At 70.3% G+C, this 54,758-nt stretch carries 53 protein-coding genes and 2 riboswitches (1 of these 55 running past the window's edge); of the genes, 25 read left to right on the forward strand and 28 right to left on the reverse strand.

The annotated features are described in order from the left end of the window. The coding region (locus ACTOWL_RS12335; RefSeq protein WP_441321525.1) for a hypothetical protein at positions 1 to 1,275 on the forward strand (1,275 nt) is incomplete at its 5' end. 24 nt (positions 1,276 to 1,299) lie between these two features. On the opposite strand, the gene ACTOWL_RS12340 is transcribed toward ACTOWL_RS12335, so the two are convergent. Together ACTOWL_RS12340 and ACTOWL_RS12345 are read right to left on the reverse strand one after the other, a co-directional pair. Beyond that, positions 1,300 to 2,037 (reverse strand): class I SAM-dependent methyltransferase, encoded by a 738-nt coding sequence (locus ACTOWL_RS12340; protein WP_441321619.1) that lies wholly within the window; start codon positions 2,035 to 2,037, stop codon positions 1,300 to 1,302. Positions 2,038 to 2,154: 117 nt separating this feature from the next. Beyond that, positions 2,155 to 2,541 carry a DUF983 domain-containing protein gene (locus ACTOWL_RS12345; protein WP_441321526.1) on the reverse strand — a complete coding sequence of 129 codons (387 nt, stop codon included), beginning with the start codon at positions 2,539 to 2,541 and terminating at the stop codon, positions 2,155 to 2,157. A 97-nt stretch (positions 2,542 to 2,638) separates the two neighbouring features. Here ACTOWL_RS12345 and ACTOWL_RS12350 point away from each other — a divergent pair, with 97 nt between their 5' ends. After that, the gene (locus tag ACTOWL_RS12350; RefSeq protein ID WP_441321527.1) at positions 2,639 to 3,988 is read left to right on the forward strand and encodes an aminotransferase-like domain-containing protein; all 1,350 of its coding nucleotides are present in this window, start codon (positions 2,639 to 2,641) and stop codon (positions 3,986 to 3,988) included. A gap of 6 nt (positions 3,989 to 3,994) precedes the next feature. Here ACTOWL_RS12350 and ACTOWL_RS12355 read toward each other — a convergent pair whose 3' ends face one another. The 3 genes from ACTOWL_RS12355 to ACTOWL_RS12365 are packed head-to-tail and all read right to left on the reverse strand — an operon-like array spanning position 3,995 to position 6,188. After that, the gene (locus ACTOWL_RS12355; protein WP_441321528.1) at positions 3,995 to 4,822 is read right to left on the reverse strand and encodes a metallophosphoesterase family protein; all 828 of its coding nucleotides are present in this window, start codon (positions 4,820 to 4,822) and stop codon (positions 3,995 to 3,997) included. Further along, entirely contained in the window at positions 4,822 to 5,760 is a 939-nt protein-coding gene (locus ACTOWL_RS12360) for a diacylglycerol/lipid kinase family protein (protein WP_441321529.1), read from the reverse strand. The genes ACTOWL_RS12355 and ACTOWL_RS12360 overlap by 1 nt, the downstream gene beginning before the upstream one ends. 8 nt (positions 5,761 to 5,768) lie before the next feature. After that, entirely contained in the window at positions 5,769 to 6,188 is a 420-nt protein-coding gene (locus ACTOWL_RS12365) for a hypothetical protein (protein ID WP_441321530.1), read from the reverse strand. A gap of 239 nt (positions 6,189 to 6,427) precedes the next feature. Between ACTOWL_RS12365 and ACTOWL_RS12370 the strand changes: the two genes are divergently transcribed. The 3 genes from ACTOWL_RS12370 to ACTOWL_RS12380 all read left to right on the forward strand — a co-directional run bounded on the left by ACTOWL_RS12370 (position 6,428) and on the right by ACTOWL_RS12380 (position 9,510). Then, positions 6,428 to 6,880: a (2Fe-2S)-binding protein gene (locus tag ACTOWL_RS12370; protein WP_441321531.1), complete on the forward strand. Its 453-nt coding sequence runs from the start codon at positions 6,428 to 6,430 to the stop codon at positions 6,878 to 6,880. A gap of 14 nt (positions 6,881 to 6,894) precedes the next feature. Beyond that, positions 6,895 to 9,051: a molybdopterin cofactor-binding domain-containing protein gene (locus tag ACTOWL_RS12375; RefSeq protein WP_441321532.1), complete on the forward strand. Its 2,157-nt coding sequence runs from the start codon at positions 6,895 to 6,897 to the stop codon at positions 9,049 to 9,051. Between the two features lie 84 nt (positions 9,052 to 9,135). Further along, entirely contained in the window at positions 9,136 to 9,510 is a 375-nt protein-coding gene (locus tag ACTOWL_RS12380; protein ID WP_441321533.1) for a c-type cytochrome, read from the forward strand. Between the two features lie 131 nt (positions 9,511 to 9,641). On the opposite strand, the gene ACTOWL_RS12385 is transcribed toward ACTOWL_RS12380, so the two are convergent. From ACTOWL_RS12385 to ACTOWL_RS12400, 4 genes are read right to left on the reverse strand one after another with little or no spacing between them, the layout of a single operon-like run. Next, entirely contained in the window at positions 9,642 to 10,001 is a 360-nt protein-coding gene (locus ACTOWL_RS12385; RefSeq protein ID WP_441321534.1) for a VOC family protein, read from the reverse strand. Positions 10,002 to 10,026: 25 nt separating this feature from the next. Beyond that, complete coding sequence (locus ACTOWL_RS12390; protein WP_441321535.1) at positions 10,027 to 10,878, reverse strand: helix-turn-helix domain-containing protein; 852 nt, start codon at positions 10,876 to 10,878, stop codon at positions 10,027 to 10,029. Between the two features lie 56 nt (positions 10,879 to 10,934). After that, the gene (locus ACTOWL_RS12395; protein WP_441321536.1) at positions 10,935 to 11,480 is read right to left on the reverse strand and encodes a methylated-DNA--[protein]-cysteine S-methyltransferase; all 546 of its coding nucleotides are present in this window, start codon (positions 11,478 to 11,480) and stop codon (positions 10,935 to 10,937) included. A gap of 56 nt (positions 11,481 to 11,536) precedes the next feature. Beyond that, positions 11,537 to 13,054, reverse strand: coding sequence for an MDR family MFS transporter (locus ACTOWL_RS12400; RefSeq protein WP_441321537.1), 1,518 nt, complete (start codon positions 13,052 to 13,054; stop codon positions 11,537 to 11,539). Positions 13,055 to 13,253: 199 nt separating this feature from the next. Between ACTOWL_RS12400 and ACTOWL_RS12405 the strand changes: the two genes are divergently transcribed. Continuing rightward, positions 13,254 to 13,601: a GFA family protein gene (locus ACTOWL_RS12405; protein WP_441321538.1), complete on the forward strand. Its 348-nt coding sequence runs from the start codon at positions 13,254 to 13,256 to the stop codon at positions 13,599 to 13,601. Between the two features lie 4 nt (positions 13,602 to 13,605). Here the strand turns inward: ACTOWL_RS12405 and ACTOWL_RS12410 are convergent, their stop codons facing one another. Further along, the gene (locus ACTOWL_RS12410) at positions 13,606 to 14,511 is read right to left on the reverse strand and encodes a LysR family transcriptional regulator (RefSeq protein ID WP_441321539.1); all 906 of its coding nucleotides are present in this window, start codon (positions 14,509 to 14,511) and stop codon (positions 13,606 to 13,608) included. A gap of 121 nt (positions 14,512 to 14,632) precedes the next feature. Between ACTOWL_RS12410 and ACTOWL_RS12415 the strand changes: the two genes are divergently transcribed. Further along, positions 14,633 to 15,679 carry an SDR family oxidoreductase gene (locus ACTOWL_RS12415; protein WP_441321540.1) on the forward strand — a complete coding sequence of 349 codons (1,047 nt, stop codon included), beginning with the start codon at positions 14,633 to 14,635 and terminating at the stop codon, positions 15,677 to 15,679. A gap of 345 nt (positions 15,680 to 16,024) precedes the next feature. After that, complete coding sequence (locus ACTOWL_RS12420; RefSeq protein WP_441321541.1) at positions 16,025 to 18,250, forward strand: hypothetical protein; 2,226 nt, start codon at positions 16,025 to 16,027, stop codon at positions 18,248 to 18,250. Between the two features lie 180 nt (positions 18,251 to 18,430). Here the strand turns inward: ACTOWL_RS12420 and ACTOWL_RS12425 are convergent, their stop codons facing one another. Further along, on the reverse strand, positions 18,431 to 19,165 hold the full coding sequence (locus tag ACTOWL_RS12425) for a tRNA-uridine aminocarboxypropyltransferase (protein ID WP_441321542.1): 735 nt from the start codon (positions 19,163 to 19,165) through the stop codon (positions 18,431 to 18,433). Positions 19,166 to 19,449: 284 nt separating this feature from the next. Here ACTOWL_RS12425 and metG point away from each other — a divergent pair, with 284 nt between their 5' ends. The 3 genes from metG to ACTOWL_RS12440 all read left to right on the forward strand — a co-directional run bounded on the left by metG (position 19,450) and on the right by ACTOWL_RS12440 (position 22,280). Further along, on the forward strand, positions 19,450 to 21,162 hold the full coding sequence (metG, locus tag ACTOWL_RS12430) for a methionine--tRNA ligase (RefSeq protein WP_441321543.1): 1,713 nt from the start codon (positions 19,450 to 19,452) through the stop codon (positions 21,160 to 21,162). 153 nt (positions 21,163 to 21,315) lie between these two features. Beyond that, the gene (locus ACTOWL_RS12435; RefSeq protein ID WP_441321544.1) at positions 21,316 to 21,834 is read left to right on the forward strand and encodes an alpha/beta hydrolase; all 519 of its coding nucleotides are present in this window, start codon (positions 21,316 to 21,318) and stop codon (positions 21,832 to 21,834) included. Beyond that, entirely contained in the window at positions 21,831 to 22,280 is a 450-nt protein-coding gene (locus ACTOWL_RS12440) for a hypothetical protein (RefSeq protein ID WP_441321545.1), read from the forward strand. Before ACTOWL_RS12435 ends, ACTOWL_RS12440 begins: the two co-directional genes overlap by 4 nt. Before the next feature lie 15 nt (positions 22,281 to 22,295). Here the strand turns inward: ACTOWL_RS12440 and corA are convergent, their stop codons facing one another. After that, complete coding sequence (gene corA, locus ACTOWL_RS12445; protein WP_441321620.1) at positions 22,296 to 23,258, reverse strand: magnesium/cobalt transporter CorA; 963 nt, start codon at positions 23,256 to 23,258, stop codon at positions 22,296 to 22,298. 204 nt (positions 23,259 to 23,462) lie between these two features. On the opposite strand from corA, the gene ACTOWL_RS12450 reads away from it, so the two are divergent. Further along, a complete protein-coding gene (locus ACTOWL_RS12450) occupies positions 23,463 to 23,978 on the forward strand; it encodes a hypothetical protein (protein WP_441321546.1) in 516 nt (171 codons plus the stop codon). Continuing rightward, positions 23,975 to 24,493 carry a hypothetical protein gene (locus ACTOWL_RS12455; RefSeq protein ID WP_441321547.1) on the forward strand — a complete coding sequence of 173 codons (519 nt, stop codon included), beginning with the start codon at positions 23,975 to 23,977 and terminating at the stop codon, positions 24,491 to 24,493. Before ACTOWL_RS12450 ends, ACTOWL_RS12455 begins: the two co-directional genes overlap by 4 nt. A gap of 19 nt (positions 24,494 to 24,512) precedes the next feature. Here ACTOWL_RS12455 and ACTOWL_RS12460 read toward each other — a convergent pair whose 3' ends face one another. Continuing rightward, positions 24,513 to 24,902, reverse strand: coding sequence for a Rid family detoxifying hydrolase (locus tag ACTOWL_RS12460; protein WP_441321548.1), 390 nt, complete (start codon positions 24,900 to 24,902; stop codon positions 24,513 to 24,515). A 354-nt stretch (positions 24,903 to 25,256) separates the two neighbouring features. Here ACTOWL_RS12460 and ACTOWL_RS12465 point away from each other — a divergent pair, with 354 nt between their 5' ends. Beyond that, a complete protein-coding gene (locus ACTOWL_RS12465; RefSeq protein ID WP_441321549.1) occupies positions 25,257 to 26,432 on the forward strand; it encodes an alpha/beta hydrolase family protein in 1,176 nt (391 codons plus the stop codon). Positions 26,433 to 26,477: 45 nt separating this feature from the next. On the opposite strand, the gene gcvPB is transcribed toward ACTOWL_RS12465, so the two are convergent. From gcvPB to ACTOWL_RS12490, 5 genes are all read right to left on the reverse strand, one after another. Next, positions 26,478 to 28,004, reverse strand: coding sequence for an aminomethyl-transferring glycine dehydrogenase subunit GcvPB (gene gcvPB, locus ACTOWL_RS12470; protein WP_441321550.1), 1,527 nt, complete (start codon positions 28,002 to 28,004; stop codon positions 26,478 to 26,480). After that, positions 28,004 to 29,350 (reverse strand): aminomethyl-transferring glycine dehydrogenase subunit GcvPA, encoded by a 1,347-nt coding sequence (gene gcvPA / locus ACTOWL_RS12475; protein ID WP_441321551.1) that lies wholly within the window; start codon positions 29,348 to 29,350, stop codon positions 28,004 to 28,006. Before gcvPA ends, gcvPB begins: the two co-directional genes overlap by 1 nt. Continuing rightward, entirely contained in the window at positions 29,350 to 29,733 is a 384-nt protein-coding gene (gcvH, locus tag ACTOWL_RS12480) for a glycine cleavage system protein GcvH (protein ID WP_441321552.1), read from the reverse strand. Before gcvH ends, gcvPA begins: the two co-directional genes overlap by 1 nt. Before the next feature lie 20 nt (positions 29,734 to 29,753). Continuing rightward, on the reverse strand, positions 29,754 to 30,872 hold the full coding sequence (gcvT, locus tag ACTOWL_RS12485) for a glycine cleavage system aminomethyltransferase GcvT (protein WP_441321553.1): 1,119 nt from the start codon (positions 30,870 to 30,872) through the stop codon (positions 29,754 to 29,756). Positions 30,873 to 30,931: 59 nt separating this feature from the next. Beyond that, positions 30,932 to 31,027, reverse strand: a riboswitch (glycine riboswitch). 1 nt (position 31,028) lies between these two features. Next, positions 31,029 to 31,128, reverse strand: a riboswitch (glycine riboswitch). Positions 31,129 to 31,219: 91 nt separating this feature from the next. Next, on the reverse strand, positions 31,220 to 31,819 hold the full coding sequence (locus ACTOWL_RS12490) for a hypothetical protein (RefSeq protein WP_441321554.1): 600 nt from the start codon (positions 31,817 to 31,819) through the stop codon (positions 31,220 to 31,222). A 152-nt stretch (positions 31,820 to 31,971) separates the two neighbouring features. Here ACTOWL_RS12490 and ispH point away from each other — a divergent pair, with 152 nt between their 5' ends. After that, complete coding sequence (gene ispH, locus ACTOWL_RS12495; protein WP_441321555.1) at positions 31,972 to 32,958, forward strand: 4-hydroxy-3-methylbut-2-enyl diphosphate reductase; 987 nt, start codon at positions 31,972 to 31,974, stop codon at positions 32,956 to 32,958. Between the two features lie 2 nt (positions 32,959 to 32,960). Beyond that, positions 32,961 to 34,025 (forward strand): lysine-2,3-aminomutase-like protein, encoded by a 1,065-nt coding sequence (locus ACTOWL_RS12500; protein WP_441321556.1) that lies wholly within the window; start codon positions 32,961 to 32,963, stop codon positions 34,023 to 34,025. Here the strand turns inward: ACTOWL_RS12500 and ACTOWL_RS12505 are convergent. From ACTOWL_RS12505 to ACTOWL_RS12515, 3 genes are all read right to left on the reverse strand, one after another. Next, complete coding sequence (locus ACTOWL_RS12505; RefSeq protein WP_441321557.1) at positions 34,007 to 34,582, reverse strand: hypothetical protein; 576 nt, start codon at positions 34,580 to 34,582, stop codon at positions 34,007 to 34,009. The two genes, ACTOWL_RS12500 and ACTOWL_RS12505, sit on opposite strands and share 19 nt — an antisense overlap. Positions 34,583 to 34,651: 69 nt before the next feature. Then, positions 34,652 to 37,786, reverse strand: coding sequence for a multidrug efflux RND transporter permease subunit (locus tag ACTOWL_RS12510; RefSeq protein ID WP_441321558.1), 3,135 nt, complete (start codon positions 37,784 to 37,786; stop codon positions 34,652 to 34,654). Positions 37,787 to 37,788: 2 nt separating this feature from the next. Continuing rightward, positions 37,789 to 38,946: an efflux RND transporter periplasmic adaptor subunit gene (locus ACTOWL_RS12515; RefSeq protein WP_441321559.1), complete on the reverse strand. Its 1,158-nt coding sequence runs from the start codon at positions 38,944 to 38,946 to the stop codon at positions 37,789 to 37,791. A 551-nt stretch (positions 38,947 to 39,497) separates the two neighbouring features. Between ACTOWL_RS12515 and ACTOWL_RS12520 the strand changes: the two genes are divergently transcribed. The 4 genes from ACTOWL_RS12520 to rnhA all read left to right on the forward strand — a co-directional run bounded on the left by ACTOWL_RS12520 (position 39,498) and on the right by rnhA (position 41,937). Continuing rightward, entirely contained in the window at positions 39,498 to 39,764 is a 267-nt protein-coding gene (locus ACTOWL_RS12520; RefSeq protein ID WP_441321560.1) for a hypothetical protein, read from the forward strand. 357 nt (positions 39,765 to 40,121) lie between these two features. Continuing rightward, positions 40,122 to 40,286 carry a hypothetical protein gene (locus tag ACTOWL_RS12525; RefSeq protein ID WP_441321561.1) on the forward strand — a complete coding sequence of 55 codons (165 nt, stop codon included), beginning with the start codon at positions 40,122 to 40,124 and terminating at the stop codon, positions 40,284 to 40,286. A gap of 188 nt (positions 40,287 to 40,474) precedes the next feature. After that, positions 40,475 to 41,440, forward strand: a complete 966-nt coding sequence (locus ACTOWL_RS12530) for a homoserine kinase (RefSeq protein ID WP_441321562.1) — start codon at positions 40,475 to 40,477, stop codon at positions 41,438 to 41,440. A 29-nt stretch (positions 41,441 to 41,469) separates the two neighbouring features. Further along, positions 41,470 to 41,937, forward strand: a complete 468-nt coding sequence (rnhA, locus tag ACTOWL_RS12535; protein WP_441321621.1) for a ribonuclease HI — start codon at positions 41,470 to 41,472, stop codon at positions 41,935 to 41,937. Between the two features lie 151 nt (positions 41,938 to 42,088). Here the strand turns inward: rnhA and ACTOWL_RS12540 are convergent, their stop codons facing one another. Continuing rightward, a complete protein-coding gene (locus ACTOWL_RS12540) occupies positions 42,089 to 43,624 on the reverse strand; it encodes an AbiV family abortive infection protein (protein ID WP_441321563.1) in 1,536 nt (511 codons plus the stop codon). Positions 43,625 to 43,883: 259 nt separating this feature from the next. Between ACTOWL_RS12540 and ACTOWL_RS12545 the strand changes: the two genes are divergently transcribed. Continuing rightward, on the forward strand, positions 43,884 to 44,882 hold the full coding sequence (locus ACTOWL_RS12545) for a saccharopine dehydrogenase NADP-binding domain-containing protein (protein ID WP_441321564.1): 999 nt from the start codon (positions 43,884 to 43,886) through the stop codon (positions 44,880 to 44,882). 111 nt (positions 44,883 to 44,993) lie between these two features. Beyond that, the gene (locus ACTOWL_RS12550; protein WP_441321565.1) at positions 44,994 to 45,803 is read left to right on the forward strand and encodes a class I SAM-dependent methyltransferase; all 810 of its coding nucleotides are present in this window, start codon (positions 44,994 to 44,996) and stop codon (positions 45,801 to 45,803) included. 46 nt (positions 45,804 to 45,849) lie between these two features. Here the strand turns inward: ACTOWL_RS12550 and ACTOWL_RS12555 are convergent, their stop codons facing one another. Both ACTOWL_RS12555 and ACTOWL_RS12560 read right to left on the reverse strand, forming a co-directional pair. After that, positions 45,850 to 46,332, reverse strand: coding sequence for a peroxiredoxin (locus ACTOWL_RS12555; protein ID WP_441321566.1), 483 nt, complete (start codon positions 46,330 to 46,332; stop codon positions 45,850 to 45,852). Positions 46,333 to 46,382: 50 nt separating this feature from the next. Next, complete coding sequence (locus ACTOWL_RS12560) at positions 46,383 to 48,512, reverse strand: protein-disulfide reductase DsbD family protein (protein WP_441321567.1); 2,130 nt, start codon at positions 48,510 to 48,512, stop codon at positions 46,383 to 46,385. Positions 48,513 to 48,627: 115 nt separating this feature from the next. Here ACTOWL_RS12560 and ACTOWL_RS12565 point away from each other — a divergent pair, with 115 nt between their 5' ends. Then, the gene (locus ACTOWL_RS12565; protein ID WP_441321568.1) at positions 48,628 to 49,224 is read left to right on the forward strand and encodes a YqgE/AlgH family protein; all 597 of its coding nucleotides are present in this window, start codon (positions 48,628 to 48,630) and stop codon (positions 49,222 to 49,224) included. 80 nt (positions 49,225 to 49,304) lie between these two features. Here the strand turns inward: ACTOWL_RS12565 and ACTOWL_RS12570 are convergent, their stop codons facing one another. Both ACTOWL_RS12570 and leuC read right to left on the reverse strand, forming a co-directional pair. After that, positions 49,305 to 49,862, reverse strand: a complete 558-nt coding sequence (locus tag ACTOWL_RS12570) for an RNA 2'-phosphotransferase (protein WP_441321569.1) — start codon at positions 49,860 to 49,862, stop codon at positions 49,305 to 49,307. A gap of 106 nt (positions 49,863 to 49,968) precedes the next feature. Then, positions 49,969 to 51,375 (reverse strand): 3-isopropylmalate dehydratase large subunit, encoded by a 1,407-nt coding sequence (gene leuC, locus ACTOWL_RS12575; RefSeq protein WP_441321570.1) that lies wholly within the window; start codon positions 51,373 to 51,375, stop codon positions 49,969 to 49,971. 201 nt (positions 51,376 to 51,576) lie between these two features. Here leuC and ACTOWL_RS12580 point away from each other — a divergent pair, with 201 nt between their 5' ends. Next, on the forward strand, positions 51,577 to 52,029 hold the full coding sequence (locus ACTOWL_RS12580) for a DUF2147 domain-containing protein (protein ID WP_441321571.1): 453 nt from the start codon (positions 51,577 to 51,579) through the stop codon (positions 52,027 to 52,029). A gap of 9 nt (positions 52,030 to 52,038) precedes the next feature. On the opposite strand, the gene ACTOWL_RS12585 is transcribed toward ACTOWL_RS12580, so the two are convergent. Both ACTOWL_RS12585 and ACTOWL_RS12590 read right to left on the reverse strand, forming a co-directional pair. Next, on the reverse strand, positions 52,039 to 52,722 hold the full coding sequence (locus ACTOWL_RS12585; protein ID WP_441321572.1) for a pyrimidine 5'-nucleotidase: 684 nt from the start codon (positions 52,720 to 52,722) through the stop codon (positions 52,039 to 52,041). Between the two features lie 2 nt (positions 52,723 to 52,724). After that, positions 52,725 to 53,324: a septation protein A gene (locus tag ACTOWL_RS12590; RefSeq protein WP_441321573.1), complete on the reverse strand. Its 600-nt coding sequence runs from the start codon at positions 53,322 to 53,324 to the stop codon at positions 52,725 to 52,727. Between the two features lie 205 nt (positions 53,325 to 53,529). Here ACTOWL_RS12590 and ACTOWL_RS12595 point away from each other — a divergent pair, with 205 nt between their 5' ends. Next, on the forward strand, positions 53,530 to 54,758 hold the 5' portion of the coding sequence (locus ACTOWL_RS12595; protein WP_441321574.1) for an MDR family MFS transporter. It continues 262 nt past the right edge of the window; the window shows 1,229 of its 1,491 coding nt (coding positions 1–1,229); its start codon is at positions 53,530 to 53,532; its stop codon lies beyond the right edge, outside the window.

Below are 54,758 nucleotides of genomic sequence, written 5' to 3' on the forward strand. Positions count from 1 at the left end.
GATCGGGAGCTGGCGGCGGTGTCCGGCGATGCCAGGCCGGGCATCGCCGCCGCGGCCAGGGCGCTGGAGGCGGCCAACGCCGCGGCCCCGGGCCAGCAGCACGCCGCGGTCGCTGCGGCCAAGGCCGCCGCGGCGACGATGCGTAGCGCCGACGACGCGGTCCGGGCGGAGCGCGCCGCGGGCGCCGCCCATCTCGCCGCTCTGGCCGGGGCGGATGAGGACGCTGCCGAGGTCGCGGGGCGCCTGATGGCGGGCCATCACGATGCCGTCGGCGGCGCGCTCGACGACACGAGCGTCAAAGCGGTCCAGGCCGCCATCGTCCAGGTCGTGATCGATGGCGTGCCCGCCAACGTGGTCGCCCGGGATCGGCAGCTTCTGGCCGCTGCGGCCGCGACCACGGCGCTGGACCGGGCCACGCCGAGCCCCGCTGCGGCGGCGGCCATGGGTCCGGCCGTCGCCGCCGCCGCCGTGCCGCCGGCCGCCGGAATCCGCCCCCCGGCCGTGTTCTCCATGGCCGACCCGGACGCCGGTTCGGGCACGGCGGCGCCGGTGCTGCCGGCGATCCCGAAGCATTATGAGCCGGTCGAGACGCGCTTCGATCCCGCCAAGGCGGTCGCCGTCGACGAATGGAAGCACGCCAAGATCCGGCAGGTCACCGATCTCGGCCTGGTCGGCGATGCGGGGCCCAGCACCACCACCTACATCATCGAGGTGATGGGGCCGAAGGGACGGTACTGGGCGGATTTCGACTGGTCGCCGAACGCCAACCAGCTGTATGGCGAGATCCCGATCAAGCCGACCGGCCCCGCCGCGGACGGGCTGGCGGCGCAGGCCAAGACCGTGATCGCCTATAGCGGCATCACCAGCGACTGGGGGTCGTTCGAGCAGCGGGCCAAGGACCTGAAGGCGAGGACCGACGCCGCCTTCGCCGAGGTCGCCAGGCTGCTGACCTCGCGCGACCACGACGGCGACCTGACCCAGCTGCGCTACCACGGCGAGAAGAGCGGCCATCTGGCCAACCTGCTGCCCTACGTCAAGACCAGGATGGAGGAGGAGATCCGCCTGTTCGTGCAGGGCCGGCACAGCCAGCCGGCGTTCAAGGAGAACCTGTCCAGGATGTTCGTGGACCTGGTCGAGAAGATCGAGGGCGACCGGTCGCGCAAGAAGGCGATCGTCCGGCATCAGGTCGACACGCTGATCCGCGTCGTGCTCACCATCGTGATCGGCGGCGGCATCGGCGGCGCCCGCGTCGCGGCGGGCTTCATGGGCGGATGAGGGGCGGGCGGCGGTGCCCGGATCCTACCCTTTGGGCACCGCGCGGATGAAGGCTGCGCCCAAACTGTCCTGAAGCGCGGCCTGCAACAGCCCGCGATAGAGCGACAGCACATGGTCGTAGCCCGCCGCGCCCGCCAAGGCGAGGATTTCGGATCGCTTCGCCTCGATCTTCGACACCAGGGCGGAGTACCACCTGACGTAGGAGTCGTGCGCCTCCTCCACGTCAGTGACCCGCCATCCGGCGGAGTCCAGCACATCGGGAATCCGGGACAGCAGCGGAGGGCTCGGAAGAAACGGTCTTCCCGCATCCATCAAGGCAAGCGGGTCGTAGGTGCCGCGATTGACGTGGTCGAACATCACCATCCGGGTGCGGCTCGTCGACATCCGTCTCAGGGTCCGGAGCGCCCGGACCTGGTCCGGAAAGCAGTAATAGGCGTTGAACATGCACAGGATGTCGGCCTTGACGCCGACGGTCCGGTCGCAATCGCCGACATCGCAGACATGGAATTCCACGCCGGGATAAGTCTTCCGGGCGGCGGCGATCGAGGCGGGCTCGATGTCGAAGCCGACCACCTTCCCCCAGCCCCTCGCCTGCAGGTAGTGCGCCGTCCCGCCCCGTCCGCATCCGGCGTCGACGATGATCCGGTCGGCCTGCTTCTCGAACGGCCGCATGGCGAGCTCGATGGCCTCCTCCTCGCCGGCATGGGCGTAGTCGCCGTCCCGCACCAGCGACAGCACCCGCATTCCCTCGAACGAGTTCATCGAAAACACGTCGCGTCTCCTCCGGCCAAGCGGCGCTTCCGCCCTCAGTCAGGAGACAGCCTGGCATGCACGAACACCGGCGGCCAAGCCGCGCGGTCTGCCGCCGCGGACGGCAGGTCAGTCCTCGTCCCTGCGGGCCAGCCGGGCCTCGCGGGCGTCGTTGATGTACTGGGCGGCGACCAGCCAGCCCTTCAGCGGCCGCAGCAGCGCCAGGCAGCCGCCGATCAGCAGCGGCACCGAGGTCAGGAGATGCACCCACATCGGCGGCTCATAGGTCAGCTCCAGCCAGGCGGCGAAGGCGATCACCGGGAAGCTGACGATCGAGATGACGAAGAAGGCCGGGCCGTCGGCCGGGTCGGCGAAGCCGTAATCCAGGCCGCAGACGTCGCAGCGCGGCGCCAGGGTCAGGAAGCCGCGGAACAGATGGCCCTTGCCGCAGCGCGGGCAGCGCGCCCGGATGCCGACCGCGAAGGGCTTCAGCGTCGGATATTTGGGCTCGGCCATGGTGATCCCCTGTGGCAGGCCGCAGGGTGGCTGCGGTCGATTGTATGGATTGTAGCGTAGTATTGCCATACACTTTGGTCAAGCGTATGGTCATGCGATGGACCGTCGCATCACCGACACGACACCGAAATACCTGGCCATCGCCGCCGGCTTCGCCGATCTGATCCGGTCCGGCGACATGCCGGCCGGCACCCGCCTGCCGCCGCAGCGGCAACTGGCGCTGGAGCGTGGGGTCGACCTGACCACCGTGACGCGCGCATACACCGAGCTGAAGCGTATGGGTCTGGTCGAGGGGCGTCCGGGCAGCGGCAGCTTCGTCCGCGCCGCGGTGGCCGTCGCCGGCGGATCGGCCGGCTTCGACCTCAGCATGAACGTGCCGCCGCAGCCCGCCGGGCTGGGGGACCGGATCGCGAAGGGGATCGCCGAGCTGCTGGCGACGGGCGGCGTCGCCCACCTCACCTATCAGCCGGCCGGCGGCGTGCCGCGGGATCGCGAGGCCGCCGCCCGGTGGCTGAAGCAACGTCTGGGCGAGCCGTCGCCGGACCGCGTGATCGTCGCCGCCGGGGTGCAGAGCGCCCTGTTCGCCCTGGTCGACCTGCTGCTCCGCCCCGGCGACAGCCTGGCCTGCGCGGCGCTGACCTATCCCGGCATGAAGACGATCGCCGCTCAGCGCGGCCTGCGCCTGGTCGGGCTGGCGCAGGATGCCGAAGGGCTCGATCCGGCGGCGTTCGAGGATCTGTGCCGGACCGCCCCGCCGAAGGCGCTGTACCTGGTGCCGACGATCGGCAACCCGACCACCGCCACCCTGCCGCTGGGGCGGCGCCAGGCGATCGTGGCCACGGCCCGGCGGCACGGCGTGGTGCTGGTCGAGGACGACGCCTATGGCGCGCTGGTGGAGGACTCGGCGCCGCTGGCGGTGCTGGCGCCGGAGATCACCTGGCACCTCGCCACCCTGTCGAAATGCGCCACGCCGGCGCTGCGCATCGCCTATGTCGCGGCGCCGGACCCGCATTCAGCGCTGCGGCTGGCCGCCGGGCTGCGCGCCGTCAGCCTGATGGCGTCGCCCCTGACGGCCGCGCTGGCGACGCACTGGATCCACGACGGCACGCTCGGCACGCTGACGGCGGCGATCCGGGCGGAGAACCGGGCGCGCCAGGATCTCGCGCGTGAGATCCTGAGGGATGCGGCGATCGCCGCGCATCCGGACGGCAACCATCTCTGGCTCACCTTGCCGGCCGGTCTCGATCGCACCGGCTTTGTCGCCGCCGCCCGCGAAGCCGGGCTGCTGGTGGTCGCGAGCGACGCCTTCGACGTTACCGGCGCGGCGCCGGAGGCGGTCCGCCTGTCGCTCGGCGGGGTGCCGGACCGGGTGGCGCTCCGCCGGGCCCTGACGCTGGTCGCCGGGCTGCTGAGCCGCCCCGCCGTCGCGGCGCCCGCCATCGTCTGAGCGCGCTCACCCCTCCGCCGCCACCGCCGCCCAGCGGCCCTTCACCTTCTCGAAGCTGTGCACCGGCATCGGCACGAAGCCGGTGCCGTCCCAGCGCCGCGGCTCCAGCGTCAGCCGGTCGCCGTCCAGCAGGATGCGGTTGTAGGCGTTCGGCTCGTTGCGCCGCCGGCTCGAGGTCGCGGTCGCGGCCTGGGCCACCAGGATCGGCCGCCGCACCCTTCCGTGATGGGTGGTGACCTCGCCGTAGAAGCCCCGGTGCAGGTGCCCGGTCAGGATCAGGTCGACCCCGGCGGTGGCGAAGAAGCGCAGCGCCGTCTCGGCCCGCCCGATCAGCTTGGTCTCCGGCGCGTCGGGCGGCGGCAGGAAGGGGTGGTGCGCCACCACGATTTTCAGCATGCCGCGCGGCAGGGCCCGCAGCGTCTCCCGCACCCGCTCGATCTGCTCCAGGCTGATCGAGCCGTGCGACCAGTTCCAATGCGCCACCAGCCGCCGCGCGGTGTTGACGCCGATCAGCACGATCCCGTCCTGGACCAGCAGCGGCGCGGTGTCCGGGGTGATGTAGCGGCGATAGCGCGAGAACGGCTTGGTGAAGCGCGACAGCAGGTTGTGCCGCGGGATGTCGTGGTTGCCCGGCACCACGATGTAGGGCGCCGGCAGCCGGTCCAAAAAATCCCGCGCGGCCGCGAATTCGCCGCTGCGGGCGTCCTGGGTCAGGTCGCCGGAGACGGCGATGACCGAGGGGGCGAGCGCCTTCAGCTCGGCCAGCAGGGCCTCGACCAGGGCCGGCTCGGTGCGGCCGAAATGCAGGTCGGAGATGTGGGCGACGCTCTTCATCACTCCGGCGTGTCGGGCGTGTCGGAAACGGCGCGCGGCACCAGCACGGTCAGCGCCCGGGGCAGGATGCGATAGCGCAGCGGCGTCGCCAAGAGGTGGTTCTCGCCGTCATTGGCGACCCATAGCCGCGGCCGGCGCGAGATCACGTTGATCCGGCGCGCCGCCAGCGCCGCCGCGGCCGGGTCGTGCTGCCAGGTGCCGGCGATGAGGCGGGCGATCAGGCGCCACAGGTCGAGCCGGCGGTCGATCCGCGCGGCGTAGACGCCGAGCGTGCCGCCGTCCAGCGCGGTGCGGGTGTGGATCGCGGCGAAGCCCTCGGCCAGCGGGTTGTTGGTGACGGCGAGGGTGCGGGTGACCAGCCGCACCGGCCGGCCCTCCACCTGCAGCACGGCATGCAGCCGCGGCCCGCGGTCGAAGCCGCGGAGGAAGAAGCGGACCAGGCGCAGCCATTTCAGCGGCCCGGGGTCGTGCCGCATCCGCTCGCGCTGCTGCACCATGCGTGGGGCGATGCCGGGCAGCGAGCTGTTCAGGAAGATCCGGTCGTTGACCAGGGCGACATCGATTCGCCGGGTGGCGCCGGCCAGCAGCACCGGCAGCGCCGCCTCGGGCGACAGCGGGATGCCGAGGTCGCGGGCCAGCAGGTTGGCGGTGCCGAGCGGCAGGATGCCGAGCGGCCGGCCGGCGCCGGCGCGGCTCTCCGGCAACAGGCGCTCGGCCGCGGCGATGATGGTGCCGTCGCCGCCGCCGACCAGGATCGCCTCGGCGTCGGAGGCGATGGCGGCGTCCAGCGCCCGGCACAGTTCGGCACCCTCGGCCACCGTCGCGCGCCCCTCGGCGCCGGCCTCGGCCAGGATCCGGTCCAGCGGCGCCGCGATGGCCTCGGGCGTCCGGCCCAGCAGGGCGCCGGCGGCCCCGTTCAGCACCAGCGCCACGCGCATGCCTCAGGTCACCGGGCGGTGCCGGTGGTGCCGCCCTCGCAGGTGCAGGCGGTGCTCGGGATGGAGCCGCCCGGGATCGGGCAGCTGCCGACCATGGTGACGCAGCGATAGGCCGTGCCGGCCGAGGGCAGCGGCAGCAGCGGGTTGCTCGGCGCCTTGCGGCTCAGGCTCTCCGCCTGGCGCGGCGCCGGCACCGGCTGCGCCCGGAACGGCGCCAGCCGCGGCGCGCGGGTCTGCCCGGGCGGCATGATCTCCAGAGGGGCCGGGCGCTGGCTGCGGATGATCGGCGGCGACCCGATGCCACCGGCGCAGGGGCTGCCGATCTGGCCGGGATTGACGATGCATTGCGCCATGGTGGGCGCCGTGGCGGCGGGGGCGGCCGCGACGAGAAGGCCGGCGGCGAGCGCCAGGCGGATCAGCGGGCTCATGCTGATGAGATGTGCGGGAGGGCGGCTACTTCAATGGTCGAAGGGCGCGATGTTTCGCTGCGTTTCCGTCCCGTTTCGTTCTAAGCTGGCCAGGAATCAGGAGTCGGGCGCGGTGCCGGGCCATTGGCCGGCCGATCGCGCAGCCGAGCTTCGCAACACTCGCAGATCGTATCGATGAAACGCCAGCCGACCGGCGTGGTCGGCCGGCGGCGTCAGCCCCAGCCACCCGAGAGGCAGCCATGGCTTTCACGTTGAAGATCAACGGCACCCCCCACGACGTCGATGTCGACGGCGACACCCCGCTGTTGTGGGTGTTGCGCGACGTGCTCGGCATGACCGGCACCAAATTCGGCTGCGGCGTGGCCCTGTGCGGCGCCTGCACCGTGCATGTCGACGGCCAGGCCGTCCGCTCGTGCCAGACCCCGGTCGACAGCGTCGGCGACAGCGCCGTGACCACGATCGAGGCGATCGGCGGCACGCCGCAGGGCCAGGCCCTGCAGCAGGCGTGGCTGGAGCTGGAGGTGGTGCAGTGCGGCTACTGCCAGTCCGGCCAGATCATGTCGGCCGCCGCCCTCCTGGTCGAGACGCCGAAGCCGACCGATGACGACATCGACGCCGCGATGTCCGGCAATGTCTGCCGATGCGGCACCTATCAGCGGATCCGCGCCGCGATCCACAAAGCCGCGGCCTGAGGGAGGGATCGATCATGCCTGATGGTTCGCACACCCTCGACCGCCGCGGGTTCCTCAAGGTCGGCGTCGCCATCGGCGGCGGCCTGGCCCTCACCGTCGCCCTGCCGCCGGGCCTGCGGCCCGCGCTGGCGGCGCCCGGCTTCGCGCCGAACGCCTTCATCCGCATCGACCCGCAGGGGCTGGTGACGCTGGTGATGCCGTCGGCCGAGATGGGGCAGGGCATCTACACCGCCGAGGCCATGCTGCTGGCGGAGGAGCTTGAGGTCGGGCTCGACCAGGTCCGGCTCGAACACTCGCCGCCGGACGACGCGCTCTACGGCAACGCGCTGCTCGGCAGCCAGGCGACCGGCGGCTCGACCTCGATCCGCGCCTTCTGGACGCCGCTGCGCCAGGCCGGCGTGGTCGCCCGCACGCTGTTGATCGCCGCCGCCGCCAAGCAGTGGAATGTCGACCCGGCGACCCTCAAGGCGCAGCGCGGTGCGGTCACCGACGGCCAGCGCAGCCTCCGCTATGGCGAGCTGGTCGATGTCGCCGCGACATTGCCGGTGCCCGATCCGAAGGACGTGGCGCTGAAAGACCCGAAGGACTTCACCCTGCTGGGCACCCCGGCCAAGCGCATCGACTCGCCGGACAAGGTGAACGGCAAGGCCGAGTTCGGCATCGACGTGAAGCTGCCGGGCATGAAGGTGGCGGCGATCGCGATCTCGCCGGTCACCGGCGGCAAGCCGAAGACCGTGGACGAGGCCGCGGCGATGGCGGTCAAGGGCGTGCGCCAGGTGGTGAAGACCGACGCGGCCGTGGCCGTGGTCGCCGACCATATGGGCGCCGCCAAGAAGGGGCTGGAGGCGGCTGCGGTGCAGTGGGACGACGGCCCGAACGCCACCGTCAGCAGCGCCGACATCGTCCGCGCGCTGGAGGAGGAATCGAAGAAGCCCGGCGCCGTGGCCCGCAACGAGGGCGACGCCGACAAGGCGCTGGCCGGCGCGGCGCAGCGGCTGGAGGCGGTCTACCAGGTGCCGTTCCTGGCCCATGCGACCATGGAGCCGATGAACTGCACGGTGCATGTGCGGAAGGACAGCTGCGAGATCTGGGTCGGCACCCAGGTGCCGACCATGGCCCAGGGCATCGCCGCCGAGATCACCGGCCTGCCGAAGGAGAAGGTGCAGGTCCACAACCACCTGCTGGGCGGCGGCTTCGGCCGGCGGCTCGAGGTCGACGGCGTCGCCCATGCGGTCAAGGTGGCGCAGCAGGTCGACGGGCCGGTGAAGGTGGTCTACAGCCGCGAGGAGGACACCCAGCACGACATGTACCGGCCGTATTACTACGACCGGTTCGCGGCCGGGCTGGACGCCGAGGGCAAGCCGGTGGCCTGGACCCATCGCATCGCCGGCTCCTCGATCATGGCGCGCTACTTCCCGCCGGGCTTCCAGAACGGCATCGACCCGGACGCAGTCGACGCCGCGGCCGAGCCGCCCTACGCGTTCCCGGCGATCCGCGTCGAATATGTCCGGGTCGAGCCACAGGGCGTGCCGACCTCCTGGTGGCGCGGTGTCGGGCCGACCCACAACGTGTTCGTGGTCGAGAGCTTCATCGACGAGCTGGCGGCGGCGGCCAAGCAGGACCCGGTCGAGTACCGCAAGGCGCTGCTCGGCCGCAATCCGCGGGCGCTGGCGGCGCTGACTCTGGCGGCGGAGAAGGCCGGCTGGGGCACGCCGATGCCGAAGGGCCACGGCCGCGGCGCCATGGTGCAGTTCGCCTTCGGCAGCTATGTCTCGCTGGTGGCGGAGGTCGAGGTGGCCGGCGATGGGTCGATCAAGGTCCACCGCCTCGTCTGCGCCGTGGATTGCGGCCTGGCGGTGAACCCGGACACGATCGAGGCGCAGATCCAGGGCGGCGCGATCTTCGGCCTGACCGCGGCGCTGCACGGCAACATCACCTTCGCGAACGGGCGGGTGGAGCAGGGCAATTTCGACACCTACCTGCCGATGCGGATCGACGAGGTGCCGGTGATCGAGACCCATCTGATCAAGAGCGCCGAGGCCCCCGGCGGCATCGGCGAGACCGCGACCGCCGCCGTATCCCCGGCGGTGGCGAATGCGATCTTCGCCGCCACCGGCAAGCGCCTGCGCAGCCTGCCGTTCGACACGGATCTGCTGAAGTCGTCCTCGTGACAGGCTGATTTCCGGCGGGGGCCATGGCTCCCGCCGGCACCATGCCGGACAAAGTCCGGGCTCCCGAAGGGAAGAGGAAGAAAGATGAAGCTGACGCAATGGGCCCTCGCGGCCCTGCTGACCGCCGGTGCCGTGTCGCCGGCCCTGGCCGATGGCGATGCGGCGCGGGGCCAGACCCTGTTCCCGCGCTGCAGCGCCTGCCACACGGTGACCGAGCAGAACAAGCTCGGCCCGCACCTGTCCGGCGTGTTCGGCCGCACCGCCGGGACGGTGGCCGGCTACAGCTACTCCAAGGCCATGGCCGCCTACGCCAAGCCCTGGGACGAGACCACGCTGGACACGTTCCTGGCCGCTCCGAACAAGGCGGTGCCGGGCACCAAGATGACGGCCGGCGCCGTGCCCAATCCGCAGGACCGCGCCGACATCATCGCCTATCTGAAGACGCTGGGCGCGTCGTAGTCAGGTCTCTGCATCCCCGAACCGTCATGGCGAGCCCCACAGGGGCGTGGCAATCCAGGAATCGAGCCGCTGGATCGCCACGTCGCTGCGCTCCTCGCGATGACGGCTTGGGGAGACAGCGGCTGGAAGCCTCACCCCATCCACACCGCCTCGACATTGTTGCCGTCCGGGTCGGTCAGGAAGGCTGCGTAGTAGGTCGGGCTGTAGTCGGCGCGCAGCCCCGGCGCGCCGTTGTCGCGGCCGCCCGCGGCCAGGCCCCGGGCATGGAAGCGGTCGACCGCCGCCCGGTCCGGCGCGCGGAAGGCGACATGCGTGCCCGCGCCTGCCGCGCCGGAGCGATACAGCCACAGCGCCGGCGCCCCGGCCGGGCCGAGGCCGGCATCGGCATCGCCGCGGGAGCACACCCCGTGGCCGAGCGGCGCCAGCACCGCCTCGTAGAAGCGCAGGCTGGCGTCGAGATCGCGGACCTTCAGGCCGACATGGTCGTACATCGTGGGACCTCCGTTGAAGCGGAGGTCATGCTGCGGCGATCGGGGCCAGCTTTTCTTGGAGGATCTTGCGGTCGCCCCGGGCCGCCTTGCGGAAGCGCTGGGGCGAGACGCCGGCGGCGCGGTGGAAGCTGCGCACGAAGTTCGACAGGTCGCCGAAGCCGACATCATAGGCGATGTCGGTGACCGGCCGCGCATCCTCCGCCAGCAGGCGGGCGGCGCGGCGCAGCCGGGCGCGGACCAGGTACTGGTGCGGGGTGACGCCCAGGCTGCGGGCGAAGATCCGCAGGAAGTGGAACGGGCTGAGGCCGACGGTGCGGGCTGCGCCGTCCAGGTCGACCGGCTGGTCGGCGTTCGCGTCGATCCACAGCGCCGCCTCCACTGCCCGGCGCCGGTCGCGTGCCGCCGGCACGGCCCGGGGCGCCTCCCGCCCGGTCACCAGGGCGACGAAGCGGGCGGCGAAGGCGATGCCGACCTCGTCCAGCCCCAGGTCGCTGCGGCCCGCGGCCGTGGCCTGGGCCAGCTCGCCCAGCACCATCAGCCCGGGCAGCGGCGGCATCGCCCCGGCGCGCCAGGCGGCGCGGTCGTTGCCGATCGCGTCGACCAGGGCCGGGGCCAGCTCGAAGGACAGGCACTCGTCGCCGCCATGGTGATGCTCGTGGCTGCAGGTGAACTCGTCGCCCGGATGGCCGACCAGCACCGACCCCGCCACCAGCTCGTCGGCCCGGCCCAACTGCCGGCAGCCGAAGCTGCCGCGCCGGACATAGGAGACAGAATGGCCGGCGTGCAGCTCGGTGAACGGGCGGTCCCCGGGGCCGGCGCTGCACCGGTAGTCATAGACCGCCATCGACGGGCAATGCAGGATCTGGTCCGCGGGCATGCGCCGACTCTGCGCGCCCCCGCCGCGCCGGGCAAGCCCGGTCGGGCTGCGCCTGGTCAGACGTCGAACAGCGAGGCCTGGGCGGCGGCCGCGGCGCCTTCGATCCGCAGCATCCGCAGCTTGGTGTCGACCCCGCCGGGGGCGGAGAAGCCGCCGGGCTTGCCGCCGGCCGCCAGCACCCGGTGGCAGGGCACCACGATCGGGAACGGGTTGTGCCCCATCGCCTGGCCGACGTCGCGGGCCAGCAGCGGGTCGCCCAGCCGCTTCGCGATCTCGCCATAGGTCATGGTCGACCCCGGCGGGATGGCGCGGGCGATGGCATAGACTTGGCGCTCGAACTCCGGCACGCGGCCGAGGTCAACCGGCACATCGGACAGGTCGATGCGCTCGCCGCGCAGCAGGGCGCCGATGCGCTCGATCACCCGGGCGATGTCGGGCGGGGGCGCTTGTTCCTCGGCGCCGGGGCAGCGGCGGAGCAGGCGCATCCGCGTCTTCTCCGGGCTCGACCCCGGCAGCTGCACGCCGGTGATGCCGCGCGGGCCCCAGGCAATGCCGCAGGGTCCGATGGCGGTCTCGAACAGGGTGTAAAGATGTTCGCTCATGGGCCGGATTCTACCACCCACCTCCCGGTCGGTCGGCCCGGTTCTTGCGGTCAAACTCAGTGGCCGACCGCGGCCGGGCCGGGTTCCGCCGCCGCCTCGATCTCCACCTCCTGCGGCTTGGTGCCGGCCCGCCGCGGCGCGATCGGGATCAGCCAGATGGTGACGAAGGTCAGCACGGCCATCGCGACCACGCCCAGGAAGGTCCAGTGCAGCGCCTGGTCGAAGACGCCGCGGACGGAGGGGTTGGCGGCCAGCTCGGCCAGGCCCGCCGGCTGGTTCAGCACGTCATGCACGCTCGCCGCCAGCGCGCCGCTGCCGAAATGGGCGATGCCGATGTTCAGGATGGCGCCCAGCGCGGTGGCGCCGATGGTGCTGCCCAGGTTGCGGGCGAAGATGATCGACGCGGTGGCGCTGCCGCGCATCGACCATTCGACGCTGTCCTGCACCACGGCGATGGTGGTCAGGCTGATCAGCCCCATGCCGAAGCCCATGATGAAGGCGCCGGCGCCGGCCACGACCGGGTGGGTCTGCGGCGTCAGGAACAGCAGGAAGGCGGCGCCGACCGGGAACAGCAGGCTGCCGACCCGCAGGGTGCGGCGGACACCGAAGGCTCGGTACAGCCGCTGCGACAGCATCACCGCCAGCGGCCAGCCGAACACCAGCATGCTCAGGGTGAAGCCGGCGGTGATCGGCGACCGGCCCAGCACGCCCTGGACATAGACCGGCAGGATGGTGGTCAGGCCGATCAGCGCCATGCCGGCCAGCAGGGTGGCGATGTTGCTGGTGGCGATCAGCCGGCGGCCCCACAGCTCGAGCGAGATGATCGGCTCCGGCGCCCGCCGCTCCTGCCACAGGAACAGCAGGCCCGCGACCAGGAACAGCAGCGCCAGCCCGCCCAGGGTCCAGCCATCGGTGTCGGTCTCGGTCAGGATCACCAGCAGCGAGACGATGGCGACCGAGAACAGCGCGGCGCCGGTGTAGTCGATCCGGACTTTTCGCGGCTGGATCGACTCCCGCAGGAACAGCAGGAAGCCCAGGATGGTCAGCACGCCGAAGGGCAGGTTGAGCCAGAAGATCCAGGCCCAGGACAGGTGGTCGACGATGACGCCGCCGGCCAGCGGGCCGATGACGGCGGAGGTGGCCCAGACGCTGGCCATCATGCCCTGCGCCCGGCCGCGTTCCTCCAGCTTGTACAGGTCGCCGATGACCGTCATCGTCACCGGCGTGATCGCGCCGGCGCCCAGGCCCTGCAGCAGCCGGAACAGGATCAGCGACCCCATCGACCAGGCGAAGCCGCACAGCACCGACCCGACCAGGAACAGCGCCGTGCCGCCGACCAGGACCGGCTTGCGGCCGAACACGTCCGACATCTTGCCGTAGATGACGGTGGTGGTGGATTGCGCCAGCAGGAAGGCTGAGAACACCCAGCTGTAATAGGTGAAGCCGCCCAGCTCGCCGACGATGCGGGGCACGGCGGTGGCGACGATCGTCGCCTCGATCGCGACCATGAAGGTCGCCAGCATGATCGAGGCAATGATGAACGGTCGCTTCGACCGGTCGACGGCAGTGGACATCGGCGTTCCTCCGGGCCTCGGGCAGGCCGGTGCGGCGGACGGGGTCTCGGGAGATGACGGATGACTCATCCTACATTCGACGCCGGCCCGGTGGAGGGGGTGCAAAGCAGCCATGCGTCGGCCGTTACCCCAGCGTCTCGGGGATTGCCCGCAGGCGTCGCCGGCCCAGCTTCCTGGACGGACATCAGGGGAGGGGACCATGCTCTACAAGGGAAGCTGCCATTGCGGCCGCGTCGCCTTCGAGGTCGAGGGCGAGCTGGACGGCGCCGTGGCCTGCAACTGCTCGATCTGCGCCCGCAAGGGTGCGCTGCTCTGGGCCGTGCCGCATCTCGGCCTGCGCGTGCAGGCGGCGCCCGTGGATCTCGGCACCTACCTGTTCAATCGCCACGCCATCCAGCACCGCTTCTGCCGGAACTGCGGCATCCACGTCTTCGCCGAGGACACCGCGCCGGGGACGGAGCGGTCGGCCTACATCAATATCCGCTGCCTCGAGGGCATCGACCTCGCATCGGTGCCGGTGCACCAGTTCGACGGCCGGTCGATGTAGCGGCTCAGTCCTGGTCCAACCCCGGAATGGCCGGCAGCGCGGCGGCCAGGTGGTCGACGACGGCGCGGACCCGGCGCGGCACGAAGCGGCCGGAGGGGTACACGGCATGCACCTCCAGAGGCGCATAGGCATAGCCCGGCATCACCCGCACCAGCGCGCCCTGGTCCAGCAGCGGCTGCACCAGCGGCAGCTGGGCGCCGCCGATGCCGATGCCGGCGCGGATCGCCTCGACCAGCACGAAGGCGTTGTTGGCCAGGAAGCGCGACCGCACCCGCACCTCCAGCGGCCCGTCCGGGCCGATCAGCGGCACCGCCTCGCCCGCCGCCGCCCAGCTGAAGCGGACATGCGGGTGGCGCGCCAACTCCTCCGGCGTCTCCGGGCCGCCATGGGCGGCGACGTAATCGGGCGAAGCGACCAGGATCCGCCGCAGCGTCGCCAGCCGGCGCGCCACCAGGCCGGGCGAGGCCAGGGTGCCGAGGCGGATGGCGACGTCGACGCCCTCGCCGATCAGGTCGGCATAGCGGTCATCGACGATCAGCTCGACCACCAGCTCCGGATGGCGCCGCTGGAAGCCGACCAGGATCGGCGCCAGATGCGCCTGGCCCAGGCCCGCAGGCGCATGCACGCGCAGGCTGCCGGTCAGCGTGTCGGAGGCCTCGGCCAGCCCGTCCTCGGCCTCGGCCACCGCCTCCAGGATGCGGCGGGCCTGGGCGTGATAGCGCTCGCCCGCCTCGGTCAAGGCCAGGCGGCGGGTGCTGCGGTTCAGCAGGCGCACGCCCAGCCGCCGCTCCAGCGCCGCCACCTGCTGGCTCACCGCCGGCTGGGTCAGGCCGAGCGCCCGCGCTGCCGCCGACAGGCTGCCGAGCTCCGCCACCCGCACGAAGGTGGCCATGGCGGTGAAGCGGTCCATGCGGTAATCATCTCAAAGCTTCGCTTATGGATGATAGTCGATCCAGCCGTCTACTCAATCCTATCCGAATGAATGATCTCTGGGGCCGGAGCCTGCAGGCGATCGGCATGGAGACAGAGCGATGGACCGGAAGACGGCGCTGGTGGTCGGGGCCCAGGGGGTGATCGGCCGCAACCTGGTGGAGCATCTGGCGACGCTGGAGGACTGGCAGGTGATCGGCCTGTCGCGCCGCGGCGGCGAGGCCGCGGGCCGGGTCCGGCACGTCGCGGTCGACCTGCTCGACCCCGCCGATGCGCGCGACAAGCTCGGGGCCTTGAGCGAGGTCACCCACATCTTCTACGCCGCCTTCCAGGACCGGCCGAGCTGGGCCGAGCTGGTGGCGCCGAACCTGGCCATGTTGGTCAACGCGGTGGAGGCGGCCGAGGCGCCCGGGCTGCGCCATGTCAGCCTGATGCAGGGCTACAAGGTCTATGGCGGCCATCTCGGCCCCTTCAAGACCCCGGCGCGGGAGGACGACCCCGGCCCGATGCCGCCGGAATTCATGATCGACCAGCTGGCCTGGCTGCGGGCGCGCGCCGAGACCCGGGGCTGGGGCTGGTCGGCGATCCGCCCGGCGGTGGTCGGCGGCACCGCGCTGGGCAACCCGATGAACCTGGCCGTCGCCATCGCCGTCTATGCTTCGATGGCCAAGGAGCTGGGCGTGCCGTTCCGGTTCCCGGGCAAGCCAGGCGCCTATGGCAAGCTGCTGCAGATGACCGATGCCGGCCTCTTGGCCCGGGCCACAGTCTGGGCCGCGACCGACCCGCGCGCCGCCGGCCAGGCCTTCAACATCGCCAATGGCGACCTGTTCCGCTGGACCGATCTGTGGCCGCGCCTGGCCCGGTTCTTCGATCTCGAGGTCGCGCCGCCGCTGCCGATGCCGCTCGACATCATGATGGCGGACAAGGAGCCGCTGTGGCGGTCGATGATCGCGAAGCACGGCCTGGCGCCGACCCCATACCGCGACGTGTCGTCCTGGCGCTTCGCCGACTTCATCTTCGGCCTCGACTACGACATGTTCGGCGACACCTCGAAATCGCACCGCTTCGGCTTCCATGACACGGTCGACACCGAGGCCATGTTCCTCGCCATCTTCCACGATCTGCGCCGGCGCCGGATCATTCCGTGACCGGCCCGGCACAACAAAGCCGCAATTGAGGAGTAGAACAGAAAGGCTCCCAGAACTCGGGGAGCTTTGATAGCAAGTCTGCATAATTTGATATGATATTCGCTTCTTAGTCGGCAGGGGCGTTTTCGCTCTCCGACTGCGCCGATCGACTGATCGTCAGAAGAAGACGGGCGGCGGTGAGAGCTTCATCGCCGCGAGAGCTCCTGGGCAATGCGAGGCATATTTGCGGGCCGGACGGTCCCGCCGCCGGCGGCGGGGCGGCGCCGGTCCTGCGCGCAGCCGGACGTATCCCGCACCTGCCTCCCCCATTCGCGGAGGCCGGCCCTCCGCACCCAGGAGGCCTTCATGGCAAAGAAACCCGAGAGACCCGAAACCAAGGATCAGGGCGTCACCGTCCGCGTGGCCCTGCCGGACGACGACCGCGCCCGCAAGGCGTCGCTCGCCGTCTACGCCTTTTCCCAGGGCGGCAAGCTGATGGATGTGAAGCCGCTGGACGCGAAGGGCGAGGTCGGCCTGCGCGTGCCGATCGGCGCCGAGGGTACCAACCTCCGGCTGCTGGTCGGCCCGCGGCTCGAGGACCAGGACCGTTCGGTCGTCGAGCTGATGCGCCGCGGCGCGGTCGAGCGCCATCTGCGGGTCGACCGCGGCGCCGAACGCCTGGCGATCGACATCCCGGTTCGCCTCGACAGCATCCTGTGCTGGCTGCGCGGCTTGTGCGTGGTCCGCGGCACGGTGCTGAAGCGCACCACGCTGGGCGGGCAGGGCATCGACCTGCCGGTCTGCAACGCCACGGTCGAGGTCTATGAGGTCGACCGCTTCCCGATCATCCTGCCGAAGCTGCCGAAGCTGGTGTTCGACCGGCTGCGCGACATCATCCTGCACCCGGTGCCGCTGCCCGACCCGATCCCGGACCCGCTGCCGGGCCCGTTCCCCGGGCCGTTCCCGCCCGGCCCCGGCCCGGACCCGGCGCCGTTCCAGGGCGCCGCCGTGCTGCGCCGGCTGAGCCCGGAGGTCGCGCCGCAGATGGCCCACAGCCATGCCGAGGCGGCCACCGCCCTGGCCGGGCTGGACCAGGCCAGCGCCCTGCGCTTCGCCGCGCGGGCGGCCAGCGACCTCGACTTCCAGCGCGCGCTGTTGGACCATGAGCTGCTGCTGCGGCCGATCTTCTGCATCCTGTTCCCCGGCTTCTTCACCAAGCAGTTGGTGGCCACGGCGCACACCGATGATTGCGGCCACTTCCGCACCCTGTTCTTCCAGGGCTGCCACAACCACGACACGCCGGACCTGTACTTCAAGGTCAAGCAGCGCTTCCTGTGGTGGGACATCGTCATCTACGGGCCGACGCCGGTGCCCTGCTACACGCGGTGGAACTACGCCTGCGGCAGCGAGGTCACGCTGATCACCCATCATCCGCTGGCGCGCACCTACCCGCCCTGCGAGCCGGTGGTGGCCGGCGACAACTGGGTGCTGTTCACCGCGATCGGCCAGACCTCGATGAACGCGATCTTCGGCAATTCGGACGCGCTGCAGGGCGGCACCACCCCGGCCAATCGCGGCCTGACCAAGACCGGCGCGCCGTTCGGCGGCACGCTCAGGCCGCAGCTCTTGTTCGACAACAGCCTGCGCGAGACGCTGGGGGTGAAGTACTACCGCCTGTTCTGGCGCCGCGCCGGCACGCCCGACTGGTTCCAGATGCTCGACGATACGAATGGCGATCCGACATCCGGCGTCTTCCGCCACTACACCTACGATGTGGGCGGGCAGCCGGTCAGCGCGCTGTACAAGCTGGGGCCGCTGTCGCCGCCGGAGGCGCCGGGCGCCCATCTCTACGAGATCCCGCCATCGCTGCCGCCCCAGGGCGTCTGGGGGCCGGTGATCGCGCCGGTCGACTACCAGAACGGCGTCTTCAACACCACGCTGCCGGCGCCGGGCATCGCCTACAACGCGAATGGCGCGGAGGTCGGGCCCGACCAGTCCGGCAAGTTCGAGATCCGGCTCGAGCTGTTCGACACCGCCGGCGCCCCGGTCGACATCACAGCACTCGGCATCCGCTACTTCGTGCCGGATGTCGACAACTTGGCCGGCACGATCACCACGGTCGACGCGGCGCCGCTGGGTCTGGTCGACGGCAACGCCATGGTCGTGACCGTGCATGTCGACAACAACCCGACCTATGCCGAGATCGACGCCCCGACCATCGGCATGGCCTCGGCCGACCCGTGCTGCGGCGTGCTCGGCTTCGCGCCGGGCGACATGGTCACGCTGCCGTGGCGGGCGAAGCACAAGAACGGCTTCGCCAGCTACAGCGTCGTCACCAAACGGGTCGACGAGGTGGTGTTCTCGGCCTCCGGGCCGGTCGGGCTGGCCGGCAATCACAGCACGGTGCAGAACGCGCAGGGGCTGATGGACGCCAACCTGCCGGCCGGCTGCCTGCCCGGCGGCTGCAACGTCGCCGCCTTCGCCTCGGCCGAATACGTCACGGCGATGGCGACCGACGGCTGGAGCCGGCTGCAGTATCTCGACAGCGCCGACTTCGAGGCCTTCACCCTGAGCCGGGGCGGCCCGGCCTAGGATCGGGGGCGACAGGGGCTCCCCGCTTCGGCGGGGAGCCTTGCTGACGTTTGGAGGTCCACGTGGGAAAACAGCGACCCCGAGCGCTCGTCAGATCCCGCATGGTCTTCCCTCGACACCAATATCTGCCGAGTGAATCATGCCCATAACCAAGCCGCTACCGACTTCTTCAGCAGCCTGCTAGCGGGAGCGGCCGCGGCGCTGCTGCGGCCGGCGCCGATCGGGCCGCGGGCCGTCCGCTCGAGGGGGCCGCGCCGGCTGGGTGGCGCGGTAGCGGTCGAGCATCCGGGCGAAGCTGGCCAGCAGCGCCGTCTCGATCTCCGGCCGCCCCTCCAGCCGGCTCAGCAGGAAGGCGGCGGATTCGAGCGTCGACAGCGCCTCGCGCCGCGGCTCGCGCCGCAGCTTGCCGTACAGCGACGGGCGCTGCGGCTTCAGCGCGATGCGCCGGCCTTTCAGCATCCAGGCGTTGCGCCACCACAGCGTCTTGGCCTGGCTCCAGGTGCCGTCCAGCACCACTACGCCCTCGATCTCGTCGAGCGTCGAGTCCTGCTCGGGCAGGGCGGTGCCCTTCTTGTCCAGCACCACCAGCTCGCGCCCCGGCGGGAAATCCTCCGGCCGCATCGAGCCGAGATACAGGATAGCCCAGCGCTTCGGGTCGGCCGGCCGGCCCAGCGCCGCGGCCAGGCTGGGCCAGGACAGGCCGATCTTGAACACGGCGTCGGTCAGGTGCAGGGCGGTCAGCCGGGCGGTGCCCAGCTCCTTCGCCTGCTCCTGCGGGTGCTGCAGGATCAGCAGGCCGATCCGGTTCTCGATCGGCACCACCGTGTCGCAGACGCACAGCGCCACCGGCTTCAGGCAGCGCGGGCATTCGGCGTCCGGCGCCGCGGGGTCATCCGTGTCGATGGGATCGGCCATGCCGTGTTGAACCGCAGTCCCGGGGCGCTGGCAAGCGGGGAACAGCATCGGGCCTTGCATCGGGCCGCGGGACGCCGGATCATCGGAGTGTCAACCATCGGATGCCGCCCATGACCCCCTTCCGCCGCGCCGCACGAATGCGCCGGCCCGTCCCGCAGGAGAGCTGCCGGAAGGGGTGACGCGCGCCTGAGCGTGCGTCGGTGTCGGACCCATACCCTCCCGGTCTCCCGCGGAGGGTTTTTCACGCCCGCGGTCCGGCGCTCCCACGCCACCAGGAGGCCCCGATGGCCAAGGTTCTGATCACCAGCGCGCTGCCCTACATCAACGGCGTCAAGCATCTCGGTAACCTCGCCGGGTCGCTGCTGCCGGCCGACATCCACGCCCGCTTCCGCCGCCAGACCGGCGACGAGGTGCTGTTCCTCTGCGCCACCGACGAGCACGGCACCCCGGCCGAGCTGGCCGCCGCCGAGGCCGGGCTGGACGTCGCCGCCTATTGCGACCGCCAGCATGCGGCGCAGGCGGCGATCTACCGCCGCTTCGCCCTGTCCTTCGACCATTTCGACCGCTCCTCCGACCCGCGCAACCACGCCCTGACCCAGCACTTCTTCCGCCGGCTGGAGGCGCGCGGCCTGATCGCCGAGCGGGTGCTGGACCAGGTCTGGTCCCCGGCCGATGGCCGCTTCCTGCCCGACCGCTACGTCGTCGGCACCTGCCCGCATTGCGGCCACGGCCGCGCCCGCGGCGACCAGTGCGAATCCTGCACCCGGACGCTCGACCCGACCGAGCTGATCGCGCCGCGTTCGGCCCTGTCCGGCGCCACGGATCTGGAGCGGCGGCCGACCCGCCACCTGTTCCTGCGCCAATCCGCCCTGGCCGGCGAACTGGAGCGCTGGCTCGACAGCCGTCGCGGCTGGCCGCCATTGGTGTCGTCGATCGCCCGCGGCTGGCTGGACGAGGGGCTGCGCGACCGCTGCATCACCCGCGACCTGGCCTGGGGTGTGCCGGTGCCGAAGCCGGGCTGGGACGGCAAGGTGTTCTATGTCTGGTTCGACGCGCCGATCGCCTATATCGCCGCCACCCAGGGCTGGGCCGATGCCGATCCCGTCCGGCGCGACTGGCGGGCCTGGTGGTGGGACGCGCGCGACGTCGAATACCTGCAGTTCCTGGGCAAGGACAACGTGCCGTTCCACGCCATCGGCTTCCCCTGCACGCTGCTCGGCTCCGGCGAGCCCTGGAAGACGGTCGACGTCATCAAGGGCGTCAACTGGCTGACCTATGAGGGCGGCAAGTTCTCGACCAGCGAGGGCCGCGGCGTGTTCCTCGACCGGGCGCTCGACCTTGCCCCGGCTGATGCCTGGCGCTGGTGGCTGGCCGCCAACGCGCCGGAGGGTGGCGACACGGATTTCGGCTTCGCCCGCTTCGCCGCCGAGGTGAACCATGACCTCGCCGACAGCTTCGGCAACCTGGTCCACCGGGTGCTGAGCTTCACCGCGGCACGATACGGCGGCGCCGTTCCGGAGGGCGGCGAGGCGGGGGAGCCGGAGCACCGATTGGCCGGGGCGCTGGACCGGCACCTGGCCGATCTCAGCGCCCACCACCGGGCCCTGGCGCTGCGCCGCGCGACGGCGGAGGTGCGGGCGATCTGGCGCCTGGCCAACGCCTATCTGGCGGAGCAGGCGCCGTGGACTGCGATCCGCACCGATCCCGGCCGGGCCGCGGTGGTGCTGCGCACCGGCATCGCCCTGGTCCGGGTCGCGGCGGTCGCAGCCTGGGCCATCGTCCCGGAGGCGGCCGGCCGGGTGCTGCAGGCGCTGGGGACGCCGGAGGCGGTGCCGGCCTGGCCGGAGTCCGGTGCGGCGGCGCTGCACCGGATCGCGGCCGGCCGGCGGGTCTCGGCCCCGCCGATCCTGTTCGCGAAATTCCCACCCGGCTGGGCCGAGGACCAGCATCGGGCCTTCGCCGGGGTGGCGGAGGCCGCACCGGACAGCATACCCTGACCGGAAGAATCGCTCGCCCCAGAGACCCGTCGGGGACACGAGGCGGAGGACGGGAGGGCCCGGGATGGCACCGTTCCAGCACCTGTTCCGTCGTGGCGCGCGGAGGCGCCGCCGCTCCTGCTGCTGCATGGCAGCGGCCTGGACGAGCGGGCCATGGCCGGCTTCGCCGCCGCGGTCGCGCCCGACGCGACCTGGATCGCGCCGCGCGGCCAGGTGCCGGTCGGCGATGGCTGGGCCTTCTTCCGCCGTCACCCCGACCGCACGCTCGACACCGAGGATCTCGCCCTTCGGGCCGGCTATCTCCGCGGCTTCGTCACGGCGTCGGTGATGCGGCACGGCCTGGCGCGGCCGCCGGTGCTGGCCGGCTACTCCAACGGCGCGATCATGGCGGCGGCGCTGCTGGCGCTGCGGCCGGGCCTCGCCGCCGGCGCCATCCTGATGCGGCCGAAGCCGCCCTGGCCGGAGCGGGATTTTCCCCGCCTCGACGGGCTGCCGGTGCTGATCCTGGCCGGCGAGCGCGACGACCGCCGCGACCCGGAGGACGCGCCGTTGCTGGCCCGGCAGCTGACCGAGGCCGGCGCCGCCGTCACCGCCTGCCTGCTGCCGGCCGGGCATGGCGAGACGCGGGCCGACCGGATCCTCGCGGCCGACTGGCTGGCACGGATGTCATGACCGGGCCCCTCTCCACGATGACCCGACCTCGACGGAAGGGGCGCGCGGCCCTCTTGTGGATAGCGGAGCGGCCGGGATTTCTGCTGGCCGGCGGCCTGATGGTCCTTGGGCTCACGATCGGGGCACAGCCTGAGCTCAAGGACGGCTTCTACGCACGGCCGGAGGCGCTCTGCCGCACCGGGCCGACCGCCATTGATCCCAGCCTGATCAAGTCCTGGTCCGCCCGCCCCGCCAAGATCCAGAAGGTCGAATATGACAGCCGCCATCCGGATCGCCTGATCGTCGACGCTTCGGAAACGTGCCGGATCATGAGAGGCAAGCGGACCCGTATTGACTGCCCCCGTCGCGGGGACGAGGAGGAGTGGGAGGCTCGCTATACCGCCAGGAGTGGATCGATCTACATCAATTACCGGGAGTTCAAATACTGCGGGCCGATCCCGGGATAGCGCGCAGGCCGGCGTCTACAGCCAGCCCCAGCGCTTGAACCGCCAGTACAGGAAGCCGCACAGGCCGGCGATCACGCCCAGCACGAGGAAATAGCCGTAGGGCAGGCGCAGCTCCGGCATGTTGTCGAAGTTCATGCCGTAGATGCCGGCGATCGCGGTCGGCACCGCCAGGATCGCGGCCCAGCCGGCGAATTTGCGCTGCACCTGGTTCTGCCGTGAGGCCTCCAGCAGCAGCCCGGCCTCGAAGGTGTGGGTGACGATCTCGCGCAGCGCGTCGATATGGTCGCTGACCCGCTTCACATGGTCGGCGACGTCGCGGAAATAGGGGTGCATCGCCTCGTCGATGCACCCCACCTCGGTGTGCTCGAGCTGCTTGCACACCTCGGCGGTGGGAGTGACGGTGCGGCGGATCACCAGCAGCTCGCGGCGCAGCGCGTGGATGCGCTCGATGTCGGCGGCGGTCAGCGGCGCCTTCAGCACCCGCTGCTCCAGCGCCGTCACCTCGACCTCGATCGCCTCCACCACCGGGCTGTAGTTGTCGACCACGAAGTCGAGGATCGAATACAGCACGAAATCCTCGCCGTGCTTCAGCAGCGCGGGGTTGGCCTCCGCCCGCTCCCGCACGGTGGCGTAGGAGGAGGATGGGCCATGCCGCACCGAGATGACGTAGCCGGGGCCGACGAAGACATGGGTCTCACCGAATTCGGTCTGCTCCATCTCCCGATGCGCGGTGCGCAGCACCACGAACAGGGCGTCGCCATAGGTCTCCAGCTTCGGCCGCTGATGCGCGTTCAGCGCGTCCTCGATCGCCAGCGGATGCAACCCGAACTGCTGCGCCAGGTCGCGCAGCTCGGGTTCCTTCGGCTTGCGGATGCCGATCCAGACGAAATGGCCGGGCTTCTCCGACCAGATCCGGCCCTCCGACAAGTCTATATCGGCAACCCGCCGCCCCTCGGCATAGGCGGCCGCCGCAATCACACGACCCAAAGCGTTCCTCCGATGTCCGGCGCCGGCGGCACGATAGCACGACGCCGCGGCGCCGCCAGCCGGGCCCGCGGTGCACAATGCTCCAAGGCTGAGATCAATTAAGATCCCACCTTCATCGACATTTGTAACAAGTTGATGTTACGGTGATTCGCAATTCGGCTCGACGGTCCGAAGACCGTGGCGCAAGACGGTGCGATGCCTGCCGGAACGTGCAAAGCCTCCATTGCAATTCTCCTTCTGGTTTCAGCGCTGGGGCTCGGCGGCTGCAGCTCTCTGCTGCATGAGGGCACGGCGGATCTTGCCGGTGTCGGCGGCGCGGCGGCGGCCACGGCGGTCACCGACAACGCCCTGGTGGCGACCGGCATCGGCCTGGGCGTCCGCTCCATCGCCAGCGCCGGGCTGCAATATGGCGAGCGCAAGGTGCATCAGGCCGAGCAGGACCGGATCGCCGCGGCCGCCGGCCCGCTCGCGGTCGGCCAGGTGGCGCGCTGGGACATCGCGCACGACGTGCCGATCGAGGCGGACGAGCAGGGCCAGGTCACGGTCAGCCGGCTGATCGGTGCGCCGCCTCTGGCCTGCAAGGAGATCGTGTTCTCGGTCGAGGGCGAGAAGGACCGCGCCTTCTACGTCGCAATCATCTGCCAGAACGACGAGAGCTGGAAATGGGCCTCGGCCGAGCCGGCCACGGAGCGGTGGGGATCGCTGCAGTGACGGGGCGGCGGCGCCGTCTCTGCTGGCCCCTGCGCCTGCTGCCCGGGCTGATGCTGCCGCTGGCCGGCTGCAGCATGGTGGCGGATGTCAGCGGCATCGCCACCGGCAGCACGGTCGGCGCCATCACCGCCAACCCGGTGGTCGGCTACAGCGTCGGCATGGGGACCCGCGCCGCGGTCGCCGCCGGGGTGAAGTCGGTGATGCGCGATTTGCACAAGGACGAGCAGGACGTGATCGCCGGTGTCGCCGGCGGAATGCGGGAGGGCGAGACCCGGTTGTGGCGGGTCGAGCACGACCTGCCCTTCGGCTATGCCGACGAGAATGGCGCGGTCCAGGTCACCCGCCTGATCGACACGCCGCTGGCCAGCTGCAAGGAGATCCTGGTCACGGTCGAGGAGGGCGAGGGCGCCAAGGCGACGCGGGGGATCACTGTCGGCAGCATCTGCCGCCAGGGCCAGACCTGGAAATGGGCCTCGGCCGAGCCGGCCGTGGAACGCTGGGGCTACTTGCAGTAACGGCCTGGGCGAGGCCGCCTCACTCCCGCGGCATCGCGGCGATCATCTCGATCTCGACCCGGGCGCCGAGCGGCAGGGCGGCGACGCCGATGGTCGAGCGGGCCGGGTAGGGGGCGCGGAATTGGCGCTCATAGACCGCGTTCATGGCGGCGAAGTCGGCCATGTCGGTCAGGAACACATTGACCTTCACCACCGCGTCGAAGGTCAGGTCCGCCGCGGCCAGCACATGGCCCAGATTGGCCAGGCACTGCTCGGTCTGGGCGGCGGCGTCGCCGTCGACCAGGCGGCCGGTGGCGGGGTCGATCGGGGTCTGGCCGGAGAGGAAGAGCAGGTCGCTGCGTCCCACCACGCCGTGCGAATAGGGGCCGATGGCCTGCGCCTGCGCACTCGTCACAGCCTTGCGTGCCATCGCACCCCCATCTCGCCCCCTCAGGCGTGTGCCGCGCCAGGCGGCGCGAGGCGATGATGCCGCGACCGGTGCGCGGTTGGAAGCCGGTTTTGCGATGGCGGCAAGATTTCACGGCGACGGCCGGACGGAAACCTTGCCGGCCGCCCCGCCGCCGGACGCTCCAGGGCAGGCCGCAATCCCGCTTGCCCGCCGGCGGTCCCGTCCATAAGACTTTCTCCCGGTGCTCTCCCCGGGCGGCAGCTGCCGCAGGGGTGGACATCGATGCGGATGTTCGGGGGCAACAATCGACGGGGCGCCGACAGCCGGGGACGAACCCCGCGCGGCGATCCCGGCCGGAGCGGGGAGAGTCACATCATGTACGGATTGCCGGCCGTTGCGGCCGTGATGTCGCGTGCCTGGCGCCGCGCGCTGATCGCCCTGGCCGGACTGCTGCTGGCCGCCTGCCAGACCAGCAGCCCGCAGATGGCCGCGATCGGCGGCACCCAGCAACTGCCGGGCCTGGTCCGGGCGCCGCTGTCGCTCGAGGTCACCATGCCGGACGGGGACCATGAGACGCTCGACGCCTTCGTTACGCGGCCGAGCGGCCCCGGCCGCTATCCGGTCGCGCTGATCACGCACGGCACGTCGGAGGATGTCTACAACCGGGCGCTGACGCCGAACCGGTATTCGTCCACGGCCATCGCCTTCGCCCGCCGCGGCTATGCCGCTGTCATGGTGCTGCGGCGCGGCTACGGCCGGTCGACCGGGCGCGACATGGTCACCGGCGTCAGCTGCGACAATCCCGGCCATCAGCGCGCCGGAGAGGTCGCCCGCACCGATCTGCTGGCGGCGCTGGAGGCGGTCCGCCAACAGCCCTGGGCGTCGCCCGACAAGGCGGTGATGCTGGGCTCCTCGACCGGCGGCTGGGCGGTGCTCGCGGCCGCGGCGGTGAACCCGCCGGGCGTGCAAGCCGTGCTCGACTTCTCCGGCGGGCGCGGCGCCTCCTGGGTGAATGTCTGCGGCAAGGATGCTCTGCTGGAGGCTGCGGCCGGCTTCGGCCAGACCGCACGGACGCAGGTGCTGTGGATCTATGCCGAGAACGACAAGGAGTTCTCGCCGGTTCTGGCGCGGGAGATGTTCGCCCGCTACCAGGCCGCCGGCGGCACCGGCGAGCTGCTCGTGACCCCCGCCTCCGGCGAGAACGGCCATTTCATCATGTCGCAGGCGCCGCCGACCCTGTGGTGGCCGCGGGTCAGCGAGTTCCTGGCCGCCCGCGGGCTGCCGTCGACCGAGCTGGTCAAGGCGCAGACGGCGGGGCTGCCGCCGCCGGCCGGCCTGTCGGAGGACGGCAAGAAGAGCTTCGCCCGTTACCTCGCCAGCACCAGCTACGAGAAGGCCTTCGCCACCGACGGCCGCGCGCACTGGTCCTGGAACTCGGGCTACCGCACCCAGCAGGACGCGGCGCAGGCCGTGGTGTCCTACTGCCGCCAGCGTTCGACCAGCTGCGTGCTGTACGCCGTCGGTGACAAGCTGATCCCCGCGGCGCCCTGAGGCGGAACGGCGGCGCCCATCCCGCGGGACGGGCGCCGCCGGCTGTTACTCCGCGGCCTGGGCCAACGGGGCCTCGGGCGTCCAGCGCAGCACCGGCTTGCGGGCCGCGCCGGTCTCGTCCAGGCGCCGGCGCGGCGCGTGGTAGGGCGCACCCTTGAACCACTCCGACTGGCCGGACTTCGCCTTCTCCACCAGCGACCGCATCATGCCGACGAACTGGTCCAGCGTCGCCTTGCTCTCGGTCTCGGTCGGCTCGATCAGCATGGCGCCATGCACCACCAGCGGGAAGTACATGGTCATCGGGTGGAAGCCCTCGTCGATCATCGCCTTGGCGATGTCAAGCGTGGTCACGCCGGTGTCCTTCAGCGCCCGGTCGTCGAACAGCGCCTCGTGCATGCAATAACCGTTCTCGAAGGCCGGGGTCAGCACGTCCTTCAACCGGGCCTGCACGTAGTTGGCGTTCAGCACCGCGTCGCTGGCCACCTGCCACAGCCCGTCGGCGCCATGGCTCATCATGTAGGCCAAAGCGCGGACGAACATGCCCATCTGGCCGTGGAACGCCTTCAGCCGGCCGAAGCTGTGCTCCGGCGCGCCGTCGCGGCCCTTGTGCTCGGCGACGCGGAAGCCGTCGGCGTCATGCACCACGGCCGAGATCGGGGCGTAGGGCGCCAGCGCCGCCGACAGCACCACTGGGCCGGAGCCCGGGCCGCCGCCGCCATGCGGGGTGGAGAAGGTCTTGTGCAGGTTGATGTGCATGGCGTCGACGCCCAGGTCGCCCGGGCGCACCCGGCCGACGATGGCGTTGAAGTTGGCGCCGTCGCAGTAGAAGAAGGCGCCGGCCTCATGCACCACCCGCGCGATCTCGACGATGTCGCGCTCGAACAGGCCGCAGGTGTTCGGGTTGGTCAGCATGATCGCCGCCACATCCGGCCCCAGCTTGGCCTTCAGCGCGGCGAGGTCGACATGGCCGTCCGCCGTCGCCGGGATGGCGTCGACCGTGTAGCCGATCGCCGCCGCCGTCGCCGGGTTGGTGCCATGCGCCGATTCCGGCACCAGCACCCGCCGGCGATGGCCCTCGCCGCGGGCCTCCTGGGCGGCGTGGATCGCCATCATGCCGCACAGCTCGCCATGCGCGCCGGCGGCCGGGGACAGGGCCACGGCCGGCATGTTGGTCAGCGTCTTCAGCCAATGCGCCAGCGTGTCGATCAGCTCCAGCGCGCCCTGCACGGTCGCGACCGGCTGCAGCGGATGGATGTCCGCGAAGCCGGCCAGCCGGGCCATCCGCTCGTTCAGCCGCGGATTGTGCTTCATGGTGCAGGAGCCGAGCGGGTAGAGGGCGGTGTCGATCGCCATGTTCATCCGCGACAGGCGGGTGTAGTGGCGCATCACCGTCGGCTCGGCCAGGCCGGGCAGGCCGACCCGGGCGCGCGGCTTGACGCCACCCAGGCGCAGCTCGGCGGTCGCCGGCTCCGGCAGGTCGACGCCGCAATGGCCGGGGCTGTCCTGCTCGAAGATCAGCTTCTCTTCGATATCCAGGCCGCGATTGCCGGTGAAGGTGTCGACTTCAGTCATCACAGCACCTCCGACAGGCCGGCGCACAGCGCGTCGATATCGGCCTCGGTGTTGGTCTCGGTCGCCGCCACCAGCAGCAGGTCGGCCAGGGCCGGGCGGTTGGCGTAGATCCGGCTGACCGGCACGCCGCCCAGGATGCGCCGCTTGGCCAGCGCGTCGATCACCGGCTCCGCCGGCTTCGGCAGGCGGATGGTGATCTCGTTGAAGAAGCTGTCGTTCAGCACCGCCACGCCGGGCACCTTGGCCAGCTTGGCCGCCAGGGTCACGGCCTTGGCGTGGTTGATCCGCGCCAGCTTGGTGAACCCGGCTTCGCCCAGCAGCGACAGGTGGATGGTGAAGGCCAGGGCGCACAGGCCGCTGTTGGTGCAGATGTTGCTAGTCGCCTTCTCGCGGCGGATGTGCTGCTCGCGGGTCGACAGGGTCAGCACGTAGCCGCGCTTGCCCTCGGCGTCGACGGTCTGGCCGCACAGCCGGCCCGGCATCTGGCGCAGGAACTTCTCGCGGGTGGCGAACAGGCCGACATAGGGGCCGCCGAAGTTCAGCGCGTTGCCGATCGACTGGCCCTCGCAGACCACGATGTCGGCGCCCATCTCGCCCGGCGGGGTCAGCAGGCCCAGCGACACCACCTCGGTGACCACCACGACCAGCAGCGCGCCCTTGGCGTGGCAGGCCTCGGCCAGGGCCGACAGGTCGTGCACATGGCCGAACACCGACGGGTTCTGGACCACGACGCAGGAGGTCGTGTCGTCGATCCGGCTGGCCAGGTCCTCGACCCCGTCGGGGCAGGGCGCCGCCTCGTCCAGGGTGAAGCCGGTGAAGTCGGCATGGGTGCGGCAGACGTCGCGGTACTGCGGGTGCAGCCCGCCGGAGATCACCGCGCGCGACCGACGGGTCACCCGGTTCGCCATCATGATGGCCTCGGCGCAGCCGGTGGAGCCGTCATACATCGAGGCGTTGGCGACCTCCATCCCGGTCAGCAGCGCGACCTGGGTCTGGAACTCGAACAGATACTGCAGCGTGCCCTGGGTGACCTCGGGCTGGTACGGCGTGTAGCTGGTCAGGAACTCGCCGCGCTGGATCAGGTAGTCGACCGTGGCCGGGACGTGGTGGCGATAGGCGCCGGCGCCGCAGAAGAACGGCACCGTTCCGGCCGGCACGTTCTTCGCCGCCATGGCGCCCAGCGCGCGCTCGACCTCCAGCTCGCCCTGGTGCGGCGGCAGCTCCTGCAGCGGGCCGGGCAGCCTTGCGCTCTGCGGCACGTCGCGGAACAGGTCGTCGACCGAGCCGGCGCCGATCGCCGCGATCATGTCGCGGCGGTCGGAATCGGTCAGGGGCAGGTAACGCATCATTCGGCGTCCTTGAGGAAGGTGTCGTAGGCGGCCGCGTCCATCAGCTCCTTGAGGGCGCTGGAATCGAACGGCTTCAGCTTGATGAACCAGCCGTCGCCGAAGGGGTCGTCGTTGACCAGCTCCGGGCTTGACTCAAACTCCGCGTTGACCGCAGCCACTGTGCCCCCCGCCGGGGCGTAGAGCTCGCTCACCGCCTTGACCGATTCGACCGTTCCGAACGCCTCGCCGCGCTCCAGCGTCCGGCCGATCTCGGGTAGCTCGACGAAGACGACGTCGCCCAGTTGCTTCGCCGCAAATTCGGTGATGCCGACGGTGGCGGTGTCCCCGTCGACGCGGATCCATTCATGGTCCTGGGTGTAGCGGCGATCGCTCGGGTTCATGATGCTGGTCTCCCTGTTGGTCAGCGGTGGAAGTTCGGGGCGACGAAGGGCAGGGCGACGACCGTCGCCGGATGCGCCTTGTCGCGGATCAGGAGGGTGACGGCCGTGCCGGGGGCGGCGAAGCCGGTCTCGACGTAACCCATGGCGACCGGGCCGGCGATCGAGGGGCCGTAGCCGCCCGAGGTGACGCGGCCGATCTCGCGGCCGTCGGCCGACAGGATCGGTGTGCCTTCCCGCGCCGGGGCGCGGCCCTCGGGCCTGACGCCGACCCGCTTGCGCGCCGGCCCTTCGGCCAGCTGCTGCAGGATGCGGCCGGCGCCGGGGAAGCCGGCCTCGGCGCGGCGGCGCTTGCCGATGGTCCAGGACAAGCCGGCCTCGACCGGAGTCGTCGTGGTGTCGATGTCATGGCCGTAGAGGCACAGGCCGGCCTCGAGCCGCAGCGAATCGCGGGCGCCCAGGCCGATCGGCGCCACCTCCGGCTCGGCCAGCAGCCGGCGGGCGAGGTCCTCCGCCTCATCGGCCGGGACCGAGATCTCGAAGCCGTCCTCGCCGGTGTAGCCGGACCGGCTGACCATGCATTCGACCCGGTCAAGGGCGAAGGTGCCGGATTCCAGGAAGGCCAGGGCGTCGGCGCCGAAGGCGTGGCGCGCCAGCACCGCGGCCGCCTTCGGGCCCTGCAGCGCGATCAGGGCGCGGTCGTCCAGCCGCACCAGCCGGGCGCGGCCGGCCAGCTTCGCCGCGATATGGGCGAAATCGGCGTCCTTGCAGGCGGCGTTGACCACCAGGAACAGCCGCGCCGGGTCGGGCGTGCGGGTGATCATCAGGTCGTCGAGGATGCCGCCGTCGTCGTTCAGCAGCAGGGAGTAGCGGATGCGGCCCGGCGCCAGGGCGGCGATGTCGCCCGGCAGCAGGGTCTCGATCAGGGCGGCCGCGTCCTCGCCCGGCTCGGCCTCCAGCCAAGCCTGGCCCATATGGCTGACATCGAACAGCCCGGCCTCGGCCCGGGTGTGCAGATGTTCCTTCATGACGCCGGCCGGGTACTGCACCGGCATCTCGTAGCCGGCGAAGGGGACCATCTTGCCGCCGAGCTCGACATGCAGGTCGTAAAGCGGGGTGCGCAACAGGGGAGTATCGGTCACGGTGTCCCGGTCCTCGCAGACAAAAAGGTGGGCGTGCGGGACGATTCCCGCGCGCCACCCCCTCTGTCTGGGACCTGAGAGAATCGCCGGGAACCCTGTCCGGCTTACCCCATCGGTGAGGCCGCGGCGGACGCCGCGGCCTGCTCTCCAGAGTGCCTTACCCTGACGGTCCTTTGGCCTGAGAGTTTCCGGGGCGTTTGCTCCTTCGGCGCCGGTTCCGCGGTAACGCGGTTCCAGTCTCTCCCGCCAGGGTCGTAGGCCGTATCAATGCGCTGCCGGACACTCGTCCGGCGCGCCGAAAAAGTCAATCCGCGACCTTTATCGTTCCGTCATCGTCACTGGCGCCGTCACTGCGGCAGGTTCGGGTCCGGGTCGCGCGGGTCGGGTATCACCGGGGCGATGGTGCGGCGGCCGGCGGCCTGGGCGGCCGCGCCGGGCGTCCGCGGATCGTTGCGGTGCTTGTTGAACTCGAGCTGCTGCGGCGTCAGCTGGAAGCCGATCATCACCTTGTACGAGCCGCCCTCGGCCGGGCTGGAGACGGGGATCACCTGCTCCAACGGCTCCTGGATGGTCTCGCGCGGGGTGACCTGCAGCCGGGGCACCGGGATCTTCACGTCGAAGGTGGCCTTGTTCAGGATCCGGTCCTGGGCGTCGGTGACCGCGACGAAATACTGCACCGGGACGTCCTTCTCCAGCCAGGCGGCCGGGCCGCGATAGGCGGTGAACTCGACGTTCACGTTCATGGTCACGGCGTTGTCGCCATAGGTGCAGTCGCCCCGGGTGTTGGTGATCCGGGCCTCGACCAGCACGTCCTTCGGATTGGTGCTGTTGTTGCGCACCAGGTCGTAGACCGCGGCCTCCTGCGGAATCACGATCTGCGGGCAGCGCAGCCCGGCCCGCTGCGCCGCATTCTCGCCACCACAGGCTGATAGTCCTGCCAGCAGCAAGAGAGAGCTGCCGGCCCAGAGGCGTCTTGACCGGAGACCCCCTGAGACGCCGTACCGCGCTTTTCTTGAGAGAGCACCTATATTAGGGTCGCGGCGCGAGACTTCGGCGGGCATCGCCCTCTCCTTCAACAACGGGTTCAGGACCATAGGAAATGGCACAGGCTGGCACAAGCGCAGGCGCGGATGCGCGGGACGCGCTGCCGTCCTTGACGGTGATGCTGGCCTCGCCGCGCGGGTTCTGCGCCGGCGTCGACCGCGCCATCCAGATCGTCGAGCGGGCGATCGAGAAGTACGGCGCCCCGGTCTATGTCCGGCACGAGATCGTGCACAACCGCTTCGTGGTCGAGACGCTGGAGGCCAAGGGCGCGATCTTCGTCGAGGAGCTGGACGAGGTGCCGAACGACGCGCCGGTCGTGTTCTCCGCCCATGGCGTGCCGAAATCGGTGCCGGCGGAGGCGGAGCGGCGCAAGCTGCTGTATCTCGACGCCACCTGCCCGCTGGTCAGCAAGGTGCATCGCGAGGCCGAGCGGCACTACCGCACCGGCCACACCGTGATCCTGATCGGCCATGCCGGCCATCCGGAGGTGATCGGCACCATGGGCCAGCTGCCGCCCGGCGCGGTCCGGCTGGTCGAATCGGTCGAGGATGTGGCGACGCTGGAGGTCGAGGATCCCGACAACCTCGCCTTCGCCACCCAGACCACGCTGTCGCTGGACGACACGGTCGCGATCGTCGACGCGCTGAAGGCGAAGTTCCCGACCATCTCGGCGCCGAACAAGCAGGACATCTGCTACGCCACCACCAACCGGCAGGAGGCGATCAAGGTGATCGCCCCGCATTGCGACGCGGTGCTGGTGATCGGCGCGCCGAACTCCTCCAACTCGGTGCGGCTGGTCGAGGTCGCGCGCCGGGCCGGCTGCGACAAGGCGATGCTGGTGCAGCGGGCGGCGGATCTCGACTGGTCCTGGTTCGACGGCATCGCCACCCTCGGCATCACCGCCGGCGCCTCGGCGCCCGAGGTGCTGGTCGAGGAGGTGATGGGCGAGCTGCACAAGCGCTATGCCGTCACCATCCAGTCCGAGCCGACCACGGTCGAGACCATCACCTTCAAGCTGCCGCGCGAGCTCAGCCCCGCCTGACCATGCCGAAAGATGGACATCTGAGTCCGCAGCGTCTGCGGACGCCCGAGGCATTGGTCGAGGCCGGCCTGGCGGGGCATGAGCGGCTGGCGGAGCTGCGCGACGTGGCCTCGCGCTACGCCATCGCGGTGACGCCGGCGATGGCGGAGCTGGTCGACCCGACCGATCCGCACGACCCGATCGCGCGCCAGTTCGTGCCCGGTGCGGCGGAGCTGGAGACCCGGCCGGAGGAACTGGCCGACCCGATCGGCGACAGCGCCCACAGCCCGATCCCGGGGCTGGTCCACCGCTATCCGGACCGGGTGCTGCTGAAGCTGCTGCACGCCTGCCCGGTCTATTGCCGCTTCTGCTTCCGGCGCGAGATGGTCGGGCCGGGCGGCGAGGCGATGGGCGAGGCCGACATCACGGCCGCGATCGACTACATCCGCGCCCGGCCGCAGCTGTGGGAGGCGATCCTGACCGGCGGCGACCCGCTGATGCTGACGCCGCGCCGGCTGGCCGATGTCGTCGCGCGGCTCGACGCCATCCCGCATCTCGGCGTCATCCGGCTGCACAGCCGGGTGCCGGTGGTGGAGCCGGAGCGGGTGACGCCCGAGCTGGTGGCGGCGCTCAGGGCGCAGGACAGTGCCGTCTGGCTCGCCATTCACAGCAACCATCCGTGCGAGCTGACGCCGGCGGCGCGCGACGCGATCCGCCGCCTGGCCGATGCCGGCGTGGCACTGGTGTCGCAGACCGTGCTGCTGCGCGGCGTCAACGACGACCCGGCGGTGCTGGAGCAGCTGTTCCGCGACTTCGTGCGCCTGCGGATCAAGCCCTACTACCTGCATCACGGCGACCTCGCCCCCGGCACGGCGCAGTTCCGCACCGGCATCGAGGACGGGCGCCGGATCATGCAGACGCTGCGCGGCCGGCTGTCGGGCCTGGCCCAGCCGACCTATGTCCTCGACATCCCCGGCGGCCGCGGCAAGGTGCCGGTCGGGCCGGGCTACCTCGACGGCTCCGACGCGGAAGGCTGGACCGTCGAAGACCCGAACGGCGAGCGTCACGCCTACCCACCGAGGGGGTGACCGGTCAGTCCTGGCCGGCCCGGCCGGTGAGGGGGCGGAGCGAGCAGCCGCCGACGGACCGCCACGATGCCGCGGCTGAACAGGACGAGCATCACGCCGATCGCCAGCCGCGCGGCGGTGGAGACGAAGCCGCCGAAATCGTCCGGTGCGATGATGGGCATGGGAATGTTGTTCTCGGTCACATAGCGATAATACAGCCCGGCCTTGCCCCAGTAGTAGAAGGCGTCGGCGATCGCGGTCGCCACGAAGTACAGGCCGAGCGCCGCGATCGCGATCTCCTCCACCGCGCGGAGGTCGGGGCCGCCGCCCTGGCCAGGCGCGGCCGGCACGACCAGCAGGCGATCGGTGATCCGTCCCGCGCTCCAGAACAGGACGATGCCGATTAGGATCGCGATGGCCGGCGGCACGAGTGCCATGGCGATGACGTCGCGGGCCGTCATCGGCTCCTGGATGGGCAGGGAGCGCGCCAACAGGACCGGCAGGTCGATCACGGCGGACACGATGATGACCAGCCCGGCGATCTTGACCAGAAGGCGAGCGATGTCCCGCAGCGGCATGGCACGACCCCCCGGTTCAGCCGGCAGGCAGCGTATCAGGAAGGCACGGCCGCACTCCAGCCCGCCGCTTCACTCCCCCGCCGACGGCGCGGCCTCGGGGGCCAGGTGCGGCGCCATGGCGCTGCCCTGCGACCGGCGACTGGCCAGCCAGACCCGGAGCTTGTCGAGATACAGGTAGACCACCGGCGTCGTGTACAGGGTCAGGGCCTGGCTCAGGATCAGGCCGCCGACCATGGCGTAGCCCAGCGGCTGCCGCAGCTCCGACCCGGTGCCGGAGCCCAGCATCAGCGGCAGGCCGCCCAGCAGCGCCGCCATCGTCGTCATCATGATCGGGCGGAAGCGCATCAGGCAGGCCTGGCGGATCGCATCGAACGGTGCCAGCCCCTGGTCGCGCTCCGCCTGGATGGCGAAGTCGACCATCATGATGCCGTTCTTCTTGACGATGCCGATCAAGAGGATGACGCCGATCAAGGCGATGACGCTGAAGTCGAAGCCGAACAGCATCAGCATCACCAGTGCGCCGGCGCCGGCCGACGGCAGGGTCGACAGGATTGTCAGCGGGTGGATGTAGCTCTCATAGAGCACGCCGAGGATGATGTAGATGACGATCAGGGCCGCGGCGACCAGGATGGGCTCGCTGGCCAGCGACGACTGGAAGGCCTGGGCGTTGCCCTGGAAGGCGCCGGTCAGCGAGGGCGGCACGCCCATCTCCTGCTCGGCCTGCTGGATCACCGTCACCGCGTCGCCCAGGGCAACGCCCGGCGCCAGGTTGAAGCTCAGCGTCACCGCCGGGAACTGGCCCTGGTGGTTGATCGACAGGAACGCTGTCGGCCGGGTGGTCCAGTGCGCCAGGGCGCTGATCGGCACCTGCTCCCCGGTCAGCGGCGACTTGATGTAGATCCGGTCGATCGCCGAGGGCTTGTCCTGCATCTGCGGCAGCACCTCCATCACCACATGGTAGCTGTTGACCTGGGTGAAGTACTGCGCCACCTGGCGCTGGCCGAAGGCGTCGTACAGCGTGTCGTCGATCAACTGCGGCTGGATGCCGTAGCGGGCGGCGGCGTCGCGGTCGATGTCGAGCGTCAGCGTGGTGCCGCCGGTCTGCTCGTCGGTGGCGACGTCGCGCAGCTGCGGCAGGGTCTGCAGCTTGGCGTAGACCTTGGGCGCCCACTGGTTCAGCTCGTCGATATTCGCGTCCTGCAGCGTGTACTGATACAGCGTCCGGGTCGGCCGGCCGCCGATATTGATGTCCTGGGCCGGCTGCAGGAACAGCGCCGCCCCCTCGACCTTGGCCAGTTGCGGCCGCAGCCGGTCGATGATCTGGCTGGCCGAGGCCTGGCGCTGGTCGCGCGGCTTCAGGGTGATGAACAGGCGGCCGTTGTTCAGCGTCTGGCCGCCGCTGGAGCCCAGCGCCATGCCGACGGTGTCGACATCCGGGTCGGCGGCGACGATCTTGCCCAGCTCCACCTGCTTGCGGCTCATCTCGGCGAAGGAGATGTCCTGCGCCGCCTCCGACGTCCCCATGATCAGGCCGGTGTCCTGCTGCGGGAAGAAGCCCTTGGGGATGACGACGAAGAGGTAGCCGGTGGCGGCGATGGTGGCCAGGAACACCATCAGGGTGATGCGGCTGTGCTTGAGCGCGGCGTCGAGCGACCGGCGATAGCCCGCCAGCATCAGGTCGAAGCCCCGCTCCGACATCCGGTACAGGCGTCCGTGCTTGCCGGTGTCGTGCTTCATGAACTTCGAGCACATCACCGGGGTCAGGGTCAGCGACACGATCGCCGAGACCAGGATGGTCATGGTCACGGTGACGGCGAATTCGCGGAACACCCGGCCGACGATGCCGCCCATCAGCAGCAGCGGGATGAACACGGCGACCAGCGACAGGCTGATCGAGAAGATGGTGAAGCCGATCTCGCCGGCGCCCTTCAGCGCCGCCTGCACCGGCGACAGCCCCGCCTCGATGTGGCGGTGAATGTTCTCCAGCATGACGATGGCGTCGTCGACGACGAAGCCGACCGCGATGCTCAGGCCCATCAGCGACAGGTTGTCCAGGCTGTAGCCGAACACGTACATCAGCGCCAGGGTGCCGACCAGCGCCAGCGGCACGGTCACGCTCGGGATCGCCGTGGCCCAGAAGCTGCGCAGGAACACGAAGATCACCATCACCACCAGGCAGATGGTCAGCAGCAGGGTGAACTGCACGTCGGCGACCGAGGCGCGGATGGTGGTGGTGCGGTCGCTGAGGATGTCGACCTTGACCGCCGGCGGCATCGCCGCCTGCAGCTGCGGTAGCAGCGACTTGACGTGGTCGACCACCTCGATGACGTTGGCGCCCGGCTGCTTGTACACGATCAGCAGCACCGCGCGCTGGCCGCCGGCCCAGGCCGCGAGCTTGGTGTTCTCCGGCCCCTCGACCGCCTGGCCGATGTCGCGGATGCGCACCGGCGCGCCGTTCTTGTAGGCGATGATGACGTCGTTCCAGGGCTCGGCCTTCAGCTCCTGGTCGTTGTCGTAGATGGTGAAGGTCCGCGTTGCGCCGTCGATGCTGCCCTTCGGGCTGTCGGTGGTGGCGTCGGCGATGACGCCGCGCACATCCTCCAGCCCGATGCCCAGCGCCGCCAGCTTCTGCGGGTCGACCTGCACCCGCACCGCCGGCTTCTGCTGGCCGCCGATGTTGACCTGGGCGACGCCCGCCACCTGGCTGATGTTCTGGCTCAGCACGTTCTCGGCATAGTCGTCGACCGTGGTCAGCGGCAGCGTGTCGGAATGGACCGCGAAGACCAGGATCGGGGAGTCGGCCGGGTTGACCTTGCGGTAGGTCGGCGGCGAGGGCAGGGTCTTCGGCAGCTGCCCGCCGGCGGCGTTGATCGCGGTCTGCACGTCGCCGGCCGCGGCGTCGATGTTGCGGTCGAGGTCGAACTGCAGGGTGATCGAGCTGTTGCCGAGCGTACTGCTCGAGGTCATCTGCGACACGCCGGGGATCTCGGCGAATTGCCGCTCCAACGGCGCCGTCACCGACGAGGCCATGGTGGTCGGGTCGGCGCCGGGCAGCTGGGCCGAGACCTGGATGGTCGGGAAGTCGACCTGCGGCAGCGGCGCCACCGGCAGCAGCGGATAGGCGACCAGGCCGACCAGCAGCACCCCGGCCATGATCAGCGAGGTGGCGATCGGCTTGCGGATGAAGGGGGCCGAGATGCTCATGGTCAGGCGCTCGGCTGGCTGGGGGCGGCCGCGCGGGTCTGCACCCGGGTGCCCGGCTGCAGCCGGTACTGGCCGGCGGTGACGACGCTGGCGCCGGCGTCGAGGCCGGTCTCGACCACGGCGGCGCCGTCGGTGATCTGGCCGATGCCGACCGGCCGCAATTCGACCGTGTCGTCCGGCTTTACCGCGTAGACATAGAGGCCGTCGGGCCCGTGCTGGATCGCGGTGGAGGGCACGGTGACCACGTTCTGCTCGGTGCGCAGCAGCAGCCGGACGTCGACAAACTGGCCGGGCCACAGCTGGTCGGTCTTGTTCGGGAAGGTCGCCTTCAGCCGGATCGTGCCGGTGGCCTGGTCGATCTGGTTGTCGACCAACTCCAGCGTGCCCTGGTCCAGCGGCTTGTCGTCGCCGCGGGTGTCGGCGAAGACCGTGAGCGGGCCCTTGGCCATCGCCGCCGAGATCTCCGGCAGATCCTCCTCCGGCAGGGTGAAGATCGCCGTGATCGGGTGCAGCTGGGTGATCACCACCAGCCCGCCGGTGTCGGTGGCGTGGACGATGTTGCCCTGGTCGACCAGGCGGATGCCGGTGCGGCCGTCCAGCGGCGAGGTGATGCTGGTGTAGCTGAGCTGGGTGGCGGCGCTGTCGATCGCCGCCTGGTCGCCCTCGATCTGGGCCTGCAGCTGCGCGATCAGCGCCTTCTGGGTGTCGACGCTCTGCGCCGTCGCGTATTGGTGCAGGTTCTGGAAGCGCGTCAGGTCGAGCTGGGCGTTGGTGAGCTGCGCCTCGTCCTTGGCCTTGGTCGCCTTGGCCTGATCCAGCGCCGCCTGGAACGGCCGCGGGTCGATCTGCGCCAGCACTTGGCCGGCGTTCACATGCTGGCCTTCCTGGTAGGACACCGTCTGCAGCTCGCCGTCGACGCGGGTCTTCACCGTCACCGTGTTCAGCGCCTGGACCGTGCCCAGGCCGGTCAGATAGACCGGGACGTCCCGACGCTGCGCCGCGGCCGCCTCGACCGGCACCGCCGGCGGCGGTGCGGCCTGGGGCGAGGCCGAGGCGGCGCTGCCGCGCAGCTCGCGGCCCACCAGCACGGCGGTGCACAGCGCGACGAGGGCGATCGGAATGCCGATCCGGAGCACCGTCCGGCGGGCGACGAGGGGCATCTGCATCTCCAGCAGGACAATCGAGAGAAGCGCGGGCGCCGCCGGCCTGACAGCCGCGGCGCCCGCGATGGATGTCTCCTCCCGGTCGATCAGGCCGATCCGATGCGTGTCCCCGAGGGGGAAGGCGGGGCTGGTCGCGGACCGGTGCCGGCGTGAGTGGAAGGCGCCGGCGCGCGTCGATTGAATTCTTGCGCGCAGGCCCCAGAATGTCTTTATGGAATTTGCAGAGTCAATGCCGGGTTTATATTCGAGGACAAGATGTCGCAGTATTTTGAAGTACAGATCCGAATGATTATTAGGAGAACGTGATCTATTGATTAAATTCGTGTAAGCAGAGTTCCGCCGGCGCCAACCCTGGCCATATGTTGCAGTGCGGGATCGCACGGCGCCGCCGCGATCGCGGCGGGCCTCAGGCCGAACTGCCGGCGGTCCGCAGGACTCCTACGAAGACCACGCTATGCGATCTGGCACGCCGCCCGAAGGGCCGCTCCAGATACGGTTGAAAAGGAACAATCATGTCTTTGCTCAGGCATCCCCGCCCCGCGGGGTTCGTGGCTCTGCTCGTGCTCGGAATCGCCACCGCCGGGCCCGCCTTTGCCGGCACCGGGCTGCAGTCCGAGCATTACGAGATCCTGCCGCAGATGGCGCAGGCGGATTCGGCCGATGCCCAGGACGCGTCATCCTTCGACAACGGCGAAAACGGCACCGACCGCGCCGCGCATATGGGCGCCTTCGGCCATGACCATGCAGGGCGCGGGGGCGGCCACGGGCACGACGGCGGGCATGGTGGCGGCCACGGCGGAGGACATGGGCGGTAGGCGAGGATAGCCGCTCCGCGGGGCATCCGGTCGCCGGGTTGCCCCGCGTCTCTTCCTTCGACAAGCGTTCCGGCACGCTGAAGGCGGGCGCTGTCTCGTCCACTTGATGCCCATGGCCGTCTGTGCCGAAGGATTGCTGCGCCTGCAATGATGAATTCATCGTGACATGGGTTAAATCCGCTTAACCTTCGTTTACTCCGGATCGGCCGATGCCTAGCTGTTGGTGGCAGGGCCGCGCCGGATACTTCCCCCACCAAGCTGGGCAGCGGTTCGACACCGACCTCTGCGCAACCGTATGTTCGATCCGGCAATGCCGCCCCCAACGGACGGTCCGGATCTCATGAAGAGGAAAAGATCATGTCCGTCCTGAAGATTGCCCGCCCGATCGGCCTGGCCGCTCTGATCGCCCTGGGCGTTGCCGCCTCCGTCTCCGCCGAGGCCCGCACCGGCCTGCAGTCGGAGCATGGCCCGAGCGCGCTCCAGAGCTCGAACGCTTCCCACTATCCCAACCCGCGCCGCTGAGCCGCCTTCGCTGGTTGCCGCGAGAGGGCGGCGGCAGATCTCCCGGCCGATGCCGGTGGGCCTGCCGCCGCCCTTTCGTCTTGCCGGCCGGCCCGCGCGTCCGTATCCAGCGCCATTCTCTCTTCCTTCGACAAGCCGCCCCCTGCGCTCTATGAAGGCTGGCTCAGCCGCTTTCACCCGGGCGATCCATGGCCGTCTACACCGAAGTCACCGACGAGGATGTCGCCGCCTTCGCGGCGGAGTACGACATCGGCACCGTGCTCTCGCTGAAGGGCATCGCCGAGGGCGTCGAGAACTCCAACTACCTGCTGGTGACCACGGCCGGTCACCATATCCTGACGCTGTACGAGAAGCGGGTGGCCGAGTCCGACCTGCCCTTCTTCCTCGGCCTGATGCAGCATCTGGCGGCGCGCGGCGTCGAATGCCCGCTGCCGGTCGCGGCCCGTGACGGGCAGGCGCTGCGCCGCCTCGCCGGCCGGCCGGCGGTGATCGTCACCTTCCTCGACGGGCTGTGGCCGAAGCGGATCCAGCCCTGGCACTGCCAGGCCCTGGGCCCGGCGCTGGCCCGGATGCACGCGGCCGGGGCCGATTTCCCGATGACCCGGCCGAACAACTTGTCGCTCGCCGGCTGGCGCCGCCTGGTGGCGGATTGCGCCGATCGCGCCGACACCGTGACGCCGGGCCTGGCCGAGGGCATCACCCGCGAGCTGGCCTTCCTGGAAACGCATTGGCCGGCTGACCTGCCGGCCGGGCTGATCCATGCCGACCTGTTTCCGGACAACGTGTTCTTCCGCGACGGCCGCCTGTCCGGGCTGATCGACTTCTACTTCGCCTGCACCGACATGCTGGCCTACGACCTGTCGATCTGCCTGAACGCCTGGTGCTTCGAGCCGGATGGCGCCTTCAACGTCACCAAGGCGCGGGCGCTGCTGTCCGGCTACCGGGCCGAGCGGCCGTTGTCGCCGGCCGAGGTCGCGGCGCTGCCGATCCTGGCGCGCGGCAACGCGCTGCGCTTCCTGCTGACCCGGCTCTACGACTGGCTGAACCATCCGCCGGGCGCCTTCGTCCGGCCGAAGGACCCGCTCGAATACTGGCGCAAGCTGCGCTTCCACCAGCAGGTCACGAGCGTGGCCGCCTATGGGATCGATCCGTGACCGACACTCCCGCGACGACGAAGAAGCCGATGAAGCTGCCGAAGGTCGAGATCTTCACCGACGGCGCCTGCAGCGGCAATCCCGGCCCCGGCGGCTGGGGCGTGCTGCTGCGCATGGGCGAGACCGAGCGCGAGCTTTATGGCGGCGAGGTGCTGACCACCAACAACCGGATGGAGCTGATGGCGGCGATCCAGGCGCTGGAGGCGATGAAGCGCCCGATCGACGCGGTGCTGACCACCGACAGCCAGTATGTCCGCAACGGCGTCACCCAGTGGATCAAGGGCTGGAAGGCCCGCGGCTGGGTCACCGCCGACCGCAAGCCGGTGAAGAATGTCGACCTGTGGCAGCGGCTGGAGGCGGCGACGGCGCCGCACAAGGTCCGCTGGGAATGGACTCGCGGCCATTCCGGCCATGCCGAGAACGAGCGGGTCGACGAGCTGGCCCGGAAGGGCCTCCGCGAATTCGGCCGCGGTTTGGCGCCAGTCGAAGCGTCGTAGCTAACCATTTGAGTATGGCAGCCAGAGTTGTCCGCCATGGGTGGGTAAGTCCGATGGCGCATCCGACGGGAGAGGCAACGCAAATCTCGCGATCCCCGACAATCGTCATCCCACTGCCGGTCAGCAGCTGCGTGCCCAGACATTCCGTGCCTTACTCGGTTGACCTCCGATCTAGGATCGTGCGCCAAGTTCGGCGGCCAATATGAATAAGATAGAGGTCTGCAAGCTGCTTGGCCGATCTCAAATTGACGAGCGGCGTCTCGGCCGGATCCCCCTCAGGCCTCAGAACCTTGAACATCCGATCGCGATGCTCGCGCTCTGGCATAAAGGGCATGAATCCCTGGTGAAAGCTGGCCTCGAAACCCTCGGACTTGCCGCTCCACTCTCCATATCGGCGTAGTGCTCCAGCCAAGCTAGCGACGAAGGCATGCCGAGCTAGCATGTCGAAGCTATAGAAGATGTCAGATTTAGCGATGAACGCGAGTCCGTCGAAATAGGGGTTGAAGATTGGCTCGGCCTCTGTTTCCGGCAGCGGCGCGAAGGCCATCATGCAGTGGATGGCATGATCGATATGCTCGTCGGTCAGCGCAATTGCTCGACCATCGCCCCAGAAACTCTCACCTTGTCTGATCTTTATCGCGCGATTTATCTCGAGGTCGTGAATCTCTTTGAACATCTCTTGTTCGAAACCCGGCCTCTCGAACCAGAAATAGCCGATACTGCCGATGTTGAGGCAGGCAACCACCAGTTTAGCTAGGGCAGTCAACCTGCCAGGCAATGAAGGCAATGGCTCATTGTTGTGCAGTGCTATTTGGAGTGTGAACTGGTCCTTCTTGCCCGACCATAGAAGCTTAACTGAGTCGATTTGGTCGTTCCAGCGCGCCAGCACCTTCGATCTGAGCGAATGCGAAGGTGTGTGAATCACTGCATTTGCGCGCCAGCGCGGCTTGGTTGCTCCCTTCGGTGCGCCCGGCCGTACGAATTCAGCTTCCAATATTTGGCGTCCCTCCAGCTCGATCCGCGTCACTTCGCTGCGCGCCCAATCGGCCCAAGCACGTGCGTCGCCGTTCACCGCCTCATATTGTGCGATGAAAGGCTTGCTCAGCAGCAAACGCGACCGATCAGGATCGGCCATTGTATCGAGAAACCATTCAGTAAGATCATCGACCTTACCACTCGGGGTTCCGGGTTCCTGTTCGTAGGCAAGGCGCCTACGCGCCAAGGATAGTGCCTGCTCGGCATCTACCGGCTGTACCTGTTCACTCGGGGGAAGGTCAGTCAGATCGGCCTTCGCATCGACGTAGAGGGAGGCCAGTCGCATGGTGTGGGCGCGCTCGGCGAATTGGCGTGCCGCCTCGAAATCTGCTGGATCGATGCGGATCATTGGGGACCAAACCGCCCATTGCAGCTTGCGACGATGACTGTCGAGCGAACGTTCGACCCAACTCCCGTCGAGGTTTGCATGATTGATCATCAGTGCACCGAGCATGCTTGCTTTGCCGACTTCCTCGAGTGCAAGCAGACTCAGGTGATAGCGGATGTGTGGCCAGCCTTCTGTTCCGAGCTGTTCAGTCGCGTCAATAAAGCCTTGGGCCTGATCCAAACAGAGCTGTCGGGCATGCAGCAATTTCTGGTCCATGGCATCCCTGATTTGCCACGCGAGCATCCGATCGCCGGTGGCATTCACCGACGCTACACCAGAACCCCACATTAGCGTGGTCTTGTTAGCAGACGTATCTATTACCGGACGGCCGCTCCGAGGATCGCTACGCATTCTATGGATGGCCAAGTTAGGTGCAAGGTTGGGTTCGCCATGGGCGAACCCAACCCAGTCCTCGCCGCGGAGGCTTGAACCCGACCATCCACTCTCCATATTACTTATGGTAAGTTACTATTCGTAATAGCGCCGCTGTGCCTTGCCGGCGGCCTCGGGAAGGGGATGGATCATGGTTCAGCGAGTCCTGATCGCCGGCGGCTATGGCGCGGTTGGCGGCACCGCCGCCCGGTATCTGCGCCGGCTGGCGCCGGATCTCGACATCATCCTGGCGGGGCGGTCGCCGGAGTCCGGCGCGGCGCTGGCGCGCGAGATCGGGGCGACGACACTGCGGCTCGACGTCGCCGATCCGGCGGCGGCGTTGGCCGATCTCGGGCCGGTCGACCTGATCGTGGCGGCGCTGCAGGACCGCAGCGACGCGCTGATCCACGCCGCTCTGGCGCAGGGCGCCGCCCATATCGGCATCACCAAGGTGGTGGAGGAGACCGGGCCCGCGGTGTTCGCGGCGCTGCACGCGCCGCCGCGGCGGCCGATCGTGCTGGCGGGGCATTGGGCGGCCGGGGTGCTGATCCTGGTGGCCCGGCAGGCGGTCGCGGATCTCGCCCGGGTCGATGCCGTCGCCATGGCTGCGCTGTACGATGCCGCGGACGCGGTCGGGCCGATGAGCGCCGCCGATGCCGAGGCCTTCTCCGGCCGCGCCCTGTTGCGCCGGGCCGGGCAATGGGCCTGGGTCGATGGCGGCGGGCACGGCCGCGCCCTGCGCCTGGCCGATGGACATGAGGCGACGGTCCAGCCCCTGGCCGCGCTGGATGGGCCCAGCCTGGCGGCGATCACCGGCGCGCCCGACATCCGCTTCGATTTCGGCATGGGCGAATCGCTCGGCACCCGGGCCGGCGGCCGCGCCTCGCATGAGGGTCTTATCGAGATCGCAGGGGCGCTGCGGTCGGGGCAGCCCGTGCGGCGGCGGGTCCTGGTGTCGGACCCGAAGGGCGTGGACCATATGACCGCGCTGGGCGCCCTGGTCATCGCCGAACGCGTGCTCGGCCTGGACGGGCTGCCGCTGCCGGCCGGCGGCCTGGCCCTGCCCGAGACCCTGGTCGCGCCCGAGGCGGCGATCGCCCGGTTCGAGCAGCTCGGCGTCCGGATCACGACAGAGACGGACCCGGCCTGAACCACGGGGCCGCCGCGCGGCGGCCCCGGCGGCGCCCAAACGGCGACACTTTCCCGGCCATACGATCGGCACCCGGCCGGCGCGACGCCGGCCGGGGGTGGGGGGACGCACATGCCGGAGCGTATCGATCTGTTCGACAGCACCTACGGCCACTTCTCCGAACGCGTGGTCGAGGCGGTCCGAAAGGAGACCTTCGGGACCGATATCGGCCAGAACAGCTGGACGACGATCGAGGAATACGACCAATTCCTGCCGTGGCTCGCGCTGACGCCGGACCACCATGTGCTCGAGGTCGCCAGCGGGTCCGGCGGCCCGGCGCTGTACCTCGCCGGCACGACCGGCTGCCGCATCACCGGAATCGACTCGAACGAGGAGGGGGTGGCCACGGCGTCGGGGCTGGCGGCCCGGTCCGGCCAGGTGGATCGGGCGCGCTTCGCGGTGGCGGATGCGAATGCGCGGCTGCCCTTCGACGACGACAGCTTCGATGGCATCGTCTGCATCGATGCCCTGAACCATCTCCCCGACCGGGTCGCGATCTTCCGGGAATGGCGCCGCGTCCTGCGGCCCGGCGGCCGCGCGCTGTTCACCGATCCGGTCGTGATCACGGGCGGCGTGACCAATGACGAGCTGGCGACGCGCAGCTCGATCGGCCTGTTCCTGTTCGTGCCGCCGGGGCTGAACGAGCGGTTCATCGCCGAGGCGGGCCTCGAACTCGTCCGGCTCGAGGACGCGACTGCGAATGCCGCCCTCGTGTCCGGCCGCTGGCATGCCGCACGGGCCCGGCACCGGGACGCCCTGCTCGGGATCGAGGGCGAGGAGCGCTTCGCGGGCCTGCAGCGGTTCTTTGCCGCAGTGCATCGGCTCACCAGCGAGCGGCGCCTGTCGCGGATGATGTATCTGGCGCGGAAGCCTGTCGGGTAGCGCGACGGCCGGGGGCACGGAGGCCCCCAGCCGAAGAATTCCTGTCCTACAGCGCCGCCAGGATGGCTTCGCCGCTCGACACCTCGAAGGCGCCCGGCTTCTCGACGCCGAGATGGGTGACGACGCCGTCCTTGGCGATCAGGGCGAAGCGCTGCGACCGGGTGCCCAGGCCGTAGCCCGACCCGTCCATCTCCAGCCCCAGCGCCTTGGTCAGGGTGGCGTTGCCGTCCGGCAGCATGAACACCGCCTCGCCGACCTCGTTCTTGTCGGCCCAGGCCTTCATCACGAAGGGATCGTTCACCGACAGGCAGACGATCTGGTCGACGCCCTTGGCCTTCAGCGCCTCGGCGTTGCCGGTGAAACTCGGCAGGTGCTTGGCCGAGCAGGTCGGGGTGAAGGCGCCCGGCACCGCGAACAGGGCTACGGTCTTGCCCTTGAGCAGGTCGTCGGTCGTGACCTCGGCCATGCCCTCCTTGCCGAGATATTTCAGCGTGACCGACGGGAAGCGGTCGCCAACCTTGATCGTCATGGGTGTTCTCTCCGCCAGAATCCGATGGGCCGGCCCGTGCCGGCCGGATGTTATGAGCTCGCGCCGCGGGCCTGCTTCAGGGCGTCCAGAACCGCCTCGGTGCTCAGCAGCTCCGGCAGCAGAATCCCGTCCGGCGCCCCCGGCCCGTACACGGCGTTGAACGGTATGCCGTAGCGGCCATGCGCCGCAAGGTAGTCGGCGATGCCCTGGTCGGGATTGGTCCAGTCGGCCAGCAGCGGCGCCACCCCGGCCTCGCTAAGAGCCGCAGCCACCGGGTCGCGCTCGATCACCAGCAGCTTGTTGACCTTGCAGGTCAGGCACCAGTCGGCGGTGACGTCGACGAACACCACCTTGCCCTCGCGCACCAGCCCGGGGATCGCGGCCTGGTCGAATCGGATCCAGGGGATGGCAGAGGCCGCCTGCGCCGCCGCCGCGTCGGACCGGTCGAAGCGCAGCGGCAGCAGCACCGCCGCCAGGGCCAGCACCGCGGCGACGACGGCGCCGATCCGCCGGATCGCGATGCCGCCGCGCCGGCGCAGCCACAGCACCCGCCCGATCGCCGCCAGCGCCGCCGCCACCCCGGCGGCGGCCGCCGGCGGCACCTGCACGGCGAGGACCGACAGCAGCCATGCGGCGGTGCCGAACAAGGCGAGGCCCAGCAGGGCCTTGACCCAGGCCATCCAGCGGCCGGGGCGCGGCAGCAGCCGGGCCAGGCCCGGCACGGCGGCGATCAGCAGATAGGGCAGGGCCATGCCGATGCCGAGCGCGGCGAAGATCGTGCCGATCTCCAGCGGCCCGCGCGACAGGGCGAAGCCCAGCGCGGTGCCGACGAAGGGGGCGGAGCAGGGGGTGGCCAGCAGGGTGGCGAAGGCGCCGGTCAGGAACGGGCCGGCCAGGCCCTCCTGCTCCGGCCGTCCGGCGCCGCTGGCGCGCGCCGCGGCGTCCATGGCGCGGCCGGGCAGCACCACCTCGAACAGGCCCAGCAGGTTGGCGCCGAACAGGGTGACGATCACCGCCATCGCCGCCAGGAACACCGGCTCCTGGAACTGGATGCCCCAGCCGACCGAGGCGCCGGCCGCCTTCAGCCCGACCGCGCCGCCGGCCAGCACCAGGAACGAGGCGACGATGCCGGCGGCGGTGGCCAGCAGGCCCAGCCGCTGCCGCCGCGGCGTCCCGGCCTCGACGCCGCCGAGCTTCACGATCGACAGCAGCTTCAGCGACAGCACCGGCAGCACGCAGGGCATCAGGTTCAGGATCAAGCCGCCCAGCAGGGCGACGCCCAGGATCGACAGCCAGGCGGCGGCATCCGGCGCAGTTGCCACCGCCGCGCCGACCGTCGCCTTGGCCTCGACGCTGCGCGGTCCGTCGACCAGGGTCAGGGTGAGGGGGCTGCCCGTCAGCGCGGCCGGCGGGTCGGTCACCGCCTGGATCCGGTCGATCTCGGCCACCAGCCGGCGGCCGCCCTCGCTGGTGGTAATGCGCGGCGCGGCGAAGGCATCGCCCGGCGCGCCCTCGACGAAGATGTCCGGCGCCTCGAAGGGCTCGCGCGCCGTCGCCTCGATCCGCAAGCCGCCGTTCGGCCCGACCGAGGTGGCGGCGACCGGGCCGATGGCCAGCCCGGCGGCGGCGCCGTCGCCCGGCACCGCGTTGGCGTAGCGGTCGATCAGGTTGGCCGCAGCCGGGTCGGGCGACGCCGGACCGGCCGGCAGGTCGAACGCGAAGGTGAAGCTGGCCGGGATGCAGATGTCGCTGCACACCAGCACGGTCGCGGCCAGGGCCAGGTGCTGCGGCTGCCCCTTCTGCGCCACCGGCAGGGTCAGCGGGAACACCACCTCGGTCTCGTAGCCATAGGTCTCCAGACCGAACAGCTGGAACCGGTGCGGCGCCGGATAGGCCAGGGTCGCGGTGCCGAGATTCGCCGAGCCCGTCCAGTCCAGCGCCGGCGGCAGCCCGGCATCGCCGGGGGAGCGCCAATAGGTCTTCCAATGCGGGTCCAGCCGGATGTGCAGCCCGGCCGGGATCTCGCCCAGGGTGCCGGTGCCGTCGACCGCCGTGACCAGCCGCGCTGACGCGCCCTTGGCGTTCTGCCACGGCGTCTCGGCGGCCCTGGCCGCACCCGGACCGGCCAGGGCGGTGAGGCCAAACGCGGCAGCCGTCAGGATTGCGAGCCTACCGATCATCGAATCTCCGGCACCATGAAACCGCCTTTCTTTGGCCTATATAGTCGTTCGAAACCAGATCGGCGCGGGTTAGCCTAGTGTCGCAGCCGGAAGCAAAGACGGAGCAGTGGTCGGGATGAGACGGGCGAAATCCTCCAAGGGCGCCAAGGTGCCGGCGGATGGCAGCTACCTCGCGGGGCAGTTGCTGATCGCCATGCCGACCCTGGTCGCGCCACCCTTCGCCCGGACGGTGATCTATCTCTGCGCCCACAACGACCAGGGGGCAATGGGGCTGGTGGTCAACAAGCCGCTGTCCAGCATCGACTTCCCGACCCTGCTCGACCAGCTCGGCATCCCGCATGGCGACCTCCTGGGCAGCACCCGGGTGCAGTTCGGCGGGCCGGTCGAATCGGGCCGCGGCTTCGTGCTGCATTCGACCGACTACCGGGCCGAGAAGACGGTGGTGGTGGGCGAGGTCGCGGTGACCTCGACGCTCGAGGTGCTGCAGGCGATCGCCGGCGGCACGGGGCCCAGCCGCCACCTGCTGGCGCTCGGCTATGCCGGCTGGAGCGCCGGCCAGCTCGACGCCGAGATCCAGGCCAATGGCTGGCTCACCGTGCCCTGCGATTCGGACATCCTGTTCGGCGAGAACCTGTCGGTGAAGTGGGAACGCGCCATCGCCAAGCTCGGCATCGACCCGATGATGCTGTCGGGCGAAGCCGGTCATGCTTAAGGGCTGAACGCGTTGCCTCTCCCGCCACGTGGGAGAGGCAACGTACCATCAATCTGACCCGACTGCGGTGGCGAGCGCGGTCAGTCCAGTTCGCGCACATCGCCCAGAAACGCCGGCGGTACCGTCTTGGTCAGCCACACGCCATTGTCGGCGCGGTGAAAGACGAAGCCCTGCCGGTGCATCGCGCCGGCGGCGACCGGCAGCACCACGGGCTGGCCATGCCGGCGGCCGACCGCCGTTGCGGTCTCGACATCCGGCGACAGATGGACATGGTGGCGCGAGCCGGCGACCAGCCCCTCGGCCCGGATCGAGGCCAGGAACCGGGTCGCCGTGCCGTGGAACAGCTGCTCCGGCGGCTCCACCGGCGCATAGGCGATCGCGACCTCCGCCGTCGAATGGCCCTGGTTGGCACGGATCCGGGCGCCGTCCGGGCTGATCGCGAACCGCTTCTTGTCGTTGCCGTCGACCACCGCCCGGATCAGCGCGCGGTCCAGCGCCCGCCCATTCGCGGCCGCGGCGGCGATCAGCGCGTCGATCCCGGCCCAGCCCTCGCTGTCGAGCGCCAAGCCGATCGCCTGCGGCTCGTGCCGCAGGACGTAGCTCAGAAACTTGCTGGTCTCGGTCAGCCGGTCGGCCATGATCGGGTTTCTCGCGGGTCGAGGCCGCGCAGCCTATCACACCCGCCGGGCCAGCCAGCCGGCGCGGGTCGGGTTCGCCCTTCGACGAACCCGACTTACGCAGCGGTCAGTTCAACTCGCGCACATCGGTCAGGTGGCCGGCGATCGCCGCGGCCGCGGCCATGGCCGGGCTGACCAGGTGGGTGCGGCCGCCGCGGCCCTGCCGGCCCTCGAAGTTGCGGTTCGAGGTCGAGGCGCAGCGCTCGCCCGGCGACAGCTTGTCGGCGTTCATCGCCAGGCACATCGAGCAGCCGGGCTCGCGCCAGTCGAAGCCGGCATCCCGGAACACCACGTCCAGCCCCTCGGCCTCGGCCTGCTCCTTCACCAGGCCGGAGCCGGGGACGATCATGGCGTAGACCGTGCCGGCCACGTGCCGGCCGCGGGCCACCGCGGCGGCGGCGCGCAGATCCTCGATCCGGCCGTTGGTGCAGGAGCCGATGAAGACCTTGTCGACCGGCACCTCGCTCAGACGCTGGCCGGGCTTCAGGCCCATATAGTCCAGGCTGCGGCGCCAGGCGCTGGCCTTGTTGGCGTCCGGCGCGGCCGCCGGGTCCGGCACCACGCCGGTGATCGGCGCCACGTCCTCGGGGCTGGTGCCCCAGGTCACCATCGGCACGATGTCCTTGGCCTTCAGCACGACCTCGCGGTCGTAGCGGGCGCCGTTATCCGAGGGCAGGGTGCGCCAGTACTCGACCGCCTGGTCCCAGGCCTCGCCCTTCGGCGCCAGCGGCCGGCCCTTGACATAGGCGAAGGTGGTGTCGTCCGGGGCGATCAGCCCGGCCCGGGCGCCGGCCTCGATCGACATGTTGCAGACCGTCATCCGGCCTTCCATCGACAGGGCGCGGATGGCATCGCCGGCATATTCGATGACATGGCCGGTGCCGCCGGCGGTGCCGATGGTGCCGATGATCGCCAGGATCATGTCCTTCGCGGTCACGCCCAGCGGCAGGTCGCCCTCGACCGTGATGCGCATGTTCTTGGCCGGCTTCTGCAGCAGCGTCTGGGTGGCCAGCACATGCTCGACCTCGCTGGTGCCGATGCCGAAGGCCAGCGCGCCGAAGGCGCCATGGGTCGAGGTGTGGCTGTCGCCGCAGACGATGGTGGTGCCCGGCAGGGTGAAGCCCTGCTCCGGCCCGATGATGTGGACCACGCCCTGGCGGATGTCGTTCATGGTGAAGATCGGCACGCCGAAATCGGCGGCGTTCTTCTCCAGCGTCTCGACCTGGATCCGGCTCTCCTCGTCGGCGATGCCGCCGGCCCGGTCCGAGGTCGGCACGTTGTGGTCCGGCACGGCCAGGGTGGCCTGCGGCTGGCGCACCTTGCGGCCGGCCAGGCGCAGCCCCTCGAAGGCCTGCGGGCTGGTCACCTCATGCACGAGGTGGCGGTCGATGTAGAGGATGCACGTGCCGTCATCCTGGCGGTGGACGACATGGCTGTCCCAGATCTTGTCGAACAGTGTCCGCGGCGCGCTCATCTCTCACATCTCCGTCATCCGGCTCTTCGGCCGGCGGCCCTCTCGGCCGACGCTGGACCATAGCCGAGCGCAAACCGAGGCAAAAGCTGGAATAATTTCAAAGTTGTCACCCTCCCCGCGGTGCAAATCGGGACGATGGACAGGAATCCGGTCCGGCCGCATCCTCTGGAGAGAAGCAACGAGACAGATATGGGAGCGCCCATGACCATCCGCAGCGCCGTTCTCGCCCTCGGCCTCGCCGTCGTCCTGGCGGCCCCGGCCGCCTCCGCCGCCGATGGCGGGATCAAGGGCTTCTGGCGCACGGGGGACGGCCGCTCGGTGATCCAGATCACCGATTGCAGCAACGGCATCTGCGGCCTGATCGCCGCCCTGCCGCCGGACGCCCCGGCCACCGATGTGAACAACCCGGACGAGAGCAGGCGCAGCAAGCCGCTGTGCAGGCTGATCATGCTGCACAGCTTCACCCAGGCCTCCGACACGGAGTGGGAGGACGGCACGATCTACGACCCGAAGAGCGGCAAGACCTATGACGCCAAGATGCATCTGACCGGGCCGGCCACGCTGGACCTGCGCGGCTATGTCGGCATCAGCCTGCTCGGCCGCACCGACACCTGGACCCGCCAGCAGCCGGGCAGCTTCAAGGCGTGCGGGTGATTTGAGCGGTTAGAGAGTCCGCCGCGCCGCGGCCACGGCGGCCAGCCACTCCGCGGTGTCGTCGACGGCGATGTCGATATGGCCGTCGCCTGGCAAGGGCTGGCCCCAGTCGGATGGGGTGCGCACCCACACCGTGGTCATGCCCAGCTGATGCGCCGGCAGCAGGTTGCGGGCCATGTCCTCGACCATCACCGTCGATCGCGGCGCCAGGCGGTAGCGGTCCAGCATCGCGCGGTAGGGGCCGGGATCGGGCTTCGGCACATAGTCCGCCGCGACGATGTCGAAGATGCCGTCGAACTGCGACACCACGCCGAGCCGGGCCAGCACCCGCTCGGCATGGCGGACCGAGCCGTTGGTGAACACGATCTTGCGGCCCGGCAGGTCAGCCAGCGCCGCCGCCAGGGTCGGGCTCGGCCCGATCGCCGAGATGTCGATGTCGTGGACGAATTCCAGGAACGGGCCGGGGTCGATCTCGCGTTCGTTCATCAGCCCGCGCAGGGTGGTGCCGTAGTCGCGGAACAGCCGCTTCTGCAGCGCCTTGGCCTCGGCCTCCGGCAGGTCGTAATGCGACCGGATGTACTCGCCCATGCGCCGGTCGATCTGGGCGAACAGGTTGCTGCGGGCGGGGTAGAGCGTGTTGTCCAGGTCGAACACCCAGTGCTCGACATGGCGCAGGGGATCGGCCGGCTGCACGGTCAGTCCGCCGTCTTGACCTGGTGCCGCATCAGGAGCGGCATCTGCGCCATGGCGAAGACCAGGGTCAGGGGCAGGATGCCGAACAGCTTGAACCCGGCCCAGAACTCGGTCGAGAAGCTGCGCCAGACGATCTCGTTGACCGCCGCCAGCACGATGAAGAACACCGCCCAGCGCCAGGTCAGGCTGCGCCAGCCCTGGTCGTTCAGCTCGAACACCGAGCCCATCATCAGCTTCAGGAAGTTGCGGCCGGTGGCCAGGCCGGTGAACAGGATCGCCGCGAACAGCAGGTTCACCACGGTCGGCTTCAGCTTGATGAACAGGTCGTTCTCGAGCCACAGCGTCAGCCCGCCGAAGATCAGCACGAAGACGCAGCCGACCATCGGCATGATCGGCCAGCGCTTCTCCAGCCGCACCGACAGCACCACCGCCACCACGGTCGCTACCATGAACACCGCGGTCGCCGGCATGATGCCGGCCGCCTGGTTGGCGATGAAGAACAGCAGCAGCGGCCCGGCCTCGAGCGCGAGGCGCAGGAACGGGGCCTTCTCGGGCTTGGCGACGGCCTGCGTGTCGGCCCGCGGCTGGGTCTGGTCGGTCATGGCCGCACCCTAGACGAAGTGCTGTCCCCGGGAAACCGCGATCGGCAGGGTGCGACGCCGGATCTGCGTCCATGCCGGGCGACGATGGCAGCACTGCCGACAGCGCTCTTGTACGACAAGTGCCGCGAGCGAAGGTTAGGGGGCTCGGGGCGCTTCGCCGCCGCCGGCCCCTTACACTCGGCCCCCGCCTTCGGAACGCCGCATCATGTCCGCACACAGTCCGGCGGTCGCCGCCCCGGCGCCGCTCGACCACGCCACCGTCCGTTCGATCATCATCGGCATCATGCTGGCGATGCTGCTGGCGGCGCTCGACCAGACCATCGTGGCCACGGCGCTGCCGACCATCGGGCAGGAGCTCGGCGACGTCGAGCACCTGTCCTGGGTGGTCAGCGCCTATCTCCTGGCCGCCACCGCGGTGACCCCGCTCTACGGCAAGTTCAGCGACATCCACGGCCGGCGCATCACGCTGCTGGTCAGCATCAGCGTGTTCATCGTCGGCTCGGTCGCCTGCGCCCTGGCGCCGACCATGCTGGCGCTGATCCTGGCCCGGGCGCTGCAGGGGCTGGGCGGCGGCGGGCTGATCTCGCTGGCCCAGACCATCATCGCCGACGTGGTCTCGCCGAAGGAGCGCGGGCGCTACCAGGGCTACATCGCCAGCGTCTTCGTCACCTCCTCGGTGGTCGGGCCGGTGCTGGGCGGCCTGATCGCCGATCACCTGCACTGGTCGGTGATCTTCTGGATCAACCTGCCGCTCGGCCTCGGCGCCTTCTGGATGGTCTGGGGCGCGCTGCGCCGCCTGCCGCGGCACGACCGCCGGCACAAGCTCGACATGCTCGGCGCCGTGCTGATGGTCGGCGCCACCGTGGCGGCGATGCTGGCCCTGACCTGGGGCGGCACCCGCTACCCCTGGGATTCGGCCGAGATCCTCGGCCTGTTCGTCGGCTCGCTGGTGCTGTGGGGGCTGTTCGCCGCGCGCCTCTTGACCGCGGACGAGCCGCTGATCCCGCTGGCGGTGATGTCGAACCAGGTGGTCGGCACCGGCACCGCCGCCGCCTTCTGCGTCATGGGCAGCTTCATCGGCCTGTCGATCTATGTGCCGGTCTATCTCGAAGGCGTGGTCGGCCTGTCGGCCAGCAATTCCGGCCTGGCGCTGATGCCGCTGATGGCCGGCACGGTGACCGGCGCCAACATCGCCGGCCGCTTCATGGCGCGGATGACCCATTACAAGCGCACGCCGCTGGTCGGGCTGGTGATCGCCGCGGCGGCGCTGGTCGGGCTGGCCGCCTATCCGGACGGGCTGCCGCTGTGGCTGGTCGAGGTCGCGCTCGCCGCCATCGGCCTCGGCCTCGGCACGGTGCTGCCGGTCACCACCATCTCGATCCAGAACGCGGTGGCGATGCACCAGCTCGGCACCGCCACCGGCTGCATGAACTT

Source organism: Inquilinus sp. CA228 (assembly GCF_052078665.1).
In the GTDB taxonomy this organism is placed as follows: domain Bacteria; phylum Pseudomonadota; class Alphaproteobacteria; order DSM-16000; family Inquilinaceae; genus Inquilinus.

Excerpts from the sequence above, each read along its gene's own strand:
- ACTOWL_RS12340 (WP_441321619.1), bottom strand. The coding sequence starts at position 2,037 with ATGAACTCGTTCGAGGGAATGCGGGTGCTGTCGCTGGTGCGGGACGGC.
- ACTOWL_RS12345 (WP_441321526.1), bottom strand. The coding sequence starts at position 2,541 with ATGGCCGAGCCCAAATATCCGACGCTGAAGCCCTTCGCGGTCGGCATC.
- ACTOWL_RS12350 (WP_441321527.1), top strand. The coding sequence starts at position 2,639 with ATGGACCGTCGCATCACCGACACGACACCGAAATACCTGGCCATCGCC.
- ACTOWL_RS12355 (WP_441321528.1), bottom strand. The coding sequence starts at position 4,822 with ATGAAGAGCGTCGCCCACATCTCCGACCTGCATTTCGGCCGCACCGAG.
- ACTOWL_RS12360 (WP_441321529.1), bottom strand. The coding sequence starts at position 5,760 with ATGCGCGTGGCGCTGGTGCTGAACGGGGCCGCCGGCGCCCTGCTGGGC.
- ACTOWL_RS12365 (WP_441321530.1), bottom strand. The coding sequence starts at position 6,188 with ATGAGCCCGCTGATCCGCCTGGCGCTCGCCGCCGGCCTTCTCGTCGCG.
- ACTOWL_RS12370 (WP_441321531.1), top strand. The coding sequence starts at position 6,428 with ATGGCTTTCACGTTGAAGATCAACGGCACCCCCCACGACGTCGATGTC.
- ACTOWL_RS12375 (WP_441321532.1), top strand. The coding sequence starts at position 6,895 with ATGCCTGATGGTTCGCACACCCTCGACCGCCGCGGGTTCCTCAAGGTC.
- ACTOWL_RS12380 (WP_441321533.1), top strand. The coding sequence starts at position 9,136 with ATGAAGCTGACGCAATGGGCCCTCGCGGCCCTGCTGACCGCCGGTGCC.
- ACTOWL_RS12385 (WP_441321534.1), bottom strand. The coding sequence starts at position 10,001 with ATGTACGACCATGTCGGCCTGAAGGTCCGCGATCTCGACGCCAGCCTG.
- ACTOWL_RS12390 (WP_441321535.1), bottom strand. The coding sequence starts at position 10,878 with ATGCCCGCGGACCAGATCCTGCATTGCCCGTCGATGGCGGTCTATGAC.
- ACTOWL_RS12395 (WP_441321536.1), bottom strand. The coding sequence starts at position 11,480 with ATGAGCGAACATCTTTACACCCTGTTCGAGACCGCCATCGGACCCTGC.
- ACTOWL_RS12400 (WP_441321537.1), bottom strand. The coding sequence starts at position 13,054 with ATGTCCACTGCCGTCGACCGGTCGAAGCGACCGTTCATCATTGCCTCG.
- ACTOWL_RS12405 (WP_441321538.1), top strand. The coding sequence starts at position 13,254 with ATGCTCTACAAGGGAAGCTGCCATTGCGGCCGCGTCGCCTTCGAGGTC.
- ACTOWL_RS12410 (WP_441321539.1), bottom strand. The coding sequence starts at position 14,511 with ATGGACCGCTTCACCGCCATGGCCACCTTCGTGCGGGTGGCGGAGCTC.
- ACTOWL_RS12415 (WP_441321540.1), top strand. The coding sequence starts at position 14,633 with ATGGACCGGAAGACGGCGCTGGTGGTCGGGGCCCAGGGGGTGATCGGC.
- ACTOWL_RS12420 (WP_441321541.1), top strand. The coding sequence starts at position 16,025 with ATGGCAAAGAAACCCGAGAGACCCGAAACCAAGGATCAGGGCGTCACC.
- ACTOWL_RS12425 (WP_441321542.1), bottom strand. The coding sequence starts at position 19,165 with ATGGCCGATCCCATCGACACGGATGACCCCGCGGCGCCGGACGCCGAA.
- metG (WP_441321543.1), top strand. The coding sequence starts at position 19,450 with ATGGCCAAGGTTCTGATCACCAGCGCGCTGCCCTACATCAACGGCGTC.
- ACTOWL_RS12435 (WP_441321544.1), top strand. The coding sequence starts at position 21,316 with ATGGCCGGCTTCGCCGCCGCGGTCGCGCCCGACGCGACCTGGATCGCG.
- ACTOWL_RS12440 (WP_441321545.1), top strand. The coding sequence starts at position 21,831 with ATGACCGGGCCCCTCTCCACGATGACCCGACCTCGACGGAAGGGGCGC.
- ACTOWL_RS12450 (WP_441321546.1), top strand. The coding sequence starts at position 23,463 with ATGCCTGCCGGAACGTGCAAAGCCTCCATTGCAATTCTCCTTCTGGTT.
- ACTOWL_RS12460 (WP_441321548.1), bottom strand. The coding sequence starts at position 24,902 with ATGGCACGCAAGGCTGTGACGAGTGCGCAGGCGCAGGCCATCGGCCCC.
- ACTOWL_RS12465 (WP_441321549.1), top strand. The coding sequence starts at position 25,257 with ATGTACGGATTGCCGGCCGTTGCGGCCGTGATGTCGCGTGCCTGGCGC.
- gcvPB (WP_441321550.1), bottom strand. The coding sequence starts at position 28,004 with ATGACTGAAGTCGACACCTTCACCGGCAATCGCGGCCTGGATATCGAA.
- gcvPA (WP_441321551.1), bottom strand. The coding sequence starts at position 29,350 with ATGCGTTACCTGCCCCTGACCGATTCCGACCGCCGCGACATGATCGCG.
- gcvH (WP_441321552.1), bottom strand. The coding sequence starts at position 29,733 with ATGAACCCGAGCGATCGCCGCTACACCCAGGACCATGAATGGATCCGC.
- ispH (WP_441321555.1), top strand. The coding sequence starts at position 31,972 with ATGGCACAGGCTGGCACAAGCGCAGGCGCGGATGCGCGGGACGCGCTG.
- ACTOWL_RS12500 (WP_441321556.1), top strand. The coding sequence starts at position 32,961 with ATGCCGAAAGATGGACATCTGAGTCCGCAGCGTCTGCGGACGCCCGAG.
- ACTOWL_RS12505 (WP_441321557.1), bottom strand. The coding sequence starts at position 34,582 with ATGCCGCTGCGGGACATCGCTCGCCTTCTGGTCAAGATCGCCGGGCTG.
- ACTOWL_RS12510 (WP_441321558.1), bottom strand. The coding sequence starts at position 37,786 with ATGAGCATCTCGGCCCCCTTCATCCGCAAGCCGATCGCCACCTCGCTG.
- ACTOWL_RS12515 (WP_441321559.1), bottom strand. The coding sequence starts at position 38,946 with ATGCCCCTCGTCGCCCGCCGGACGGTGCTCCGGATCGGCATTCCGATC.
- ACTOWL_RS12525 (WP_441321561.1), top strand. The coding sequence starts at position 40,122 with ATGTCCGTCCTGAAGATTGCCCGCCCGATCGGCCTGGCCGCTCTGATC.
- ACTOWL_RS12530 (WP_441321562.1), top strand. The coding sequence starts at position 40,475 with ATGGCCGTCTACACCGAAGTCACCGACGAGGATGTCGCCGCCTTCGCG.
- rnhA (WP_441321621.1), top strand. The coding sequence starts at position 41,470 with ATGAAGCTGCCGAAGGTCGAGATCTTCACCGACGGCGCCTGCAGCGGC.
- ACTOWL_RS12545 (WP_441321564.1), top strand. The coding sequence starts at position 43,884 with ATGGTTCAGCGAGTCCTGATCGCCGGCGGCTATGGCGCGGTTGGCGGC.
- ACTOWL_RS12550 (WP_441321565.1), top strand. The coding sequence starts at position 44,994 with ATGCCGGAGCGTATCGATCTGTTCGACAGCACCTACGGCCACTTCTCC.
- ACTOWL_RS12555 (WP_441321566.1), bottom strand. The coding sequence starts at position 46,332 with ATGACGATCAAGGTTGGCGACCGCTTCCCGTCGGTCACGCTGAAATAT.
- ACTOWL_RS12560 (WP_441321567.1), bottom strand. The coding sequence starts at position 48,512 with ATGATCGGTAGGCTCGCAATCCTGACGGCTGCCGCGTTTGGCCTCACC.
- ACTOWL_RS12565 (WP_441321568.1), top strand. The coding sequence starts at position 48,628 with ATGAGACGGGCGAAATCCTCCAAGGGCGCCAAGGTGCCGGCGGATGGC.
- ACTOWL_RS12570 (WP_441321569.1), bottom strand. The coding sequence starts at position 49,862 with ATGGCCGACCGGCTGACCGAGACCAGCAAGTTTCTGAGCTACGTCCTG.
- leuC (WP_441321570.1), bottom strand. The coding sequence starts at position 51,375 with ATGAGCGCGCCGCGGACACTGTTCGACAAGATCTGGGACAGCCATGTC.
- ACTOWL_RS12580 (WP_441321571.1), top strand. The coding sequence starts at position 51,577 with ATGACCATCCGCAGCGCCGTTCTCGCCCTCGGCCTCGCCGTCGTCCTG.
- ACTOWL_RS12590 (WP_441321573.1), bottom strand. The coding sequence starts at position 53,324 with ATGACCGACCAGACCCAGCCGCGGGCCGACACGCAGGCCGTCGCCAAG.